This window comes from Helicobacter mehlei, from assembly GCF_007280785.1.
GTDB lineage: Bacteria > Campylobacterota > Campylobacteria > Campylobacterales > Helicobacteraceae > Helicobacter > Helicobacter mehlei.
The window spans coordinates 1-45,172 of the sequence record NZ_VKGC01000011.1 but is presented as its reverse complement, the minus strand read 5'-3'; the positions used below and the strand labels follow the sequence as shown (position 1 = coordinate 45,172).

Sequence of the window (45,172 nt, the reverse complement as noted above, 5' to 3'; positions counted from 1 at the left end):
CTGTTTTTAACCATATCCAAAATTCAAATTACCCCTCTAACCAAGTGCCCACCATAGGGGGCTAGAGGGGGGTAATGCAAAGCTTGTCATCAATCTTACACCACTCTAGGTGGGGGCTTTTGCTCATTAAACGCTACTAAGTGTTTGTGTTTGGAATAGTTTTGCCAGCGGGCGTATTGAGTGCCAACAAGCGCATTTGATGGGTTTTAAGTTCCTTGTTATGTGGGATTTGAAGACTTAGTTATTGGTGTGCGTTGGCACAAGCACCATAGGCTAACGATGTTTTAAATTCCTAATGAGAGTTTTTAACATCCCTTTGAACACCCAGATTAAAGCTACCGCCCACAAATAAATATCCATAAAGCCTATATAAAGCAAAACAAAAGAATCGCCCTTGTTGAGCTGGTTTAAGGCTTCTAAGAGTAGAATGAGCAAAAATAGCACGCCCAAGGGTCTATGCACCAAAAAGGCGAGCACGCTCCACAAACACAAGCTAATGATGACCCATATTGGGCGGGCATGCGTGAGACTAAAGGGCAAGAGTTCCAACATGTCTAAAAACACAAAGGCTCCAAAGAGGCTTAAGAATAAAGCCACCCTAAAAGGAAAGCGTTCTAAGTCCTTGTATTTGGCAATTAAAGCCCACAAGCACAATACAAGACTTAAGGGGCTAGGCGCGCCCAAAAACCCCACGAGCAACGCTGATGGACTCATGGCATGCCACACGGGAATATGGCAAATCCCAAAAACCAACAAGGCTTTTAACCAAGCGTGTTTGTGGGCAAACACAGCCACACACAGACTAAGTGCCACGCTCAAAAGCAAAGCGGGCAAAACGGAAGGGGCAATCATGGCAAACTTTTTAAATAAGCCAGATTAAAGACTAGGTGTTGGATTTGCTGGCGATCCTTGGTGTAGAGTACATGCACCTTATCTTTAAAAATTAAAGTGGCCGGATAGCTCACTTCGCCCCCCTTTTGTGTAGAATCCAAGATGCCCAAAGGCTTAAAATTGCCAGGTTGGGTTGGTGTGGGGGCAAATTTAGCCAACATTAAAGCACTACGGCTATTATAGCCCTCTTGGAGCGGGGCATTATAGATCAAATAAATCGTGCCATTCACATTTAATAGATTAAGCGAATCGTCATAGTTTTTGAGATTACTCAACTTGGGTTGATCCCACTTTAGGGGGGATTGGCAGGTTTGGGTGTAAAGATCAAAGCGTTTGTAACTTCTAAATGCCATGAAAGCGCAATGTTGGTAGGGCACGAGACTGGGCTGGAGTTGCTGTTTTAAAGAATTGGGTTGGATCACGCTCTCTAAGCGCGCGTGGGTGTCAAATTTTAACAGCAAAGAGGTTTTTCTAGCCAGCTCTTGATAAATGGGCAACACAAACCCGCCATCATCAGTGGGTAGGGGACTGGTACGCACTAGATGGCTGATGTTCAAAAAGGGGCTTAGAGGCAGAGTTTGCATAAAATCTAGTTGCGGACTTTGGTTGTTCTGGAGCTGTTTGAGGGCGCGATTCAAGGGAGCAGAGAGCCCATAAATTTTAGAGGTCGCCCACCCGCCCAAACTCGCCCCCACCACAAATAAATACAGAGTGTTGTGGGTGGCATACAGCACCGGGTTACCTAAGATTTTGACAAACTCATGGGCTTTTTGGCTCAATAGGGGGGCTGAGAGCAAACTTATAGCCGGACTCCACTCTTGGGTTTTCAGATTGTAAAGATGGGCATAGATTTTAACATCCCCCACCCCCTCGGCACTCCCCCCAAAATAAGCCCCCATGAGATAATCTGCATTAAGCGCGCCCAAGGTGGCCGCATGCATGCTTTTAGTTCTAGCGGGGGGGAGGATTTTTTTAACAATTAGGGGCACTGTGCTGGGCTCTAGTATGGGGGCTGGGGCTAGACTAAAGGACCTAGGGGTTAAAAAGAGTAACCACGCGCCTACAAGGCTCAAAGCCAGCAAGAAAGCCAAAAAGTGTTTCAAGGATCGATCACGCTCCAAGCCAAATCAAAGAAAAATGGGATTTGGAGTTGGTCATTATAACAACTCTTGGGAGGGGTGTGGGGTTTTTTGGCGAGGGTGATCCTCTTAGCGGGGAGTTTGTGGGGGTCTAGGTGGTAGATGCGTTGGGCGTTGTGGCTGATGAAGGCGGGGAGTTTATCTAGAGCGTGGTGCCGATCAAAAAGAGTTGTGAGGGCTTCTAGCAAAATGGGCGCGCTAAAAATGCCCGCTGAGCAAGCACAAGTATGCTTATTCCCTATCAAGTGCGGTGCGCTATCCGATCCAAAAGCCACTTTGGGGTGTGCGCTCAGGGCTAGCTCTAGCAAGGCTTGTTGATCTTGGGGGGTTTTTAAAAGAGGTTTGCAAAACAAATGGGGGTTTAGGTGGTTGCCTAGCACATCATCTAGGCTTAGAGCGATGTGGTGCAGGGTGAGCGTGGCGTAGAGATTTTCATATTGTTCCAAGAGGGGAATACTACGCCGATCGCTCAAGTGCTCGATGATGATTGTAAGATAGGGCAAATAGGCAACTAGCGCATTTAAAATGGGGTGGAACTCCACTTCTCTTTGCATCACAAAGCCCAAACTCTCGGCATGCACACACAAAATAAAGCCCAAATCTTGTGCCACGCTTAAAATTCGCAACATTTGGGGGCTTAAGATGTTCTGCACGCCATGGGTTGAATTGGTGGTTGCATTATGGGGGTAGAGTTTGAGCAAAAAAAAGCCCGCTTCTCTAGCTTTTTCTAACTCTCTGCGTGTCAAATCGGGGGTCAAATAAAGCGCGATCAAGGGCGCAAAGTAAAAGCCAGCTTGTTCAATCCGAGCTTTATACTCTAGGGCTAGGGCGGTGTTGGTGATGGGGATGGCTAGATTAGGCATCACCACAGCGGCACTAAAATAGCGTGCACTAAAGGGTAAAATGGCTTGCAACAGATCGCCCTCGCGTAAGTGCAAGTGCATATCTAGGGGGTTATGTAAGGTTAGGGTGTCCATTAGCGGTAGATGAAGTAGCGCACGCGGATACGAATCAGCGTGGTGGTGGTGGGGCGGGGATAGTCTTTGTAGGCAATGGTGATGGTCTTTAGTGTGTTGTCATCTAGGAGTTTGTAGCCAGAGGGCAAGATGATCTTTAATCCCGTGATGTCCCCATTGGGGTGGAGATAAAACTCCACCGCATCCACGCCATCTTGCCCCAAATACCCAGCCGCACTAGGGTATTCCAAATATTTTTGCGTGATTCGCCCAATCTCGCTCAAATTGCTTCTAATGAAGTCTTTTTCAGCTGTGCCCAAATCCCCAAATTCTTCGCCATAGAGTTCGTCAATATCCTTGCGGGTTTGGCTGTCCATGCCCTTGTCTTCTTCATAACTTTGGGTTCTAGAGCGATTGGGTTGGGGTTGGGGGGTTTGCTCAGAAGGCAAGAAGGATAAATTATTGGGGTTAAAATCATCAGCGGGGGCTTTTTTGGCCTTGTGTTGGGGGGCGTGTTTGGGTTCTGGGGCTTTTTGGGGAACTTGTTTAGGGGTTTCTAGGGGAGCTTTTTTTACCACCTCTTTTTGTTCTTGTTGCAAAGCCTTGTGGTGGGTCTCATGGCTAGCGATGCGTTCGTGCTTGGGCTCGATCGATCGGGGTTGGACTTTTTGGGGTTCGACTTTGTGTTTGGGTTTATAGGGAGTAGGAGGTGGGGTAGGTCTTGTTTGGGGGTGGGGTAGGGGAACGGCTTTAGGTGCGGCTCTAGAGAGTCTCTTTGCCCCGGGGGTGTTCTTGGTGGGATCCAGGGATCGCCCGCGTTTGAGCACCAATAAATTAGACGGATTGACTTTTACTAGCTTAGGCCTGTGGGCAAAAAATTCGCGCCCATATTGCAAGAGCCACCACAAAAACAAGTGGAGCAAGCATGAGAGGAGCAAGGAAATATAGAAATTGCGATCAGAACGCCTGCTTCTTAAAGCCTCCTCCAAGACTGCAGGTGCCATGCGCCCTCTTCTAGGCATAGGGGTCCCTGAGCTTAGAATGGCGGATATGTTGTTTGGCTTCTTCCATGAGTTCTTCTTTCAATTGAGCAGAATCTTTTTTGAGGGGTAGATCAAGGCTAATTTTATCCAAAATCAAGCTTTGGTTGGAATTGAGCAAGATCAAATAAAGTTGGTTGCGCACCTCAATGGTAACCAGCTTGTGCGTGGCATCTAGAGGCTTGATGAAAGTTACGCTAGGCTCTAAGCCCACCTTGGGGAAGAGGAATTTTTGGGTACCCTTGCGCTTGAGAATCCATAAGAGTAAGAGCAGACCCCCAATGACCGCACAGACCTTCCACGCATAATCTAAAATGAGGGCTGTTTCTTGGTTTAGGGCGGATTCTTTTGGGGGCGTGCTGGGTGTAGGGGGGGTGCTTAGGGTTTGGGTTTTTAGCGTAGGGATGAGAGGGACAAATTCGAGACGCAAATACTTTTTATCGATGGAGAGTTTGGCTTTAACATCAAATAAAATCGCCCCTTTGGGGACAACCAACAAAGTGTTATCTTGGGGATAGACATTGAGGCTTTTGAGCACGCTGGTGCTAAATTGTTCTAATTTGGGAGCAAAGGGGGCGATATTTTGGATCGTGATGGTTTGTAGGGCTGAGATCTGGGGGGTTTGTAGGAGAGGTTTAGCAAAGAGCAAATCTAGGGCTACCCCGGGGGTGCTTAGATCGGGCATGGGGGAGACCTTGATATGTTCGACATGGTTTAGCTCCTGTGCCCAAACAAACACACAGCCCAGCAAATAGATTAAAAACCACCGACCCAATTTCGCCATGCTCTTAAACTTACATGTCCTTAGCAATGTAATAGACAATGGCATTGGAATCTAAAACTTCATTAAGGCGAATCGCCAAGTTTTTTTCATAGACCATGACCTCACCCTTGCCAATCACGCGCCCATTGACGAAGGTATCCACACTCTCCCCAGCGGGTTTTTGCAAGTCAATCACCGACCCGCGCTCAAAGCGTAAGACCTCACCTAGCGGAATTAGGGTCGCGCCCAATTCTGCCATGAAAGTTACTTCCATATCTAACAAGCCCTTATAGTCGTTGATGAGCTCTTCTAGGTAGGTGGTGAGTTCCAATTCTCTAGGATTGAGGGTGGGTTGTTTTTTGATTTTGGGGTTAATGGGTGTTAGGGTGGCTAGAGTAGGGTTAGATTGGATACTCACACCCTGCGTGTCGCGATTATTTTGGTTATCCATGTCCGTTACCTTACTTCTTTAGGGTCTTTAAGTGCAAAAAAGCCCGGTGGCCGTCATTATACTCAATTTTGGTTGATTTCTTGTTTAGCGGGGTTTAAAATTGGAGGGGCTCAAGCAAAAGCTACGCAAAAAACATGCACCGCATTGGGGCTTGATCGCCTTGCAAGTATAACGCCCAAATAGGATCAAGGCATGGTGTAATGCACCTAAGTCTTGCTTAAAAAGCGCGCTCAAATCTTTTTCAGTTTGGGTGGCACTTTTAGCGTGGCTTAAGCCTAAGCGGTGGGCTACTCTAAAAACATGAGTATCTACAGCTAGGTAATTTTGCCCAAATGCCACCGATAAAACCACATTAGCACTCTTTTGACCCACACCCGCCAAGCACATTAATTCTTGCTGGGTACTAGGGATTTGTCCGTTAAAATCTTGCATGACCTGCCCAGCCATTTTGATGAGGTGTTTGGCTTTGTTATTGGGGTAGGAGATACTTTTAATGAGGGCTAAAACTTCTGTAAAATTGGCTAGTGCTAAAGTCTGAATGGTGGGGTAAGCCTTAAAGAGGGCGGGGGTGGTAGCATTCACGCGCGCATCGGTGCATTGGGCGGATAAAATCACGGCGACCAAGAGCTCATAGGGGTTGGTGTAGTGCAACTCGGTCTTAGGTTCTGGGAAGTGCGCCAGCAAGAGTTCTTTGATAATTTGGGCTTTCATAGCGGTTTGACCAAAATGCATTTAGCCTCGTGGGCTCTTAGGGCGATTTGGGCACGCCCCAGAGCGATACTCAAGGTGGCTTTTTGCAAGGAGTGGTGCAACAACACAAATTGTGCCCCAGCTACAATCCCAAAGGATAGAAAGCGGTTTTTCAGCGCATCATCACACCCTTCAATCTTAAGGATTGTGTAGCTCTGATTCTTCTGACAGTCTAGGATAGTCATGACTTTTAAGTCCTTTCTTAATTTCTTCAACGATGATGTCTATAGGTGTAAAAATACGGCGCAAAATCCTAAAGGGAGCTTGGGCGATGTCTTTGGCTAGGGTGATCTTAGCAGTGGGGTTGTCTAGACTCCCCCTTAAATGCACATGGGTGGAGATTTTGCCATCCCCACCCAAGATCAAGTAATTGACAATGGGGATTTTGTTGATGATATTAGAAATAGCTTTGATGGTTGAGACGTTGAGCACAGCATCGATTTTACGGGATTTGAGATTGATGATTCCGCTCCCATCGACATCTAAAGTGGCACCGGTGAGCTGGACTTTTTCGATCCCAATAAAATCATCATTGCCCCCAAAGATCACTCTTCCCTTTAAAATTTCATAGCCATTCACGCCTAAACGCGGGTTTCTGAAGGCGATTAAGGAGGGGATGGTGTTGATCACATTGATCACATTTTGCAAGACTTTAAAGTTTTTGACAACCGTATTTTGGAATGTTAATTGCCCATTAAATGCGTTGTCTTGGTAAGTTCCTGCTAGCGTATAAAGCCCGCCTTCAATCAGATTCTTACTGGTGATGCCTTGCAAAGCCATATTGATATAATCCCCGCTAAAATTGCTAGCTTTCAGGTGCAAATTCGCATGCACAATGTCCAAATTAACCATGGCGCGATCATACATGGCATCGGCTTTCACGCGCCCATCTCTAGCCACTAAACGCACGCTATCAAAGATCAGAGGGAGGGTTTTAAAGGTGAGCACGGAGTTGGTGGCATTGATAATGGTGGCATCTGGGGTGATTTGGTGGCGTTTTTCATAGCGTTGTTTGGCGCGGATAAAGATTTCTTCGTTTCTGGCTTGTTCTAGGGTGGGCTGGGTGTGTTGTTTGAAGGTGAGGAGTTCTTTAATGGCGGGCATTTTAGAGTTTAAAAACTCATCTAAATTAAAATCAATATTCTTTAGAAAAATCATGCGCTCTCCCCCTTGAATCTTAGCCATAACAGAGCCATCCAAACTAAAGATTTCTGCCATGTCCCCTTGTATTGTACCTAAAAACGCAAAGGAGGAGAGCCGACCGCCATCGTGGCGGTAAAGGGGGAGATCAATACCTAAATTGCTGGAGACAAAATTAAAGCGTTTAAAGTCTTGGGTGCTGATCTGCACCGCCCCTTGATAGACAGCAAAATAGCGTAATAAGGGCGAGATAGGAGCGATCTTGGATAAGTCTCTAATTTGCAAGACATAGGTTTTTTGCGCCATTTGCGCTTCTAGCTGGAGTTGCTGGCTTTTGATTTTCAAGATGTTGGGCTTGGAAAAGTCCAAGCTAAAGCTTAGGGTGGGGAGGTTTTTGGGCGTGGCATAGATCACATCTTGGCTAAAGGTTTCTTGGTTTTGGCTTTGGATTTGTTCCAAAATCTTTTTCTCAAAAGCCTTAGAGCGCGTACCTTTGGCAATCAATGCGCCAAGGCTATCTAAGTCTAGGGGGTGTTGTGGGACTTGTGCGGGCATAGAGCGGTTAGGATCAAAGGGACTTGTGTTGATGGTGTTATTGGTGTTGAATTGGAGTTTGTGGATTTTGGCTTGGCTACTTAGGCGTTTGTGTGTGAAATCAAGCGTGATGTTGGCATCGACATCGGCAATATTGAGGTAACGGGTGTGTTGGGTTTGGATATACAGGCGGTGCAAATCAGGTTGGATGTCTAAGGTAATTTGGGTATTTTGGCTAAAAAGTGGGGTATTGTAGAGCAGAAAAGAGCCTTGTTGCACTTGGATAGTCCCTTGCATGGACAAGAGCGCATGGGCTTGGTGTCTAAATTGCACATTTAAGAGCAAATCCGCACTGATCTTGGATTGGAGGTCTTGAATGGGTAAGGGGATGTCATAGCCTTTGAGCAGGTTTTTAACGCGTTTATAGGCGGTATTGGGGGCGATTTTAATCTGTGCCTTGAGTTTTTGGTTTTTCTCTAAGTGATCGATTTGCACCCGTGAGCCCTCCAGAGCCATCCCATCATAAAAGATGTTCTTGGGTTCCATGTAGAGGTTTTTATTCTTCAGTTCTAGCCAAACCTCTTTAGAGAGAATGGGGGGTAAGAGAGGGTTAAAATGCACACGCGCCTCTTTAACCAATGCCCTAACGCGTAGGCGTTCCAAAATAGAGGGCAAGGCGTGCTTGGTCTTTAGACTAAAACCAATGTGTGCCTCTTTGATCTGCAGGCTGGAGAATTGGACACGATCAAATATCCAAGTGCGCGTGGCTTTGAATTTGTGGGGGATATAGGGCTTTAAAAAATCCAAGTGGTGGAATTCATTGGTGCTAAGAGAGAGGCTTAAGTTTTTAAAATCTGTCTGCCCTTTAATGGAGGCGATGAGATTAGAGGCGCGCAAGTTCATCCGTGAGATGTCCAGCATGGGCAAGGCACGCAAGTAGAAATCTAATTTGTTGGATTTGACATGGTAGAACACATCCCCACTGGCATGGATACGATAGGGAATCACATGCAATTTGAGGATTTTTAAATGCAGATCGCCTTGATCTTGTAAGAGCATGCGACTCTCCACCCAGCCGGGCAAAGAAATCGCAAAATTTGCCCCATCAAAACGCACACGGGCTTTAATTTTGGGGGTAAAGACAATCTCTTTGAGATCGATCCTTTTAAAATACCCTAGTCCGATAATGGCGGATCGAATCCCTTGCACAATTTGGTTAATGGGCGGGGGTTTTTTATGCGGGTGGGGTTTGAGTAGAGCGGATATATCCAAGCTACCCAATTCTAACAAGAATTTATTATCCAGTTTTAGGTAGAATTGTTCCAGTTTGACTTTACCAAACTGAATAGAAGGAACATGGATTCCATTCCTAAGCACGATGTATAAGATCAATGCGAGCACCATCACTAGACCCAAAAAAATAACAAGACTGGACATTCTCTTGACGGTTGCTTTGAGCATGGTGCTTTCGTTGGTCTTTTATCTTAGTATACCGATAAAATCTTACCAAGCTATTTATGTTCCAAGTGGTCCTATCCAAAGACTCACTCACGAAGGGCTGGGCTTGAACCACCTTGATGTGTTTATTTTACGCATGATGAGTGCTTTGGGTGTGTGGAAAAAGCCAAAAAGCGGTTATATCTTTATCCCCACCAACCATCAGGACCACATCAGCAAGGGCAATTTCTTGTATGCCCTAAGCCTCTCTAAAGCCTTTTATCAAAACGCCACCCTCATTCCGGGCGAGACTCTCTATTTTTTCTTGCAAAAACTAGCCCAAACCTTCCATCTAAAAGTCCTAGATTTGCAAAAAGCCTATGATGCCCACGCGCCCTATAAAGAAGCGGGCATTGTGCCAGATACCTACCGCTTTGCTGTGGGTGTGAGCGCGGATAAACTCATAGAGCACCTCATCAAACATGCCTCTAACTATTACCAAAACCTGAGTCACAAACTTTTAGGGCACTACGATCCCAAACAATGGGAAAAAACGCTGATCATCGCTTCGATTATCCAAAAAGAGGCGGCTAATACCCAAGAAATGCCCTTGATTGCAAGTGTGATCTTTAATCGTTTGCACAAAAATATGCCCTTGCAGATGGATGGGAGTTTGAATTATGGCAAGTATTCCCACACCAAAGTTACCCGTGAGCGCATTTTAGAGGATACCAGCACCTATAACACCTACAAACACAAGGGACTGCCCAAAGACCCGGTGGGGAGTGTGAGCGAGCCAGCCATCAGAGCCACCCTCTTTCCAGCTAAAACCAAATACCTCTATTTTGTCAAAAATAAAGCCGGCGTGCATGTCTTTAGCCAGCACTACAAAGATCATGTTAAAAATATCCACTTGAGCAATCCATAACACAAAAGAAGTGTGCCAAACCCCTTGCAATTTAAACGATCCTAACTCTTGTAAATATATTCGTGCGTGAGGGGGATGGTATTATCCACGCTGTGGGTGAGCAATAGCTGGTAGAGATCCACGCTCCCCACACGGAAGGCTGAGGCACAACTATTCAAATAGAGCGACCACATGCGGATAAAGCGTTGATCATACATTTGGGCGATTTTGTCTTGGTTGTCTAAAAAGTTTTGATGCCAAATGTCTAGGGTTTTGGCATAGTGCAAACGCAAGCTTTCAGCTAGCACCAAGTGGAAATCACTTTCGCTCATAATGGAGATCACCTCACGCAAAGAGGGCAAATAACCGCCTGGGAAGATATATTTATCAATCCAAGCGTTGGTTGTACCCTCAAAACAGCACAAAATCGAGTGCAGTAAGAACATCCCGCCCACTTTTAACACTTCCTTGACTTTTTTGAAGTAAAAGGGGAGGTTGGCTTTACCCACATGTTCAAACATCCCCACACTCACCACTTTATCAAAGCGGTAATGCATGCCATCCAAATCTTGGTAGTTTAATAGCTTGATGGTAACCCGATCCTCTAGCCCCATATCCTTAACCCGCTTGCTAGCGGCTTTAAACTGCTCTTGGGAAATGGTGATGCCCAGCACATCCACATGGTACTCTTGAGCGGCTCTGATGGAGAGATAACCCCAACCACAGCCAATATCTAAGAGTTTTTCGCCCTGCTTGAGGTCTAATTTTTTGAGTGTATGATCGAGCTTTTGGAGCTGGGCTTGGTGCAAAGTATCCTCTTCTGTTTTGAAATAGGCACAAGAGTAGCTCAAGGTTTCATCCAGCCAAATGGAATAAAAATCATTGCCCAAATCGTAATGGCTTTCGATGTTGGCACTCTCTTTGGTGCTTTGCTGGATGGGCATGGCATTGTCATGTTTGTGTAGGTGTTCGTAGTTGGTTTGCAAGTAAAGCACACGCGCGACCTCATCCATCGAACCCTCAATGTCAATAATCTTATCCATATACGCCTCAGCGATGGTCAAAGACATGTCTTTTTTAATGTCGCTGAGTTTGAGGGGACGGTTGATCTTGATGGTGAATTTGGGGGTCTTAGTCCCGTTTTGATACACCTCTTTGTCCCAAAAAATCACCCGATAATCCCCATTTTTCCACTTTTTAAACATGGACTTTAAAAATATCTTAGATAACATAGCCATCCTATCGCTTTTATGTTATTATATCAATTTAGGCTTTAAAGGCAGTGCGATGAACAACCCAAAAAAAATGTTAGTCTCTACACCTATTTATTATGTCAATGATGTCCCCCATTTAGGGCATGCTTACACCACTTTTATAGCAGATATGCTCAAAAAATACCACGCCTTGCGGGGCAAAGATGTTTTTTTACTCACAGGCACCGATGAGCATGGGCAAAAGATCGCTTTAAGTGCGGCTAAACACCACCAAAGCCCCCTAGAATATGCCTCTCAAATCAGCCAAGCCTTTAAGGATCAGTGGGACTATTTTAACATTGATTATAACCATTTTATCCGCACTACCGATCAAGCCCACCAACAAGCCGTGCAAAAAGCCTTTGAGATCATGCACGCTCAAGGAGATATTTACAAGGACAAGTATCAGGGTTCTTATTGCGTGAGTTGTGAGAGTTTTGTAGCCAGCCACGCGCTCTGCCCGGATTGTGGCAAAGAAACGATCATCCTGGAAGAAGAGAGTTATTTTTTTAGACTGAGTCATTACCAAGAACGCTTATTGGATTTTTACAAGCAACACCCCAAGGCGATTTTACCCCTCTTTAGGCGCAATGAGGTGGTGCGTTTCATTGAACAAGGCTTGCACGATCTCTCCATCACACGCACCAGCTTTGAGTGGGGGATCAAATTACCCGCCAGCTTGCATGACCCTAAACATGTCGTGTATGTGTGGCTAGATGCCCTGCTTAACTATGTGAGTGCACTAGGGTATGCAAGTCTAGATACGAACAAAATGGCGTATTTTGATCACGCCATCCATGTCGTGGGTAAGGATATTTTGCGCTTCCATGCGATCTATTGGCCTGCCTTTTTGATGAGCTTAGAACTCCCCTTATTTGAACATTTATGCGTGCATGGGTGGTGGACCATTGAGGGAGTCAAGATGAGCAAGAGTATTGGCAATGTGCTGTGCGCCAAACAAGAGGCACAAAAATACGGGGAGGAGAATCTACGCTACTTTTTGTTACGCGAAGTCCCCTTGGGTCAGGATGGGGATTTTTCTAGCCTAGCTCTCATCAGACGTTCTAACGCCGATCTGAGTAACACTTTGGGTAATCTCATCCAACGTCTAAGTGGCATGGCAATCCAATATTTTCAAGGGCAACTCAAAAGCACGCAAGTCTTAGAGCATTATGGCACATCTTATGCGCACATGCAAGCCCTTTTAGAGTCCTTAGATGCCAGCATGCTAGAGATGCAACCCCACAAATATCTAGAGGACTTGTGGAAGGTCTTTGAGGGTGCCAATGTTTTGATCGCTAAGGAGGAGCCATGGAATCTCATTAAAACAGACAAAGAAAAAACCATGTCCCTCCTGGTCTTGATCGCCACCCTCTTAGCTAAGAGTGCCTTTTATCTCTATCCTATCATGCCTACCAGTGCCCAAAAGCTAGCCACCCTCCTAGGGCTTAGTCTAGATTCGCCAAATTTCAAAGCGTGCATGCAAAAAGATTATGTCCTCTCCCCGCTAACACTTGTTAAAAACCCCCCACTTTTCCCCAAATTAGAACTCTCCAAAGAGCCCCCAACCACCCCGGCGGTGGCTACACAGCCAACCCCACCCAAACTCTTAAAAATTGGGGATTTTTCTAAACTTGAAATCAAGGTCGGCACAATTATCCAAGCTAAGAGCGTGCCCAAGAGTGATAAGCTGTTGCAATTAGAAGTGGATTTTGGGGATCGTGTGCGCGTGATTTTATCAGGCATTGCCCAGCATTACCAACCTCATGATCTAATTGGCAAGCAAGTTTGCGCTTTGCTGAACTTAGAACCCAGAAAAATGATGGGTATGCTCAGTGAGGGGATGATTTTAAGTGCTAGTGATGCTGGCATGCTCAAACTCATCGCCCCCCTAGAGCCCATGCCTAATGGGAGCACCATTAGTTAGTGGATGTCCATGAAGTGGTGGCGATCACACGTGGAGTCTTGAAAAGCCGTCCCTATGTCCATAAATTCACACACACCACGCATAAGGCTAGCCAAGTTAGGCAGGGGAGTTTGTTTGTCGCCCTAGATATTGGCGGGATTGATCTAGCCTTAAGTCTAGGGGCTTATGGAATCCTATACGATCAAGAAGTGCCCATCAGCGATACTGAGGTGGCGTGGATTTATGTCCCTAATTTAGACATGGCAGTTGAGAAATTGCTGTATTACAAGCTTTTAGAAGCCCCAGCAATCTTTGGGGTTTGTGCGGTGGAGTTCGCTATTTTGCAGAAAATCGCCCCCGAGGAGCTGTTATTCTTTGAGGGCTCAAAGCTGGATTTACTGGACTTTAATCTATCTGCCCCCTGTGTGATCTTGCAAGACACCCTGCAATCTCATTTATTCAAGCCTAAAGACATCCCCCTAGAACCCATGCCCTTTGAAGTCTTGCTTCCTGAGCTCTTTTCTATGTCCATTTGCTACCAACGCCAACGCTACGATCTCAAACTCTCTAGCTTTTATGTGCCCCAGCTGGCTAAAGCCCTACACATTTGCACGCTTGCAAGTATTCAAGTCCATTTGGATCGCCTAGGGGTTTTAAATTTTATGCAACCCCATTACACAAATCCCCAATTAGAGCCCTGCGCTTTTGGGCAAAGCCTACAAATTTTAATCCTAGAAAAACAAAGCGAGCAAATTGTTAAAATGGCGCGCTATGCCCACAAAATCACCCCATGGCAACAAATCCAAATTTTCACCCCCAAGCCCCTGTCAGCCCCCCATGTGCTTTATGGCGATCTCGCCCATTTACGCCAAATTTTGCAAATAACCCCCTACACACTGGGTTTTATTGGAGGAGATTTTGCCATCCAGCAGATTTTAAAGCCCAAAAAATCACCAAAAGGCTTGTTTGATGGGCTGTGAATACAAAATTTTAGAGGGGTTGTACATCCAAGCGGATCGCTCCCTAAGTTTGGATCGCCTGCACGCCCAAGCGTGGGCGTTACGTCCATGGCGCAAGGGTCCCTTTTATGTGCAACAAGGCACGCAAGGTTTTTGTATTGAGAGTGAATGGCAAAGTTTTATGAAGTGGGATTTGATCAAAGATAGCGTGTCTTTAAGTGGTTTAGATGTCGCTGATGTGGGGTGCAATAATGGCTATTATCTCTTTTGCATGGACAAACAAAAACCCAAAAGCCTAGTAGGCTTTGATCCTAGTACGCTTTATAGGGCACAATTTGATTATATCAATGCCCTACTGCAACGCCCGATTGTCTATGAAAATTTAGGCATTGAGGATTTGCGCACCTATACCATGCGTTTTGATGTGATCTTTTGTTTGGGCGTGCTTTATCACCGCAAAGACCCCCTAAGCGCGCTCAAAGCCTTGCACATGGGCTTAAAAAAAGGGGGGGTGTTGATCTTAGATACCCTGCTTTATGACAGCCCCCTAGAGGTCGCGCTCTGTCCCAAGAGTTATGCTAAGATGACCAATGTTTATTTTATCCCCAGCATGAGAGCCTTGCAAAATTGGGTAGAGCGAGCCGGATTTGCTGATCTGCAATTATTAGCCACCAAAACCACCACCACCCAAGAGCAACGCCAAACGCCTTGGATTACGGGTTTGAGTTTGGGGGATTTTTTAGACCCTAGCGATCCTAGTCGGAGCATTGAGGGCTATGTTGCGCCTTGTCGGGGGTATTTTATCTTGCATAAGTAAAGGAGTTTTATGGCCGATTCACAAATGATTGAGGAGGGTTTGTTGGTTTGTACTAGGCTCGATCAAAGCTTGTGTGCGGAATTGGTGTCTTTTAGTGCCAATAAAGCCACCGTGTGTTTTACCCCCAAAGAGTTCATGCTCTGTGAAGAAGATGTGGTGCATGCTGGTTTTGTGGTGAGTGCGGCTAGTTTTGCCGCCCTATGTGCTTTGAATAAAAAAAATAGCCTGATTTCTTCCATGAAAATCAGTCTGTTAGCCCCCATTGAAGTCAATCAAGAGGTTTATTTTAACGCCACCACAACCCATGTTAGCACCAAAAAATCATCGGTCAAGGTGGAGGGCGAATTTATGGAGATTAAAGTTTTTGAGGGGGACTTTGAGATTTTGATCTTTGAAAAACGCCCGTTTAAATTCAACTTCAAGGATGAACAATGAAGATCGCATTAGTGGTGGATAGTTTTGAGGACAAGAGCAATGGGACTTCCATGACCGCCTACCGCTTTTACAAGGCTCTTAAGGCGCGCGGACACCATGTCCATGTGGTGGCTCCCTTTGTGAGCGGGGAGGGTTTTTACGCTGTCCCTGAGAGACATATCCCGCTAGTAACCTCTATTGCGCACAAACAACACATGATCTTTGGTAAGCCCGATCGCCAAATCTTAAAGGCAGCTTTTGAGGGTATGGACATTGTGCATGTCTTTTTGCCCTTCAAGCTGGAACGCGTGGCAATTCAGGTCGCCCAAGAGATGCAAATCCCCTATGTGGGGGCGTTCCACCTCCAACCCGAGCACATCACTTACAACATTGGTTTAGAAAAACTCAAATGGTTAAACCGCGCAATCTTTTGGTATTTCAAGGCGCGCTATTACAAACACATCCAGCATATCCATTGCCCTTCACCCTTGATCAAGGCTGAGTTGGAGAGGCATGGCTATGGTGGTAAAAAATATGTGATCTCCAATGGATTTGATCCCCTCTTTAGCCCCAGAGCAAACCCCATTAAATGCGATGATCTCTATCACATTATCATGGTGGGGCGTTATTCCCCCGAGAAAAACCAAAGTGTGTTGATCGATGCGGTGCGCCTAAGCCGCCATGCTAACCAAATCAAGTTGCATTTAAAGGGCATTGGACCTAATTTAGCCAAGTTGCAAAAACATGCACAGGGTCTAGCCCACCCCGTTGATTTTGGCTTTATTGAGCCTGCGGGCTTAAAAGATTTGCTGTATGGTTGTGATTTGTATGTCCATGCAGCCGATGTGGAGGGCGAGGCGATTGCGTGTTTAGAGGCGATGAGCTGTGGGATCGTACCCATTATTTCAGATAGCAAGATCAGCGCAACCAACCAGTTTGCCCTAGATGATCGCTCGTTGTTTAAATCCAATAACGCCCAAGACTTGGCAACTAAAATTGATTATTGGATCGAGAACCCAGCAGAGCGCATGGAAGCTGAAAAACGCTATGCGCTAAGTGCCCAAAACTACACTTTGGATCAATCCATCCAAAAAGCCCTAGGTATGTATCAAGAAGTGATTGAGGATTTTAAATACCTCTACTCATTGCCGAATAATATCAATGCCCTTAGGGGGGATGAACTCAAACAACGTGCTGTTTAAGGGGATATTGGCGCGCACCTGAGTAAAGTTAATGCGCACTTGGTGATTAAGATTGTCTTTAAAGTCAATTTGGACGGGCAAACCATCTTTGAGGGTGAGATAATAGGTGGTTCCCTCCACTTTGGCTTTGTAACGCCCGTCTTTTTGTAGTTTGGCTTTTTTGAGAATCGCAAAGAAGTCTAGGGCTTTGCTTAACTTGGTGATGGTGGCTTGCAAGAGTCTAGGCTCATAGATCACCACCTGCTTGCCCTGCATATACACCTCTTTAGGACTGGGCTTGTCATAGACCCACTTGGCAAAATAGGGAGTTTTGGCAAAAATCTGCCCCTCATAGCTAGGATTGAGCGGGGCGGGCACTTGGCTATCTAGCACCACCTGTTTAAAATGCGCGCTGAAACTCTCAAATTGCAAGGCTTGTGCCCCCATAAGAGCGACCCCAAAACACCACACCAACAACCAACGCATACTTGCCCTTTTATTTAGAATTTTACAAAATTTTGTTAGAATCCGCACTTATGCAATACAAAAGACTTCGCTTCCTTTTGCTCTTAGGGGATGAACATGATTAAGGCCGTGATAGGTAAGATTATTGGCACCAGAAACCAACGCGAGATCAAACGCTACCAAAAACGCGTGGGGATTATCAATGCGTTAGAAAAGGAATATAAGGGGTTAGATGATGCGCAACTTAGGGCGCGTTTTGAGGAATTACGCACACAGGTGCAAAATGGTGAAAAAAACCTAGATGAGGTGTTAGCCCCTAGTTTTGCCATCACTAGGGAGGCTTCTAAGCGTATTTTGGGCATGCGCCATTTTGATGTGCAACTCATTGGGGGCATGGTCTTGCATGAGGGCAAGATTGCCGAGATGAAAACGGGGGAGGGTAAAACTTTGGTGGCGACTTTGGCGGTGGCTTTGAATGCATTGGGCGGGCGGAGCGTGCATGTGGTAACCGTGAATGATTACTTAGCCCAAAGGGACGCGGATCAAATGCAGCCCTTGTATAACTTCTTGGGTTATAGCGTGGGGGTAGTAACCGCTGGGCTGTATGACACCGATCGCTTAGAAGTTTATGCTAATAATGTTGTTTATGGCACAAATAATGAATTTGGGTTTGATTATTTGCGCGATAACATGAAATATTCCCTAGAACAGAAGGCGCAAAAAGAACATGCCTTTGCGATTATCGATGAGGTGGATTCGATTTTAATTGATGAGGCCCGCACGCCCTTAATCATTTCTGGTCCTGTTAATAAACGCATGGAGAATTACGAGCGCGCGGACATGGTGGCCAAAAACTTGGAGGTGCAGAACGATTTTACCATTGATGAAAAGAACCGCGTGATTCTCATCACCGAAGAAGGTATTAAAAAGGCTGAAAAACTCTTTGGGGTGGATAATCTTTATAGCTTAGAGAACGCCATTCTCTCCCACCACTTGGATCAAGCTCTCAAAGCGCATTATTTATTTGCTAAAGATAAAGATTATGTGGTCGCCAATGGGGAGGTGGTGATTGTGGATGAATTTACGGGGCGTTTGAGCGAAGGACGGCGTTTTAGCGAAGGGTTACACCAAGCCCTAGAGGCTAAGGAAAAAGTGGGGATCAAAGAGGAGAGCCAGACTCTAGCGGACATCACTTTTCAAAATTACTTCAGACTTTATGATAAATTGGCGGGGATGACGGGCACTGCCCAAACGGAGGCGACCGAGTTTTTAGAGATTTATAACCTAGAAGTGATCTCCATCCCCACTAATATCCCCATCCAGCGCAAAGACCTAAACGATCTCATCTACAAGAGCGAGAAGGAAAAATTTGATGCGGTTTTAGAGAAAATCAAAGAGCTTTATGCTAAGGGGCAACCCGTGTTGGTGGGCACAGCTAGTATCCAAAAGAGTGAGTTGTTGCATGCCTTGTTGCAAAAAGAGCGCATCCCCCATACGGTCTTAAATGCCAAACAGCACACTAAAGAGGCTGAGATCATTAAAGATGCGGGGTTGAAGGGGGCGGTTACGATTGCGACCAACATGGCAGGTAGGGGCGTGGATATTAAACTCAGCCAAGAGATTAAAGATTTAGGCGGTTTGTATATCATCGGCACAGAACGCCATGAGAGTCGGCGTATTGATAATCAGCTTAGGGGGCGTAGCGGACGGCAGGGGGATCCGGGGGTGAGCCAATTTTATTTGAGTCTTGAAGATGGTTTGTTGCGTATTTTTGGGAGTGATCGTATTAAGGGGGTGATGGAGAAATTGGGCTTAAAGGATGGGGAGTACATCGAATCCAAGCTAGTTACCCGTTCAGTGGAGAATGCCCAAAAGAAAGTGGAAGCCCTGCATTTTGAGAGTCGCAAACACTTGTTAGAATATGACGATGTGGCAAATGAGCAACGTAAGAGCGTTTATAAGTTCCGCAACGAGCTTTTAGATGAGAGCTATGACATCAGTGCACGCATTGAGGAGAATCGCCAATATGCCGTGATGAAAATTTTAGAGGCGCACCAAAGTTTTAAAGACCAAGACTTCCAAAAGGAAGACTTGGAAAACATCACCCACGCGCTCAAAGAGGAGTTCAACGCACAGGTGAGTTTTGAGGGCTTGGAGGATTATAGCCTTAGTGGGGTGGAAGCCTTTGTTTTGGAGACACTGATCGCACAATACCAACAAAAAATGCAGGGCATTGTAGATCGCGACAAGATTGAGCGCGTGGTGTATTTGCAAATCTTGGATAACGCATGGCGTGAGCACCTTTATACAATGGATAATCTCAAAACCGGTATCGGGCTTAGGGGGTATAACCAAAAAGACCCCTTGGTGGAGTATAAAAAAGAGAGTTATAACCTCTTCTTAGAACTCATTGATTCGATCAAACTGGAGGCGATCAAGACTTTCCACAAACTAGAATTGAGTCCCAATACGGAGGAAACCCAGCGGTTTTTAGACGACCTAGAGGGGAGTCAAGAGGAGATGAATTTTAACGACCAAGATATCGAGTTGGGTTTGAGCAACTGGGAGTTTGAACAAGAAAAGCCTAGGAGTGTGCCAAGAAATGCCCCTTGTTATTGCGGGAGTGGGAAAAAATACAAGCACTGCCATGCCAAAAGCGGGCCTAAAAAAGGAATCTTTGCTAAAAGCAACAAGCCTGACTAATGCCCTCTGTGTCTTTAGTGGTGTTTTTGGTGCGCCGTTATCTGCGTTTTGATAAAAACCAGCCCTTTATCAGCATCACAGCCATTTTGGCCTTTTTGGGTGTGGGGGTGGGCGTGATGGTGTTGATTGTGGCGATGGCAATCATGAATGGCATGAATGCCGAGTTTGAAAAAAAGCTCTTTGTGATGAATTACCCCCTCACCCTCTATTCTACGAGCTACTATGGTATTGAAAAACACACAATCCAGACCCTAGAGCAAAAATTCCCCCATTTGCGTTTTAGCCCCTATCTGCAAGCCCAAGTGGTGGCGCGCTACAATGGCATGGTGAGCGGGGGGATGCTCTTTGGGGTAGAGTTGGATAAGGAAGTCCCTATTAATAGCATTCTAAAAGAAGGTTTGGGGGATGTGGATTTAAAGGAGTTGGAACAAAATCCCTTTTATGTGGTCGTGGGAAAGGGCTTGGTGGATAATTTGTTGCTAGGGCATGCCAAAAAATTAGAATTGTTTTTCACCAAACTAGAACCCACCGGCTTTGTACTCTCACCAACCATGAAGCGTTTTGATGTGGTGGGGTTGTTTTCTTCGGGTTTGAGAGCCTATGATAGTAGCTATCTTTACACCAGTATTGGGGCTTTGCGCGCGATTAGAGGACTGCCACCGGGTATTTATGATGGCGTACATATCTATTCCAAAGATGCCATGCAGGATATGCCACGCATCAAGGAAGCTTTGAGGTCTATCCCCAATCATGGGGTCGATATTGAAGGCTGGTGGCAACAAAATGGCAACTTTTTTTCAGCCATGGCGTTAGAAAAGCGCGCTCTGTTCATCGTGCTGATGTTGATTATCTTAATGGCCTCTTTAAATATTGTCAGTTCATCGCTTATGGTGGTGATGCACCGCCGCAAAGAGATCGCGCTGTTGCTCTCATTGGGGACCACTACAACAGAAATTAAAAAAACTTTCTTTTATTTGGGGAGTGTAATTGGAGGCGGGGGGATTATCTTAGGCGTTTTGCTCGCCTTTTTGCTCATGGGCATCCTCTCTAGTTTCCCCATTATTTCCCTGCCTGCTGATGTCTATGGCATGGATAAATTGCCCTTAGATTTGTCCATGGGCGATTTTTTGGGCACGTTGATCGGGGCGGTGGTTATCGTAGCCCTCTCCTCTTATTATCCAGCACACAAGGCGGCTAGTGTCCATGCGTTGGGCGTTTTGCGTAATGAATGAGCTTTTTAGACAATTTTAAGTTACTTTTAGGTAAAGTCGGGGGTCTTTTAGTGTAAGCTAGAGACTAATATTGGCGTGGAGAGAGATTTGAAAAATATTTATGTGGGTAATTTGGTTTATAGCGCAACCAACAAAGAGGTTGAGGATTTGTTTAGCCAATTTGGAGCCGTAAGCTCTGTTAAACTCATCCAAGATCGCGAAACCAAAAGACCTAAAGGGTTTGGGTTTGTGGAAATGGAAGATGAAGGGGCACTGAAAGCCATTAGTAGCCTTGATAATACCGATTTTATGGGAAGGACCATTCGGGTAACTGAAGCCAACCCTAGGAAGTAGGTTTGAAAGCTACCTTAAGTTGTTTTTGGTGGTGATAGAATAGGGCGTGGCGGTGTGCTTCGTCCCTGAGTCTTTGTAAAAATTGCAGATTCGCATCTTTAGAATCTAAATGCAAAGTTTTTTGATAAGTATAGAGGGTGTCGGGCACATCGCCTTGAGAGCGTTGGGTCTTGCCCTTGATCTTTGCTTTAGCGATTCCCACAGCCACAACCTCCCAGCCTGCTTGGCTCAAAACCCGTTTAGCTAATTGCACTTGTGCTTTTCCCCCATCTATTAGCCATAAATCTGGCATTTTTGGCTTGTTGTTTTTAACACGCCGTTCTAACATCTCTTGCATTTGGGTATATTCCTCTTGGGCCTTGAGCGTATAACGCCGATAAGCACTCTTGATCCACTCTCCCCGATCAAAAACCACCATGCCCCCCACACAATGGCTTTTGGCATGGTGACTAACATCAAAAATTTCAATGCGATAAGGCACTTTAGCCAAACCTAAAAGACTTTGCAAGGCTAGCGCATTCTGCTCGGCGGGCATTTGGCTACGCTCCAAAAGGGCTTGGATTTTTTGGTAACGTTCTCGGTAGAGAATGGCTTGCTCAAATCTTTCTTGCAGAGCCAGTGTTTGCATGCGTTGCTGGATGAGGCGCAAGAGTTGGGATTTATCTTCTAAGAGTTTGAGTGCTTGTTTGACCAATCCTCCGTATTCTTGTGGGCTAATCTTCCCCTCGCAGGGCGCACAACACCGCTTCATCTCATAAAACATGCACGCCCGCTTGCCCCTCAAACAAACTGGGCTTTGCACTAGGGGCAAAAACTCCAACACGCTTTCTAAAAGCTCCTTAGCTCCACTGCTAAAAGGACCAAAACAAAGCATTTCAGGCGGGATCTTGCGTTTGAGTACTAGAGTAGGATAGGGGGCGTGCAAATTAATGCAGACATAGGGATACGTTTTGTCATCTTTGAGCAAGATATTATATTTAGGCTGGTATTTTTTGATCGAGGCATTTTCTAATAAAAGGGCTTCTTCTTCACTGATCGTGATGTGGTATTGGATTGTGTGGATTTGGCCGATCATTTGGGCAATGCGTGCCCCCATTTTGGGGTTGGGCAAAACCTGATCGCCCACAATCTTAAAATAACTCAAAATGCGCTTTTTAAGATTTTTAGCTTTGCCCACATATAAAACCTGTGCTTGGGAATCCAAATACAAATAGACCCCACTCTGTGTCGGGAGTTGTTTGAGTTCAAGAGCGTCCATGTTCTTTTTGGACGTAGGTACGGATGTTTTCAAAAATCTCCCTTAATTTAGGGTCTTTAGCGTGGTTGATAAAAACCCCTTTAGCTTGTTCGTTGTAGTAGAATTTGGTTTTTTTAGGCTCAAAGGAGCGTGCAATCACAGCGGGCATGTAGTCTTGCACCTCCAAATGCAGGGGCAGAATAATATCTAGTTTTTTCACCTCTCTCAAGAGGGTTGGACTAAACTCTTGGTGGTGTTTTTTAAAATAGGTTCTGGCACTGGGGTGGTTAAAAACAAGCAAAAGTTTAGAATTTTTGATTAGAATGCAACGCAACCCTGTGCGCACTTCTAAGGGCAAAAACAAGCGGAGTTTATCCAGTTCAAGGCGTGTTTTGAGTTCTTGGAGATAGGGAATTTGCAAGATAGAAGTGAGGATCTCTTGAGAGCTTTTCATGGCTTGATTTTAGCATGTTTATTGGTCGGTTGTGGCTACAAAGCCCCCCCTTTTTATAAGAGCGCAAAACCCCAACCCCCCAGCCACCACACCCCCGCCCCCACCACCAACCACTCCATCCAAGAGGAGGGGGATTAGTTTTTGGGTATAATAGGGTATTTGAAGTGGAGAATGTGATGTTTGTGCCCTATCCCTTTGAACGCCTGCGCGCTTTGCTGAAAGATTTAACTCCCCCGCATTGTTTAGACCTTTCCATTGGAGAGCCCCAACTACCCACCCCGCCCAGTATCCAAGAGAGTTTGAAAGCCCATACGGAGGAGTTGCGTTTTTACCCCAAGAATGCGGGCGAGTCTTTTTTAAAACAAGCCCAAATAGATTTTGTGCAAAGGCGTTTTGGTGTGCGCTTGCAAGCCAATCAACTAATCCCTACCTTTGGTTCTAAAGAGGTTTTGTTTAGCTTGCCTGTTTTTTATCTCCATGACAAAGAACACCCCAAGATTGCTTTTTGCAACCCATTTTACCAAGTCTATTTAGCCAGCGCGCAAGTGGCTAAGGCACAGGTGATTGAGATGGAACTTAGCAAAGATAACCACTTTACCCCCACTTTGGACCCCAAGCACAAGCCCCACATGGTGATCTTAAATTCCCCTAACAACCCCACGGGGCGCACACTTAGTCTAGGGGAATTAAAAGAATGGGTGCAAAAGGCCTTGGATCAAAATTTCTTACTGGTCAATGATGAATGCTATAGCAATATCTATAGCGCATCGCCCCCACCCTCGATCTTGCAAGCCTGCTTAGAGGTGGGCAATACAGAATTTAAAAATATCTTGGCGATCAACTCCATTTCTAAGGCTCTAAGTGCTCCCGGACTTAGAAGTGGCTATGTTGCTGGAGATGCACAAATCCTACAGGCTTACCAAGTCTTTAGAAGTTACACGGGTTGTGCCATCCCCCTACCCCTCCAGCATGCCAGTGCGGTCGGCTGGAGCGACACACACGCCCAAGAGCAAATCCGCCAAATTTATGCCCACAACCTCAACCTAGCCCAAGAAATTCTGCAAGTACCCATCTTCCCGTCTAGTTTTTATGTATGGCTAGAAGTGCCAGAGGGGCAACATTTTACGCGTTATCTTTATAGCAAAGGAGTCAAGGTCTTGCCCGGGGATTTCTTGGGGACTCAAGAGAGTGCGCAAACCAAAAACTTTGTGCGAGTCGCCCTAGTTTATCCGCCTGAAGTGCTCCAAGAGGCGTTGCACACGCTTAAAAATGCTCTTAGAAGCTACCAGAGTTGCGCATGCTAGATCGCCCCATCCACACTTATAAAATCCATTTAATCGGCATTGGGGGGATTGGCATCTCAGGGCTGGCTAAATATCTCAAGGCTCAAGGGGCTATTGTGAGTGGTTCAGACATCGTGGAAAGCTCCATCACACGCTATTTAAGAGAGTTGGGTATTCCTATCACCATCCCCCATGACCCCAGTGCCCTTAGCGATCAAGAAGTGGTGATTCACTCAGCTATTATCAAGGTGGATAATGTCGAGATCGTGGCGGCGATGGAGAAAAATTGCATCATTTTGTCGCGTAAAAAAGCCCTAGAATACATCTTGGGCGATAAACGGGTGTTTAGCGTGTGTGGGGCGCATGGCAAGAGTAGCACAAGTGCGATGCTCAGTGCCCTATTACCCCATTTTGGGGCAATCATCGGGGCGACTTCTAAGGCCTTTGGCTCCAATGTCAAAGAGAGCAGTAGTCATAGCTTGGTCTTTGAAGCCGATGAATCCGATCAGAGTTTTTTACATTCCAACCCCTATTGTTCTCTTGTTACCAATGCAGAGGTGGAGCATTTAGAGGGCTACAACTATGATTTGGAAGCCTTTTACAACGCCTATACCCAGTTTTTAAGCTTAGGACAAAAGCGCGTGATCAATGCCGCCGATCCCTTTTTAAAGGGTTTGGACTTGGAGGCTACCCACCTTGATCCCACCAAAGACATCAGCGACATCTCCTATTTTCTCAAAGACGATGAGCCCTATACCCGTTTTAAGTTTAAAGATTACGGCTTTTTTGAAGTTTGGGGCTTAGGGGAGCACACCGCTAGCAACGCCGCGCTGGCGATCTTGGCTGCTTTGGGTGAATTGCCCTTAGAAACCTTGCGGGCTAATTTGCTGGATTACAAGGGCATTAAAAAGCGTTTTGATATTTTGCAAAAAGACGCGCTTATTCTTATTGACGACTACGCCCACCACCCCACCGAAATTCGTGCCACCCTGCAAGCCCTGCAAACCTATGCTAACTTGACCCAGCAAGATAGAGCCATCGTGATTTGGCAACCCCATAAATTCTCGCGTTTATTAGACAATTTAACGGCCTTTCAGAGCTGTTTTACAAGCCCGTTAGTCAGCCAGCTTTATATTTTGCCTGTCTATCGTGCCGGTGAGCCCCCCCAAGAGGTCAATATGCCCCATCTTTTCAAGCACCTCCAGCCCACCTTTATTGATCGCATGTGGCGCACCCAAGAGGGCTTGGGGCTATATGTGGGCGATCGCCTCATTTGCACCCTCAATCAAGGGCTTGTCATTGGTTTTGGAGCAGGGGATATTACTTCTCAGCTAAGAGGAGAATTATAGTGGGTGCTTGGGCTGTCTTACTTTTGGTTTTAGTCCTGCTTTGGCTTTTATTAAGGGATTTTGGCTTGATTGGTTTGAAGCAAAAGATCAGTGCTATTATCCTCTTGGGGGCTTTGGGAGCTTTTTTGATGTTTTATACCTACAAGCAAGATCAGGAGAATCAAAACCAAATGGCTCTGCAACGCGCCTTTTTGCGTGGCGAGACTCTCATTTGTCGCCATGTCCATGTCAATAACAAAGAATTTAATTTTGTGGCGGGTACGCTGAGCTTTTTGGGCAAAAAAAACACCCCCAAGCAGGGCATGCTCTTGGATTTACAAACCTGCATGCTGGCTAAACCCTAATGTCTTTGATTGCCCAATTAGATTTAACACGCTTTATAGAACACTTTAGCACCTTTCTGGCCCGACCTAAAGATTTTGCCTTAAATCCGCTACCCCCTAACATTTGGGAACATTTGCAAGAATTGGAACACTTAGATTGCACACCTCCCCCTACGCTCATCTGTCTTAAAGACGCGCTCAAAGCTTTCAAAAAAGGGGGGTTGTGGCGTTTAGATACACTGTTTGCTTTCGTGCAAATCGCGCGCTATTTTGCCTACCTCAAAGCCCTAGCCAACCCTAAACAACACCCGCATTTATATGCCTATTTAGATAATATCCACTTCCCCCCAGCCCTGCTAGAACTTGGCACGCACATGCAAGACACCCCCGCGCTTAAAAGCGGATTTTACCCCGATTTAGACGCATTGTCAGAGAGTCTAGCGCGCTTGCAAGCCCAGCAAAAAAAACTCTTGAATCAAATTTTAAGTAAGTCGGGCTTACAGCCCTATCTTGTGGATCGCCAAGTGCATTTTGTCAATGGCGCAGAAAGCTTATTGGTCAAGCCCGGTTTTAGTGTGGCGATCAAAGGGCAGGTGATTTTGCGATCCCACATGGGGTATTTTTACATTGAGCCCTTAGAAGCGCGCGATTTGAGCCGTAAAATCCAAGAGGTGCAGAATAAGATTGAGGAAAACCTAGCGCGCATTTGCGCACATTGGAGCGGACTTTTACGCCCCCATTTTTTATTTTTGCGCTTTATCAACCACGAGTTTGACTATGTTGATCACATCATCGCGCGGGTGCAATTTGCCAAAAGCGCAAATTTGAGTTTTATCAAGCCTAATGACCGCGGGGATTTTGCCTTAAGCCACTTTGCCCACCCTAACCTCAACAATCCTAAACCCATTTCTTTGCGCTTTGATCGATCTCTTCTGCTCATCACGGGAGTCAATACGGGGGGTAAAACGATGTTGCTCAAATCCATTTTAAGCGCGGTGTTTCTAGCGAAACATTTTTTGCCCTTTAAAATCCACGCCCCCACTTCTAGCATTCCCCACATTGAAAATATCCAAGCTATTATCAACGACCCCCAAAATAGCCAAAATGACATTTCTACCTTCGCCGGGCGCATGCTAGACTTCCAACGTGCCCTAAACACGCCCCAACTCCTGCTAGGAGTCGATGAAATCGAGCTAGGCACAGATGCCTCAGAAGCTAGCTGTCTTTACAAGGTGTTATTAGAAAAATTAATGGCACAGGGGGCCAAGATTGTGGTAACCACCCACCATAAGCACTTAGCCTTACTCTTAGCCAAAAACCACGCCGTCCAGCTCCTAGCCGCCCACTTTGACCCCCAAGCCCAGCTCCCCACCTACACCTTTAGCCCCGGGCTCATTGGTAAGAGTTACGCCTTTGAAAGTGCCTTGCGTTATGGCTTATCCCCAGAACTTATTGAGCAAGCCCGTGGGTTGTATGGAGCAGAACAAGAGAATTTAAACGCCTTGATTGAGCGCACCAGCGCGCTAGAACAAGAGCTAAGAGTCCAATACGCCCAGCTTGAAGAGGCTAAAAAGATCCATAGCCAACAAATCCAAGAGGAGCTAGAACAACTCCAAGCTAAGGCCCAAGCCCAGCAAGCCAAACAAAGCGCGCTGGAAAAGAGCTACCAGCAAGCCTTAAGAGCCTTGCAAGACACGCTTAAGGAATTTGAACGCACCCAAAATAAAAGCCACGCCCACCAGCAAATCCAAGTCATCAAGGCAAGCCTGACACAATCCAAGCCCACCCAAACCCTTAAGCCCCCTAAACCTCCAGCCCTCACGCAAGGCGCGTATGTACGCTACAAAAACCAGTTAGGCACAATTATGGGCCTTAATAAAGAGAGCTGTCTAGTGGCTTTAGACAATGGCTTGAAAATCAAGATCAACGCCCAAGAACTCACCTTAGCCACTCCCCCCAAGATTCCCACCCAAGTCAAGCTAGAGCGTAAGCCCACAGCGACAGCCTCCATGCGCTTAGATGTGCGCGCCCTAGAGGTGCTAGAAGCCTTGCAAGAAGCCCAAGACTTCTTAGCCAATGCGCTTTTGGCAGGCTTTGAAGAGGTCTTAATTGTGCATGGCAAGGGCAAGGGGATTTTACGCCAAGCCTTAAGAGAGTGGCTCAAAAAACACCCCAAAGTGATTGCCTTTGAGGACGCACCCTACAACTTGGGTGGCTCAGGCGCACAGGTGGTGAAAATTTAAGGGGGAGTTTATAAAAAAGCCACCTCCTTTCCTAACACTTTGGATACCCCCTCAAACAAACCTAAGGCTTCCTATGCTAGAATGCGCAACCAAGTAAAGCACAAGGGATAATTGATGGGGTATTGCGGGCATTAGTTTTACTGACCCTTCTGGTAGGCTATTCTAGGGCCTATGTTGAATTAGACGATGAAGGCAGAGGGTTGGAGTTAAGTTTTTCTAATTTATCAGTTTTGAGTATCGAGTCGATGATTGCCAGCAAAAAAGAAAGGCGTCTGTTCAATGCCATGGTCGATGCCTTGATTTTGGGAGACATGAATACTGCCATTCAAAGATTGACGGCTTATAAGGGGTTGGGCTTGCGATCGGGTGCGTACGATCGCTTTGTGAGCAAGTGCCAAAAGCATGTCAAAATCCACCTACCCGTTCTCACCAACGCCTCAAGCGTGTTGAGCGGTGCTTACCATGTCAGCTTCCATTGGCGTTTTTGAACTCTTGGTGATCACCCCCCCACCCAACACACAATCTCTTTGATAAACCACTAGGGCTTGTCCTAGTGCCACACCATAAACGGGCTCTTCAAAGTGTGCATAGATGATTCCATCTTTTAGGCTGATGTGTGCTTTTGTGGGCGTGCTCCTATAGCGCACCTTAACAAGATATGTGCCCTCTTGGAAGTCAATGGGTAGGGATTTATTTTGCGCTTCGATATAGCTAATGGCTAAGTCCTCTTTCTTGCCCACAATGATTTCATTTTGCGCCGGCGCAATGCCCATAACAAAATGTGGTTCATGCGCACCCTTGATGGTGAAACCCTTACGCTTACCAATGGTGTAATGCATGTAGCCCTTGTGCGTACCAATAACCTCCCCGCTGGCATTACGCACAAGCCCTGCGGTATCAACCTGCAGATGTTTTTTAAGCGTGTCAATGTAGGAAGTCTCCACAAAACAAATCTCTTGGGATTCTTTGTAAGTTTGCAAAGTCCCTAAAAAGGGCATGGCTTCTAGGGCTTTGGGCTTGATCTCCTCTTTGAGCAAATCGCCCAAGGGGAAGATAAGCGCATTAATCGCTCTTTGGGGCAGGGCATAGAGAAAATAACTCTGATCCTTGCTTAAATCGCGCGCCTCTTGAATGCGTAACACCCCCCGTACTTCTTGCAAGCGTGCATAATGCCCGGTGGCCATTTTTTCATAACCCCGATTGAGGGCAAATTCTAGACCCAGCCCAAACTTCATCAGGGGGTTACACAACGCACAAGGGTTAGGCGTTTGCCCCTGTTGGTAAGAATCGATAAAGACTTGATAGACTTGTTGCTTGAAGGCTTCTTGCAAATCCAGCACTTCAAAGGGGATTTTTAAAAACTGTGCTACTTCTTGGCAGTTTTTAATATAAATGGCGTGCTTTTCCTCTTTGTCATGCAATTTCAAATATAAACCCAAGAGATCATGCCCGGCTTGTTGTAACAAATACGCACTATAGGAGCTATCCACCCCCCCACTCATCAAAACAGCGATTTTCATTTAGGTTCTTTTAAGTTTGATGGGCAAGACTATATTTTTTTAGCTAAAAAAAGGCTTAACACCCAAAGACTCGCGTAAAAATCTTAGCGGTATTGGCTAAATAGTAGGGCAGATCAAAACACGCCTTGATGGCGTCCGGATCGACATGCTTTAAGCGCGTATCAGCTAAAAGATAGGTCAAAAATAAATCGGGCTCTCTACTCTGCCCTTGTTGCAAATGCGCCCAAACCTTTTGGGCACTCTCTTGCACAATGGCATAACTCTCCTGTTTGCTAAAGCCCAGTTTAGGCAATTCTAGCGACACCCGTTGGGAAAAGACCAACCCACCGGTTAAATGCAAGTTTTTCAGCATGTTCTCCGGATAGACCACCAAACTTTTTAATAGCGTGGTCAATCTATCCAACATAAAGTCAGTGGTGGTGAAAATATCGGGAAAAATAAAGCGTTCTACCGAGCTATGGCTAATATCGCGTTCATGCCAAAGGGCGACATTCTCCATCATCGGCACGGCATACCCCCTAATCATACGGCAAAGTCCGGTAATGTTTTCGCTCAAAACGGGGTTGCGTTTATGGGGCATGGCTGAGCTTCCCTTTTGACCCTTGCTAAAATATTCCTCCGCCTCATAAACTTCCGTGCGTTGGTAGTGGCGGATATTCACCGCAATTTTTTCACAACTGCTAGCCATTAGAGCCAAGGTATTGATCATACGAGCATGGCGATCGCGACCGATCACCTGATTGGTGATCTTGGCTACTTTAAGCCCCAAAATTTGGCAAGTGATTTCCTCTAGCTCCATAGGGACATGGGCTAAGTTTCCCATCGCCCCGCTCACCATACCAACGCCGATCTCTTCTAGGGCAATACGCAGGGCATCTAAATGGCGCTGCATCTCCTCATACCACAACGCCCACACCAGTCCAAAGCTCATTGGCTCACCATGGATGCCATGACTTCTGCCGACCATCAAGGTTTCTTGAAACTCATAAGCCCGGGTTTTGAGCACGGCTAGAAGTTCTTGTGTATCTGTAATAATGATCTGCAAACTCTCTTGGAGTAAGAGAGCTAGAGCGGTGTCAATGCAATCGCTAGAGGTGATCCCATAGTGGAAAAAGCGTCCCTCGGGTCCCAAATTCTCACACACTGCATTGACAAAGGCAATCACATCATGTTTGGTGGTCTGCTCGATAGCATCAATACGCTCTAGGCTAAAATGGGCTTTTTGAATCTTGGCACAATCCTCTTCGCTAACAAACCCCAAGGCATGCCAAGCTTGCACAACCGCCTTTTCCACACGCAAATACGCCTCGAATTTATTTTGCACGCTCCAAAGTTGCGCCATCGGCGCACGCGCATAACGATCGAGCATTAAACTTTAGCTTCTTCGCGACGTTGCAGGTATTCCCAACGCGCATCCACATCTTTTTGCAGAGCTTCAATGATATGTTCGTTTTCTTTCTTAAACAAGTGGGCAAAGCGTTTTTGCACACCCAAATAATCGCGCACGGGCAGGACATTGCGTGGGCGGTAGGTGATCTTGAGCTCCTTGCCATCAAAAATCTCAAAGAGGGGGAAGATCAGGCAATCTACCGCCAAGTCGGTCATTTCAATCGCCAAACTAGAATGGTATTTCCACTCAGTTGGGCATGGGCTAAGTGCGTTGATAAAACAAGGTCCCTCTGTGTCTAGGGCTGTTTTGATTTTTTTGTGCATATCCTTCCATTTGTTGGGGGCAAGCTGGGCGGTGTAGGGGATGCCATGGGCTGCCATGATGAGGGGCAAGTCTTTTTTGCGCTCTTTTTTGCCAAAGCTAACCTTGCCTGCTGGCGTGGTGCTGGTGCTCGCCCCCATAGGCGTGCTCCCACTGCGTTGCCCGCCAGTGTTGGCGTAGTTTTCATTGTCCAAGCAAATATAGGTCATGTCATGTCCGCGCTCCAAGCACCCGCTAATGAATTGGAATCCAATATCATAGCTTGCACCATCGCCCCCAAAGGCGACAAATTTGGGGCGTTGCCCCTTGTATTTGCCCTTGTTAGCTAGGGCTTTATACATGCTCTCCACCCCACTAATGGCTGTAGAGCCATTCTCAAAGCCCACATGAATCCAAGGCACATCCCAAGAAGTGTGGGGATAGACAGCCGAACACACTTCCAAACAGCCCGTAGAATTGCCTAAAACAATGGGCCCCTCAATGGCGTTTAGCACTTCTCTAACAATGATTCCATGCCCACACCCCGGGCAAAGTAGGTGCGAACCTTCAAATTTCTCAGCCGATTGGCTAAAACTCTTGAGTGTTTTGACTTCTCTAACCATATTTTACTCCTTAAAAAAAAGACAATTTAGGACCATTGAGTCCGATGAATTGTTGGGTGGGGTGGGTCAGCGTGCCTTTTTGTACATCCTGAACCAATTCGTCAAAAATGCCATCTAAATCTGCTTGGGTTAAGTCGCGTCCACCTAGCCCATAGATGTAATTACTCAGCACCGGATGCTTACACCCTTTTGCCTGATACAGACTGGCGGCCAACTCGTTAAACATCGCGCCCATCGCACCTGAAGGCGAACTTTTATCCATAATGGCTAAGGCTTTGGCGTTTTTGAGCACCTCGCCGACTTGCTCAAAGGGGAAAGGTCTGAGTAAATGCGTGGTGACCACGCCCGCTTTAATGCCCTTTTGTCTGGCTTTCTTGGCAGCCACAATAGCAGATTCGTAGGTCGTACCCAACGCAAAGATCAACACCTCTGCATCCTCTGCCATGAAAGATTCCACAATGTGGTAACGCCGGCCTGTGATCTTGGCAAAATCGCTAAATACGCTCTCTAAAACGGCTTTAGAGTGCATGATGGCATGGTGGAGTTTGGCTTTATGCTCAAAATGCCATTCTTCCTCAGCCTGTGCACCATAGCTTACTGGACGATCAAAATCGAGCATGGGATGCACGCCCACATAATCTCCTACAAATTCATAAGCCACCTCATCGCTTAAGGGGCGGACATTTTGTACGGTGTGGGAGGATAAAAACCCATCTTGATGCACCATGACCGGCACGCGCACTTCCGTGTGCTCAGCCAGCTTAAAAGCCATCAAGGTAAAGTCATAGACCTCTTGGGGATTGCAAGTGCATAGATGGATCCACCCACTATCGCGCCCCAAATACATATCTGAGTGATCGCAATGGATGTTCAAAGGTGAAGCCAGCGCACGGTTAGCCACATTTAAAACGATAGGCAAGCGCATCCCAGAAGCTTGGTAGAGCACTTCAATCATCAGGGCAAAACCTTGCGAGCTAGTGGCGGTGCTCACCCGCCCCCCAGCAGCAGCGGCACCCACACACGCACTCATGGCGGCATGTTCGGACTCCACGAGCACAAACTCACCATCAATGTAGCCATTATCCTTAAAAGAGCCGTAATTTTGGATAATGGGCGTGGAGGGAGTGATAGGGTAGGCAGCCACAACATCTACTTGGGCTTGCCTGAGCGCATGCGCACTAGCGGTACAACCATCCCATGCTTCCACTTCATTCATCGTGTAATTAGAAGCCATTGTAACCCCCCTCAGTGCGGTAGCTTTTCTTTTTAATCCCCTCAGCTTTGCTGGGCCACTTGGTCAGTGCTTCCTCTACGGGTTCTAAATTGTCAAACATCAACAAAGATTTGGGGTTAGTGGGGCAGACATCCACGCACACCCCGCAACCTTTGCAATGCTCATAGTCAATCCCACTCATCTTGCCCTCACGGGACAAAATAGAGGCATCGGGGCAATAGACCCAACAATTGAAACAGTTGATACAAACTTGTTCATTATGCACGGGTTTTTCCACACGCCAATGCGAAACACTCGCTTTAAAAGAACTCTCTTGAGTATAACTACGCTCGTTGTTGTGCTTGCTCAGCTCTTCTTGCCCTTGCTTTTCAAAGGGGAAGAGAACCGCTCCAATCTCAAAATCTTGCCAATTTTTCATGTGAATCCTTTATTTGACTTGTTCGTAAGCTTGATCGATGGCTAGCATGTTGGCATCAATCAAAGCTTGGGGCATTTTCTTACCCAACACTTCTTTAAAAGTGCTTTTAAAAAACTCCAACTCCAACATGCCAGAGACTTTCATCAAAGCCCCTAACATTGGTGTGTTGGGGATGGGGCGTTTGATGGTATCCATCGCGATTTTAATGCAATTTAGCGTGTAGAGTTTTTTATCTGCCAAATTGGGCTTTTTCTCCAGCAACTCCTCACGGCTCAGATGGGTGGTGATGATATAGGTGGTGTCCTCTTTTTCATTTTCGGTGATGTCGGTGATAAAAGTCAAACCCGGGTCGATCACCAACACATAATCTGGCTCCATGAATTTTTCATGGTTTAAAATGGGCTCGGAGTCGATGCGGTTATAAGCCGTCATGGCTGCTCCCCTTTTAGCCGAACCATAGACTGCAAAGCCCTGCACCTCTTTACCTGTCGTGGCCACCACATCGGCTAAACCCTTAGCACCTGTAACAGCACCCTGCCCAGCTCTAGCATGCCATCTAATTTGCAACATCGCTTCTCCTTTGATTAATCATTTTAGTTGTGTTTTGGGATTATACAAGATTCTAGGTAAAATATAGCGATCTTATTGCGGACTAAAGTTTGGTCGTTTCAAAAAAGCGCACTTTTTAAAGAACTCAGAAGAATTTTTAGGGGAGTGGGAAGAACTTAAAACCCACTTGGGGAGCATAATTTTCGGGTCTCAAAAGATCATAAGCGAACAGCTTTGCCACCCCCTGATCAACCTCCCTTGATAGAGGGTTACTTTTTACCAGCTGTGCTAGACCCTTCGTATTCATAAATAAAGGGCACGCCTTTAACCAGCTTGGTATCCAAAACTTGTTTGGTTACCTTTTCGACTTCTTGGAGTTTATCATCGAGTACATCAGAGGGCGAAACTTTATAAGCAGTGGCATAGACCTTGTTGAGCAAATCAATTTTAGCCTCTGTGCTGTGTTTATTTTTGATTTGGCTCAAAATATGAGCTGCTTTGAAATTAGATTCCTTGCCCAAGAATCCAACAAGCACCATATGCACGTTAGCATTTTTAAGCCTCTCATGGACATTGCCCAACTCATTACGGCAATGCGGGCAAGAGGGGTCAGAAATGATGTAAAGGTCTTTTTTGACACCCTTAGTGCTGGATTTGAGCGTGATCACATAATCTTTGGGGATTGCTTGGAATAATTTATTGAGGGCCACACTATGTTGTTGCCTAAAATTATGGACTTGAGAGTCATGGAAAATGCCATCCACCAAGTCCAAATCATCCTTATTCCCACTAAAAAACATACCGGTCAAGCCGACTGCCAAAGAACCACTCCGATTCACCAAAAAAGGGATGTGGTATTTGGTGTCTGGATCTTGGACCACCACTACTTGGAACTCTTTATTGGATTTTAAGGGGAAGGTTTCTAGCACCTCCACTTTCTTATTGATCTGCTTGTTGATGAGTTGCACCACACTTGTAGCCAACTTGCTATCCACACTTGCTTTTGCCCCCATTAAGCTGGCACACACCGCTAACACATACAAGACCTTTTGCATATATCCTCTTTTCAAAAATTTCCGCGCATTCTAACACCAAAAGGCTAACACGCATATTAAAATCTCTACGCTATAATGCAGGTATGTTAGATTGGTTGGCTTATTTAAGCGATCAGAGGGTAGAGGCGTTTTTATTGCTATTTTTACGCCTAAGTAGCGTGGTAGCCCTCTTTCCCTTTTTTGATAACAATTTGATCCCGCTCTCCATTAGGGGGGCTTTGGGTTTCTTTTTGACGTTGGTTTTTTACCCCAATTTGCCCCATACAGCCCTCAATTTGAGTCCGGAAATCTTTTTGATCGCCTGCATCTCTGAAGTGTTGCTAGGCTTATGTGCCTCTTTTTTCTTGCATGTGGTCTTCAATGCGATCGCCTTTGCGACCGATACCATTAGCTTTTCAATGGGCTTGACCATGGCCAGTGCTTACGATCCGCTCTCAGGAGCGCAAAAGGCGGTTGTAGGGCAGGTGGTCTTGCTCTTGGCCATTTTGATCATGCTCCAAACCTCCATGCATCATTACATTATTCTATGGGTGCAACACAGCCTAGAGCAGGTGCCCTTGGGAGGATTTGTGTTGAGCAACCACATGGTGCAAGCTAGTGTAAAAGCCTTAGCCCACCTCTTTATCGTGGGCTTTAGCATGGCCTTTCCAATCTTGGCGATGGTGATGTTAAGCGATGTGATCTTTGGGATGATCATGAAAACCCACCCCCAATTTAACCTTTTGGCTGTAGGCTTCCCCCTTAAAATCGCCATCGCCTTTATTGGACTAATCTTGATTTTGGTCTCCATCATCGATCGCTTCAAAAGCGAGATGTTACACGCCTTCCAAGCGATCAAGAGTCTTTTTTAGACATATAAATTTTGGATATTGTAGAGTCCGGGTTGTTGGGATACTAGCCACTTGGCTGCTTGCAGAGCACCCTTGGCAAAGATGTTGCGATCGGTGGCAATGTGGGTGAGTTCCAAATACTCCCCATCTAAGTAAAAACCCACAGTGTGTTTCCCCACCACATCGCCTCCACGCAGACTCACAAACCCGATCTCGTCTGTTTGGCGTTGATTTTCCCGTTTGGTTTGGGAGACTTGATCAAAAACCAAATCCCGAGCTTGCGCGCAGGTTTGTCCTAAAATCAAGGCACTCCCACTAGGGGCATCTTTTTTGTAGCGGTGGTGCATCTCGGTAATTTCAATATCAGCTTCTTGTAAGTCCTTAGCCACCGATCCCACAATCTTATTTAAAACTGCCATGCCAATGGACATATTAGGCGTGTGCAAGACAGGAACCACTTGACTTAATTTTCTAATAGCCTGCCAAGTTTGCTCCTCAAGCCCTGTTGTCCCCGAAACTAAGGGTTTGGGTGTTTGGAGCAAAAACTCAATGAGTTTAGAAGAAGCCTTGGGTAAGGAAAAGTCAATCACCAAATCGCAATGGGCTAAAAACTGCTCCAGGTCATTGGTAACAAAAGCATCTTCGGGGAGCACTTGGGCTAAATGCATGCTCAGGTTTTGGCGCACAAATACACTTGTTAAACAAAGGTCGCTGTGTTTTTGGATTTCGCGCACCAGCAAGCCCCCCACCTTGCCACTCGCCCCAAATACGCCGATGTTGAGCATCAGTGGTGTGAATCCAAATAGGCAATACAAGAAAGTGCTGCAGTGGCACCATCTCCAGCTGCACACACCACTTGTTTAGGTGCGTTCGTGCGGATATCCCCGGCAGCAAAAAAGCCCGGCAAATTGGTTTTCATGTTCAAATCCACCAATACAGAGCCATAAGAATCACACGCACACAACATGCTCCCGTCCTCTTGCTTTAAAACCTCGTTATTGACATCATAGCCCACAAAGACAAAGATAACGGGCACGACTAATTCTTGGATTGTCCCGGTTTGGGTGTTTTTCAACACCACCGCATTCACCCCGTTACCATCACCCTTAATTTCCTCCACCACGGCAGGTGTGATGAACTCGATTTTGGGGTTGTTTCTAGCGTGTTCTATGGTAACAGGGGCTGCCCTAAAACCATCGCGCCGGTGGATGAGGTAAACCTTGCTACACATTTTGGTTAAAAAAAGTGCCTCTTCTAGGGCTGTATCCCCGCCACCCAAAACCGCCACTTCTTTATTTTTGTAAAAAAACCCATCACAGGTTGCACAGGTGCTAACACCCTTGCCAAAGAACTCATTTTCCCCCTTGATACCTGCCCTCTTGGGCCGCCCACCGGTGGCCAAGATCACGCTTCTAGCCGGCGTAACCTTGCCATCATCAGTGTGAATCAAGTAATGTTTATCTTGGGTGCTGATCTTGCTCACCGCGACCATTTCTTGCTTGAGACCAAAGCGGAAACATTGTTCTTGCCAGGGTTGCATAAAATCAATACCACTGAGCACCTCTTTAATGCCCGGATAATTTTCAATCTCGCTACTAGTGGTGATTTGGCCTCCGGGCATACCCTTTTCAAACAAGATCACATCTTTAACACCGCCCCTAGTGGCGTACAAACCCGCACTCAGACCAGCTGGACCTCCGCCCACAATCGCTAAATCAATCATGAGAGACTAGAGCAACTTATCAATGTTGTCTTTGAGGGCCTGTTTGGAGAGCGCGCCCACGGTTTGATTCATCACCTGACCATCCTTCATGTAAAGCACGGTGGGGATGCTTCTAATACCATATTTAGCAGACAATTCATCTTGCTCGTCTGTATTGACTTTGCAAATCTTGGCTTTACCTTCGTATTCGCTGGCTAGCTCATCAATGATGGGAGAGAGCATTTTGCAAGGACCACACCAAGGTGCCCAAAAATCTACAACAACCGCCCCACTATTGGTAACACTTTCAAAATTCTCATGCGTCAATTCAATATAATGTGCCATTTTTAACTCCTAATTTTTTGTTTGGATTTGAATTTTATTCAAGCTTCCCTTTATATCCGCTAAAACCCGATGTTTTCTAGCCACTCTAGGGTATGTCTGCCTAAAGCCCCCCTGATGACAAGTGCATCGATACAAAAATCATAAGGCATGGGATTTTCTTGCAAAAACACCTGGATACTTTGGTGGATTTTGCCCAGTTTAACGGGCGTGATCGCATAGAGTGGCTCGGCGTGCGTGTGGCTCTTGACCTCCACAAAATGCAACACCTCCTCTTTAAGCGCGATGATGTCAATTTCGCCATAACGGCAATAAAAATTACGCTTGAGGATGGCACACCCATGCGCGCTCAAAAAAGCACAAGCAATCTCTTCGGCTAAGAGCCCCTTGGCATAGCTCATGGATACAAACGCATGGCATAAATGCCTTGCAACTCCGGGATTTGTCGGCATAGCAAAAGAGCTTGCTGGATATGGGCTTGAGTGGCAATCTCTGTGATCACAATGCAGGTTTTATCCTCTTGGAAGTAGGCACAAATTTTAATGTGGCATTCTTCTAGCACAGGGGAGATTAAGGAGAGTGGATTGTTATACTGGCTTAAATCCACGCGCAAATAATAAGCACTTTGGATTTCTTGAGGAGTTTTTAGGGTGTGTGGGGTTGGGCTAGTGGGATAAAATTTTTTATTCAAAACACCCATTAAATCGCCTACCACCGCGCTAGCTGTCGCTAATCCACCCGCTCCTGCTCCATAATAAAAGCTCTCACCCAAACAATCCCCTAGCACACAAACACCATTCATCACCCCCTCCACACGGGCTAAAACGTGGTTTTGATCCAGCAAGACTGGGCACACACTCAAAGCAATTTTATCCCCTTGCTTGTGGGCTAAGGCTAGGTGCTTGATGGTGCGTTCCAATCTCTTAGCGTAGTGCATGTCTATGAGTTTAATCCGCTCAATGCCCTCTATGAACATTTCATCCAAGCTAGGTTGGATATGAAAAGCCAAAAAGGTTAAAATCAACAGCTTGTGTGCGCTGTCCAGCCCGCTAATATCTAGATGGGCGTTGGCCTCTGCATACCCCAAAGCTTGGGCTTGTTGCAAGGCACTTGCAAAATCCTGTCCTTGCTCCATTTGGCTTAGAATAAAATTAGTCGTGCCATTTAAAATCCCTTGAATACCCAACACTTCATTAGCCCCCAACCCCTCTTGAAGTGCGTTGAGAATGGGAAGCCCCCCACACACACTGGCTTCAAAGCCCATCGCCCCTAAATTCTGCAAGCTGTAGTAATGTTGGGCGAGCATGGCTTTATTAGCCGTTACAAACCCCTTCTTTTGCTTTAAAGCCCTTTGCGCCACTTGGAAGGCTTGTTCCACCCCCCCCATTAACTCCACCACCACATCAATACTAGGATCCTCTAAAATATCCTCAAGACGATCACTCAAGGGGAAATCCACCGCCCTTTTTTTGCTTAAATCCTGCACCACGCCCCTTGTGATGACCAATTCATGCCCGCATCTCTTGGCAATGAGCGCGCGGTTTTTCTTTAAAATCTCTACCACACCCATGCCCACACAGCCCAGCCCGATAATGCCGATATTCAAAATTCCCATTGACCTACCACCACTTTATACTACCGATTATTCTAACACAATTAACTCTTGACTTCCTCTTTGCTAGCCGTTTGGGATGGACGTTTATGGGTGAGAAAATCTGCTAAAGCATCTAAGTACTTCAGCATAAAGGGCGTAACCAACATGGAAAACACGATCATCAAAACCAAGAATTGCTGGATGTCTGTAGAAACCACTTGAATAATGCCTTTTTCGCGTAAAAAAACCAATAATCCTTCGTGCTTTTGCAAGGTCAAGAGGTGGTGCTTGCTGGCACTCAAAAACACCACCAGTGCAAACTCGCCAATCTGGGCGAGTGAGAGAGCGGCTCTAATGGCACTTTTGGCATCTCTAAAGATACGCAAAATCCCATAGAGCAACCCCACTTTTAAAGACATGGTCAAGCCCAGCAACAGCACCACCGCAAAGAAGTTGGCGATCAAAAAATTTAGGCGGATTTGCATCCCCACGGTAACAAAAAAAAGCCCCAAGAAAATATTTTTCAAAGGCGCAAAATCCTCTTGAACGCGGATTCGGTAACGCGATTTAGAAATGGCCATGCCCGCCACAAAAGCCCCTAACGACATGGAAAAGCCAAAAAAATGGCTCAGACTTGCTGCTCCAAAGACGATTAGCAAGATTGTCCCCATAAAGAGCTCGGGCAAACGGCTTTCAGCTGCCAAGTTTAAAATCTTGGTGGCGACCTGTCTGCCGGGCAATAATAAGAGCAATAAAATAATGGTGGCTGATATGGCGGTTTTGATCAAGAGATTAGCAAAATTCGCATTCTCATCGCCCATGAGCATTAAAATCAGCAACATGGGGATGGCTGCGATGTCTTGGAAGATCAAAATCCCCACGACAATTTTACCAGTGGTAGTATTAAGCTGTTTACTCTCCTCGAAGAATTTTAACACAATGGCAGTTGAAGAGAGAGAAAAACCCATGCCCACCACCAAAGAAAAACCCCAAGAAGACCCCATCACAAAGTAGCCAAAGAACAGCAAAAGCAAGGAAGTCGCAATCACTTGTAGTCCGCCAAATAATAGGACCTCTTGTTTCATGCTCTTGAGCTTGTCAAAGTTAAATTCAATGCCAATCATGAACATCAAAAATACAATGCCAAAGTCAGCGATCTCAGAGAGAGATTCAAAATCCTCAATATGGAATAAAAGGGCGATCACCAATCCGGTTAGAATATAGCCAATAATAACGGGCATCTCGATTTTTTTGAGGAGCAAGCCACTCACTACACTCAAACCCAACCCCACCACGACCACATACAAAGCATGTGTTTCCATGAAAAGCCCTTAATTTTATTCGATCCCTTGATGGCACTTTAAAAAAATACCGATCTTGCAAAGCAATTATTAAAAGTGCCTATTATATAATAAGTTGAATAAACAATAAGGGGTCTAGTGGCGTGGAAAAGACGATTGCGCTGGCAAGTATTTACGAATTGCAGGGGCTTAAAGAGCAGGCACTAGAGATTTACAAGAGCGTTTTAACCCACAACCCCCAGCATAAAGAAGCCTTGCAAGGGGCTAGACGCCTCGAGTCTCTTGTGCCTCATAAAAGACCCAGCACACCACAAACACAGACCCTCACTTTAGAAAAAAAGGCCACGCTGACCCAATACGCTCCCTTGCAACATTTTCAGGTACAAAACATGCGGACTTTCTTTATCCAAGCGACCAGCCAGGCCGAGTTACAAGCCATTGAGGAGTGGCTAGAACGATGGAATTAAAAAATATTATCTCCCAAACTCTCAACGAAATTGATCGGGTGCAAAAAGTCCCTAAGCCTAGCAGTCCCACCCCGCCCAAAGCCCCCAAAGAAGCCAGCTCTAAACAGACCATCTCGCCCATTTCTCAAGAGGAGAGAGAGTTTTTAAAGGACTTGGAGCAAAAAACCCTCGTTTTGTTTGAAGGACTCAAATCCCCCCAAACTAAGAATTTACCCGCTAAATTGGATTTGGTGGTTAATTACTTGCAATACCAGCTTTACATGGTGCAAGAGAGACTGAAAAACTACCAAGAGTGAATTTATCAGATTTGTGTTAAGATTAATGGCAAGTTAATAAAGAGGTGTTGATGGTTAAAGTGTTGATGATTGAAGATGATGTGGAGTTGGCGGAAATTTTAAGCGAGTTTTTAAACCAACATGGTATTGAGGTGATGAATTACGATGAACCCTACACGGGGATCAGCGCAGCCACCACGCAACATTACGATTTATTGTTGTTAGATTTGACCTTGCCCAACTTAGATGGGTTGGAGGTTTGCAAGAAAATTTCCAAGCAAAAGGACATCCCCATCATCATCTCTTCAGCTAGAAATGATATTAACGACAAGGTCGAAGCCCTAGAGTGTGGTGCTGATGATTATATCCCCAAACCCTATGACCCCAAAGAGCTTTTGGCGCGGATTCAATCCCTCCTCAGACGTTATAACAAAAAACCCCTGGTAGAGGGGGTCGCCCAGCCTAAAAACAACCTTTTTAGAATTGACAAGGATTCGCGTGAGGTCTATATGAAAAATAAAAAGTTGGAGCTCACACGCGCAGAATATGAGATCTTAACCTTGTTGATTAGCAAAAAGGGGTATGTGTTTTCTAGGGAGTCGATTGCCATTGAATCGGAGTCGATTAACCCCGAGAGTTCCAATAAAAGCATTGATGTGATCATTGGGCGTTTGCGCTCCAAGATTGAAAAAGACCCCAAAAAACCCAAACATATCATTTCTGTGCGAGGAGTGGGCTATAAGCTAGAGTTTTAGGTTAAGATGTCCTTTTCTATCTTTAGCAAGATTGTTTTTTTGTTTGTGATCTCTTTGGTGAGCTTTGCCGCCTTTTCTTACTACTTCATCCGCTCCCAAATTGATCATGAAAATTTCCAAACCCAAATCCGCCACCAGCAATTCATCACCACCATTAACCAAGTTTTAGCCGATCGCAGTAACCGCTACTCTGCTGAGGTGTATTTGCATGAATTGGGTTTTCAAGAGGTCAATCAAAACGAATTAAACGAGGTTCTAGCCCAGCACAAAGACATGGTGGAACATAGCGAAAACCCTCTAGCCAAAATCATCAAGGTGGGTAATAAAATTTTTATCTCGCTCAAAAATCAGGGCGATACGGTGCTTTACAAAGAGATTCACAAAACTTCTTACCGCAACTACTACTTTGCCATCTCAGTAGGGGCTTTTTTGATTATTGTCATTTTCATGTTCATGTTGCAGGGCTTTATCCCCATCAATGAGTTACGCAAAAAGGTGCATCTATTTTCCAATGGAGAGATGGATATTGAATGTAAGATCGATCAAAAAGATGAGATTGGCGATCTGGCTCTAGCCTTTGATAATGCCATTAAAAAGATCAAGGGCATGAACGAATCACGTATTTTATTCTTGCGCGCCATCATGCACGAGCTTAGAACCCCCATCGCTAAGGGCATGATTGTTGCCGAAATGGTGGATAATGCTTTGCAAAAAGAGAGACTCCTAGCCACCTTTAAACGACTCAACTCCTTAATCGAGCAATTTGCCCGCATCGAACAACTCTCCTCTAAGAACTACAAAGTAACCAAAGAGATTTTTTACATGGACAAGCTCTTAGAACATGTCAAAAGCATGCTCTTATTGGAGCGGGGCAATACTTGTATCCGCTTTGAGGGTCCCAATGGGGCTTTTGAAACGGACTTCCAGCTATTTGCTTTGGCGGTTAAAAATCTCTTGGATAATGCGCTCAAATACAGCGTTGATAAACGGGCACATATTGAGGTCGCCGGCGCAGATGTGATCATCTCCAACCGCGCTCCAGCCCTCAAAGAAGACCTTATGCATTACTTCAAGCCCTATTTCCACCATGAAAATCCCAACGATGGGCATGGCTTTGGGCTGGGCATGTATATCATTAAAAGTGCCCTAGATACTTTGGAGCTACGCTTGAGCTACACCCATCAAGATGGGATCAACTTCTTTATGATCCATGGCTGTATCTTGCAAAAATTCACCCCGCTTTTTTCTAAGCATGGCTAGTTGGCATTAAAAATTAGCGTAAATAATACCGATGTAGGAATTTACCCCGCCATGATTTGTCTAGGACATGGTGTTAGTGAAAATTAAATATAAAAAGGATTTACAATGGGTTATTGGAAGCATTCTTAATTATCGAGGGATTAAATTGAGCCGATCGGAGGCACGAATTGGCGTGAAGTTGTTTGAGCATGGTCTTAATTATCTCAGTGCCAAGCAAGAGGAAGAGCAAAGAAGGGTTCAGCTGGAAAGGGAATATGAGCATGAGGTGAATTTGCAACACCACTATGATGAGTTGGGGACTATGATTAAGGATATAAAAAACACGCTTGTTAGCCAAAATACCAAAAATAGTCAAGTCGTCCAGCCTACAGAAGTGGTTACTTTTGATACCATAATCGAGAATATTATGAGCAACCCAACGGTTATCAGTCTTGCTAATGAGTTTCTCTTTAGTTTGCAATCTTTGACCACTTCTATCAATAACTCCATCGAGCAATCTCGCCAAGAGACTAGCGAAGGGGTCAAAGCTCTTAGTAATGTCCTTGACAAGATGCAAGAAAACCAAGCCAAATCTGACGAAAAGTTTAACCAACTGCTCAACGAGATGAGGGAGGACAGAAAACAGTTCCAACAAACACTCGTTGCCAATGCTAATCCAAATGCAGTTAGTGGGGATGATCTATACGAAGTGAAGGAAATCCAAAAAGTAATTATAACGACTTGCAGGATATAAAAGCAACGGTTCTTGCTATGCTTGATAGAAAAACTAGAGATAAAGACGAAAAAGCCAAGTTGTTACCGACCTTAGGGCCAGTCCTAAAACTTTAAGAGTTTTTTAGCTTGGAGGGGGACTCAAAACCCTCATAAAATCTGCTTTTTGATGCAAAAATCAGTCTTCCATGCGGATCGCTTGGAAAACCAATAGCGGGGCAGGGCTCACCTCTGTAGGTGGCTTGACTAAAAATTGTGTGCTTGCTTTAGGCTAGTAGTTAATGAACAAACGCACATATAGAACTCTCTGTCTTATTGGCCTTTTGGGCGGGCATTAGGCTTTAATTGCCCTATTTGCCCTCCATGAATCAAGCCATGTTAGAATGAAGACCTACATTTTGATCGGAGGTTTCATGGCAAGTAAGTTAGAAATGAGCACTTTACAAATGGATATTTTAGACTATCTGTCTAAAAATAAATTTGTGGTGCCAGAGTATCAAAGGGATTATGCGTGGGAGTTAAAGGAGTGTTCGCAGTTGTGGGAGGACATCACGGCGTTTTTTGAGGGGGGGGGGGGGGGGGGGGGTGGAAAACACCCCAGACTGATGGGGTGGGGTTGCATTTACACCATTAAGGGGACAACCGAAATTGGTTGCGGGGCCCACCCGCCCCCGCCGTTTTTGGGG

Annotated in this window: 47 protein-coding genes; 21 read left to right on the top strand and 26 right to left on the bottom strand. The window is 45.7% G+C overall.

Going from position 1 to position 45,172, the window contains the following annotated elements; all coding sequences use genetic code 11:
* Positions 1-273: 273 nt before the first annotated feature.
* The 9 genes from FNE76_RS05280 to FNE76_RS05240 form a co-directional block, all read right to left on the bottom strand.
* Complete coding sequence (locus tag FNE76_RS05280) at positions 274-852, bottom strand: hypothetical protein (protein ID WP_120948623.1); 579 nt, start codon at positions 850-852, stop codon at positions 274-276.
* Positions 849-1,994 (bottom strand): sialidase family protein, encoded by a 1,146-nt coding sequence (locus tag FNE76_RS05275; protein ID WP_185963003.1) that lies wholly within the window; start codon positions 1,992-1,994, stop codon positions 849-851. The genes FNE76_RS05280 and FNE76_RS05275 overlap by 4 nt, the downstream gene beginning before the upstream one ends.
* Entirely contained in the window at positions 1,991-3,007 is a 1,017-nt protein-coding gene (gene pyrC / locus FNE76_RS05270) for a dihydroorotase (RefSeq protein WP_120948622.1), read from the bottom strand. Before pyrC ends, FNE76_RS05275 begins: the two co-directional genes overlap by 4 nt.
* On the bottom strand, positions 3,007-4,008 hold the full coding sequence (locus FNE76_RS05265) for an energy transducer TonB (RefSeq protein ID WP_162983101.1): 1,002 nt from the start codon (positions 4,006-4,008) through the stop codon (positions 3,007-3,009). Before FNE76_RS05265 ends, pyrC begins: the two co-directional genes overlap by 1 nt.
* A complete protein-coding gene (locus FNE76_RS05260) occupies positions 4,001-4,810 on the bottom strand; it encodes a hypothetical protein (protein WP_235852289.1) in 810 nt (269 codons plus the stop codon). Before FNE76_RS05260 ends, FNE76_RS05265 begins: the two co-directional genes overlap by 8 nt.
* Before the next feature lie 10 nt (positions 4,811-4,820).
* Positions 4,821-5,240, bottom strand: a complete 420-nt coding sequence (fliN, locus tag FNE76_RS05255; protein WP_006017947.1) for a flagellar motor switch protein FliN — start codon at positions 5,238-5,240, stop codon at positions 4,821-4,823.
* 84 nt (positions 5,241-5,324) lie between these two features.
* Entirely contained in the window at positions 5,325-5,972 is a 648-nt protein-coding gene (gene nth / locus FNE76_RS05250; protein ID WP_185963002.1) for an endonuclease III, read from the bottom strand.
* Positions 5,948-6,175 carry a FeoA family protein gene (locus tag FNE76_RS05245; RefSeq protein WP_120948620.1) on the bottom strand — a complete coding sequence of 76 codons (228 nt, stop codon included), beginning with the start codon at positions 6,173-6,175 and terminating at the stop codon, positions 5,948-5,950. The genes nth and FNE76_RS05245 overlap by 25 nt, the downstream gene beginning before the upstream one ends.
* The gene (locus FNE76_RS05240) at positions 6,129-9,125 is read right to left on the bottom strand and encodes a YhdP family protein (protein ID WP_235852400.1); all 2,997 of its coding nucleotides are present in this window, start codon (positions 9,123-9,125) and stop codon (positions 6,129-6,131) included. The genes FNE76_RS05245 and FNE76_RS05240 overlap by 47 nt, the downstream gene beginning before the upstream one ends.
* On the opposite strand from FNE76_RS05240, the gene mltG reads away from it, so the two are divergent.
* A complete protein-coding gene (gene mltG, locus FNE76_RS05235) occupies positions 9,124-10,029 on the top strand; it encodes an endolytic transglycosylase MltG (RefSeq protein WP_120948625.1) in 906 nt (301 codons plus the stop codon). The two genes, FNE76_RS05240 and mltG, sit on opposite strands and share 2 nt — an antisense overlap.
* Positions 10,030-10,070: 41 nt before the next feature.
* Here the strand turns inward: mltG and FNE76_RS05230 are convergent, their stop codons facing one another.
* Positions 10,071-11,240, bottom strand: coding sequence for a class I SAM-dependent methyltransferase (locus tag FNE76_RS05230; RefSeq protein WP_104639880.1), 1,170 nt, complete (start codon positions 11,238-11,240; stop codon positions 10,071-10,073).
* Positions 11,241-11,295: 55 nt separating this feature from the next.
* Between FNE76_RS05230 and metG the strand changes: the two genes are divergently transcribed.
* Genes metG through FNE76_RS05205 form a run of 5 tightly spaced genes read left to right on the top strand, consistent with a single transcriptional unit; the run spans position 11,296 to position 16,559 of the window.
* Positions 11,296-13,188, top strand: a complete 1,893-nt coding sequence (metG, locus tag FNE76_RS05225) for a methionine--tRNA ligase (RefSeq protein ID WP_143928411.1) — start codon at positions 11,296-11,298, stop codon at positions 13,186-13,188.
* Entirely contained in the window at positions 13,188-14,147 is a 960-nt protein-coding gene (locus tag FNE76_RS05220) for a hypothetical protein (RefSeq protein WP_120948618.1), read from the top strand. Before metG ends, FNE76_RS05220 begins: the two co-directional genes overlap by 1 nt.
* Positions 14,137-14,943, top strand: a complete 807-nt coding sequence (gene cmoB / locus FNE76_RS05215; protein ID WP_120948617.1) for a tRNA 5-methoxyuridine(34)/uridine 5-oxyacetic acid(34) synthase CmoB — start codon at positions 14,137-14,139, stop codon at positions 14,941-14,943. The genes FNE76_RS05220 and cmoB overlap by 11 nt, the downstream gene beginning before the upstream one ends.
* Before the next feature lie 9 nt (positions 14,944-14,952).
* Entirely contained in the window at positions 14,953-15,378 is a 426-nt protein-coding gene (locus tag FNE76_RS05210) for a PaaI family thioesterase (protein WP_120948616.1), read from the top strand.
* Positions 15,375-16,559 carry a glycosyltransferase gene (locus FNE76_RS05205; RefSeq protein ID WP_120948615.1) on the top strand — a complete coding sequence of 395 codons (1,185 nt, stop codon included), beginning with the start codon at positions 15,375-15,377 and terminating at the stop codon, positions 16,557-16,559. The genes FNE76_RS05210 and FNE76_RS05205 overlap by 4 nt, the downstream gene beginning before the upstream one ends.
* Here the strand turns inward: FNE76_RS05205 and lolA are convergent.
* Complete coding sequence (lolA, locus tag FNE76_RS05200) at positions 16,500-17,024, bottom strand: LolA-like outer membrane lipoprotein chaperone (protein WP_120948614.1); 525 nt, start codon at positions 17,022-17,024, stop codon at positions 16,500-16,502. The two genes, FNE76_RS05205 and lolA, sit on opposite strands and share 60 nt — an antisense overlap.
* Before the next feature lie 96 nt (positions 17,025-17,120).
* Between lolA and secA the strand changes: the two genes are divergently transcribed.
* The 3 genes from secA (at position 17,121) to FNE76_RS05185 (ending at position 21,271) form a co-directional block, all read left to right on the top strand.
* The gene (gene secA, locus FNE76_RS05195; RefSeq protein ID WP_143928410.1) at positions 17,121-19,706 is read left to right on the top strand and encodes a preprotein translocase subunit SecA; all 2,586 of its coding nucleotides are present in this window, start codon (positions 17,121-17,123) and stop codon (positions 19,704-19,706) included.
* The gene (locus FNE76_RS05190; RefSeq protein WP_120948612.1) at positions 19,706-20,938 is read left to right on the top strand and encodes an ABC transporter permease; all 1,233 of its coding nucleotides are present in this window, start codon (positions 19,706-19,708) and stop codon (positions 20,936-20,938) included. The genes secA and FNE76_RS05190 overlap by 1 nt, the downstream gene beginning before the upstream one ends.
* An 87-nt stretch (positions 20,939-21,025) precedes the next feature.
* Positions 21,026-21,271: an RNA recognition motif domain-containing protein gene (locus FNE76_RS05185; protein WP_034582558.1), complete on the top strand. Its 246-nt coding sequence runs from the start codon at positions 21,026-21,028 to the stop codon at positions 21,269-21,271.
* Here the strand turns inward: FNE76_RS05185 and FNE76_RS05180 are convergent.
* Together FNE76_RS05180 and FNE76_RS05175 are read right to left on the bottom strand one after the other, a co-directional pair.
* Positions 21,261-22,529 (bottom strand): GIY-YIG nuclease family protein, encoded by a 1,269-nt coding sequence (locus FNE76_RS05180; RefSeq protein ID WP_120948611.1) that lies wholly within the window; start codon positions 22,527-22,529, stop codon positions 21,261-21,263. The two genes, FNE76_RS05185 and FNE76_RS05180, sit on opposite strands and share 11 nt — an antisense overlap.
* Positions 22,516-22,962, bottom strand: coding sequence for a hypothetical protein (locus FNE76_RS05175; RefSeq protein ID WP_120948610.1), 447 nt, complete (start codon positions 22,960-22,962; stop codon positions 22,516-22,518). The genes FNE76_RS05180 and FNE76_RS05175 overlap by 14 nt, the downstream gene beginning before the upstream one ends.
* 176 nt (positions 22,963-23,138) lie before the next feature.
* Here FNE76_RS05175 and FNE76_RS05170 point away from each other — a divergent pair, with 176 nt between their 5' ends.
* The 5 genes from FNE76_RS05170 to FNE76_RS05150 all read left to right on the top strand — a co-directional run bounded on the left by FNE76_RS05170 (position 23,139) and on the right by FNE76_RS05150 (position 28,648).
* Positions 23,139-24,266: a succinyldiaminopimelate transaminase gene (locus FNE76_RS05170; RefSeq protein WP_120948485.1), complete on the top strand. Its 1,128-nt coding sequence runs from the start codon at positions 23,139-23,141 to the stop codon at positions 24,264-24,266.
* On the top strand, positions 24,260-25,594 hold the full coding sequence (murC, locus tag FNE76_RS05165) for a UDP-N-acetylmuramate--L-alanine ligase (protein WP_120948484.1): 1,335 nt from the start codon (positions 24,260-24,262) through the stop codon (positions 25,592-25,594). Before FNE76_RS05170 ends, murC begins: the two co-directional genes overlap by 7 nt.
* Entirely contained in the window at positions 25,594-25,938 is a 345-nt protein-coding gene (locus FNE76_RS05160) for a hypothetical protein (RefSeq protein WP_120948483.1), read from the top strand. The genes murC and FNE76_RS05160 overlap by 1 nt, the downstream gene beginning before the upstream one ends.
* Positions 25,938-28,160, top strand: a complete 2,223-nt coding sequence (locus FNE76_RS05155; protein WP_120948482.1) for an endonuclease MutS2 — start codon at positions 25,938-25,940, stop codon at positions 28,158-28,160. Before FNE76_RS05160 ends, FNE76_RS05155 begins: the two co-directional genes overlap by 1 nt.
* A gap of 122 nt (positions 28,161-28,282) precedes the next feature.
* Complete coding sequence (locus FNE76_RS05150) at positions 28,283-28,648, top strand: hypothetical protein (RefSeq protein WP_143928409.1); 366 nt, start codon at positions 28,283-28,285, stop codon at positions 28,646-28,648.
* Here the strand turns inward: FNE76_RS05150 and mnmA are convergent.
* From mnmA to FNE76_RS05115, 7 genes are all read right to left on the bottom strand, one after another.
* Positions 28,598-29,680, bottom strand: a complete 1,083-nt coding sequence (mnmA, locus tag FNE76_RS05145; protein ID WP_120948481.1) for a tRNA 2-thiouridine(34) synthase MnmA — start codon at positions 29,678-29,680, stop codon at positions 28,598-28,600. The genes FNE76_RS05150 and mnmA overlap by 51 nt on opposite strands.
* Before the next feature lie 55 nt (positions 29,681-29,735).
* Positions 29,736-31,049 (bottom strand): adenylosuccinate lyase, encoded by a 1,314-nt coding sequence (gene purB, locus FNE76_RS05140; protein ID WP_143928408.1) that lies wholly within the window; start codon positions 31,047-31,049, stop codon positions 29,736-29,738.
* The gene (locus FNE76_RS05135) at positions 31,049-31,993 is read right to left on the bottom strand and encodes a thiamine pyrophosphate-dependent enzyme (RefSeq protein WP_104640808.1); all 945 of its coding nucleotides are present in this window, start codon (positions 31,991-31,993) and stop codon (positions 31,049-31,051) included. The genes purB and FNE76_RS05135 overlap by 1 nt, the downstream gene beginning before the upstream one ends.
* A gap of 10 nt (positions 31,994-32,003) precedes the next feature.
* Positions 32,004-33,227 (bottom strand): 2-oxoacid:ferredoxin oxidoreductase subunit alpha, encoded by a 1,224-nt coding sequence (locus FNE76_RS05130; RefSeq protein ID WP_120948479.1) that lies wholly within the window; start codon positions 33,225-33,227, stop codon positions 32,004-32,006.
* Positions 33,217-33,645, bottom strand: coding sequence for a 4Fe-4S dicluster domain-containing protein (locus FNE76_RS05125; protein WP_120948478.1), 429 nt, complete (start codon positions 33,643-33,645; stop codon positions 33,217-33,219). Before FNE76_RS05125 ends, FNE76_RS05130 begins: the two co-directional genes overlap by 11 nt.
* Before the next feature lie 9 nt (positions 33,646-33,654).
* A complete protein-coding gene (locus FNE76_RS05120) occupies positions 33,655-34,215 on the bottom strand; it encodes a pyruvate flavodoxin oxidoreductase subunit gamma (protein ID WP_104759839.1) in 561 nt (186 codons plus the stop codon).
* A gap of 248 nt (positions 34,216-34,463) precedes the next feature.
* Entirely contained in the window at positions 34,464-35,249 is a 786-nt protein-coding gene (locus FNE76_RS05115; protein ID WP_120948477.1) for a DsbA family protein, read from the bottom strand.
* An 83-nt stretch (positions 35,250-35,332) separates the two neighbouring features.
* Here FNE76_RS05115 and fliR point away from each other — a divergent pair, with 83 nt between their 5' ends.
* Positions 35,333-36,100, top strand: a complete 768-nt coding sequence (fliR, locus tag FNE76_RS05110) for a flagellar biosynthetic protein FliR (RefSeq protein ID WP_120948476.1) — start codon at positions 35,333-35,335, stop codon at positions 36,098-36,100.
* On the opposite strand, the gene dapB is transcribed toward fliR, so the two are convergent.
* The 6 genes from dapB to FNE76_RS05080 are packed head-to-tail and all read right to left on the bottom strand — an operon-like array spanning position 36,097 to position 41,039.
* The gene (dapB, locus tag FNE76_RS05105; protein WP_120948475.1) at positions 36,097-36,864 is read right to left on the bottom strand and encodes a 4-hydroxy-tetrahydrodipicolinate reductase; all 768 of its coding nucleotides are present in this window, start codon (positions 36,862-36,864) and stop codon (positions 36,097-36,099) included. The genes fliR and dapB overlap by 4 nt on opposite strands.
* Positions 36,864-37,802, bottom strand: a complete 939-nt coding sequence (gene trxB / locus FNE76_RS05100; RefSeq protein WP_120948474.1) for a thioredoxin-disulfide reductase — start codon at positions 37,800-37,802, stop codon at positions 36,864-36,866. The genes dapB and trxB overlap by 1 nt, the downstream gene beginning before the upstream one ends.
* Before the next feature lie 6 nt (positions 37,803-37,808).
* Positions 37,809-38,126, bottom strand: coding sequence for a thioredoxin (gene trxA / locus FNE76_RS05095; RefSeq protein ID WP_120948473.1), 318 nt, complete (start codon positions 38,124-38,126; stop codon positions 37,809-37,811).
* Between the two features lie 59 nt (positions 38,127-38,185).
* The gene (locus FNE76_RS05090; RefSeq protein ID WP_120948472.1) at positions 38,186-38,524 is read right to left on the bottom strand and encodes a YraN family protein; all 339 of its coding nucleotides are present in this window, start codon (positions 38,522-38,524) and stop codon (positions 38,186-38,188) included.
* Complete coding sequence (locus tag FNE76_RS05085; RefSeq protein WP_120948471.1) at positions 38,521-39,738, bottom strand: homoserine dehydrogenase; 1,218 nt, start codon at positions 39,736-39,738, stop codon at positions 38,521-38,523. The genes FNE76_RS05090 and FNE76_RS05085 overlap by 4 nt, the downstream gene beginning before the upstream one ends.
* A 41-nt stretch (positions 39,739-39,779) precedes the next feature.
* The gene (locus FNE76_RS05080) at positions 39,780-41,039 is read right to left on the bottom strand and encodes a cation:proton antiporter domain-containing protein (RefSeq protein WP_120948470.1); all 1,260 of its coding nucleotides are present in this window, start codon (positions 41,037-41,039) and stop codon (positions 39,780-39,782) included.
* Positions 41,040-41,161: 122 nt separating this feature from the next.
* Between FNE76_RS05080 and FNE76_RS05075 the strand changes: the two genes are divergently transcribed.
* The 6 genes from FNE76_RS05075 to FNE76_RS05050 form a co-directional block, all read left to right on the top strand.
* Entirely contained in the window at positions 41,162-41,485 is a 324-nt protein-coding gene (locus FNE76_RS05075; protein ID WP_120948469.1) for a hypothetical protein, read from the top strand.
* Positions 41,476-41,781 carry a CiaD-like domain-containing protein gene (locus FNE76_RS05070; protein WP_120948468.1) on the top strand — a complete coding sequence of 102 codons (306 nt, stop codon included), beginning with the start codon at positions 41,476-41,478 and terminating at the stop codon, positions 41,779-41,781. The genes FNE76_RS05075 and FNE76_RS05070 overlap by 10 nt, the downstream gene beginning before the upstream one ends.
* Before the next feature lie 50 nt (positions 41,782-41,831).
* Positions 41,832-42,515, top strand: a complete 684-nt coding sequence (gene arsR, locus FNE76_RS05065; RefSeq protein ID WP_120948467.1) for an acid response regulator transcription factor ArsR — start codon at positions 41,832-41,834, stop codon at positions 42,513-42,515.
* 6 nt (positions 42,516-42,521) lie between these two features.
* Positions 42,522-43,775: an ArsS family sensor histidine kinase gene (locus FNE76_RS05060; RefSeq protein WP_120955803.1), complete on the top strand. Its 1,254-nt coding sequence runs from the start codon at positions 42,522-42,524 to the stop codon at positions 43,773-43,775.
* Positions 43,776-43,842: 67 nt separating this feature from the next.
* A complete protein-coding gene (locus tag FNE76_RS05055) occupies positions 43,843-44,508 on the top strand; it encodes a hypothetical protein (RefSeq protein ID WP_120948465.1) in 666 nt (221 codons plus the stop codon).
* 361 nt (positions 44,509-44,869) lie between these two features.
* The coding region (locus tag FNE76_RS05050) for a GmrSD restriction endonuclease domain-containing protein (protein ID WP_143928407.1) at positions 44,870-45,172 on the top strand (303 nt) is incomplete at its 3' end.

Bases quoted from the DNA above. Each gene is read 5' to 3' on its own strand.
- FNE76_RS05280 (WP_120948623.1), bottom strand. From the start codon at position 852: ATGATTGCCCCTTCCGTTTTGCCCGCTTTGCTTTTGAGCGTGGCACTT.
- pyrC (WP_120948622.1), bottom strand. From the start codon at position 3,007: ATGGACACCCTAACCTTACATAACCCCCTAGATATGCACTTGCACTTA.
- FNE76_RS05265 (WP_162983101.1), bottom strand. From the start codon at position 4,008: ATGCCTAGAAGAGGGCGCATGGCACCTGCAGTCTTGGAGGAGGCTTTA.
- FNE76_RS05260 (WP_235852289.1), bottom strand. From the start codon at position 4,810: ATGGCGAAATTGGGTCGGTGGTTTTTAATCTATTTGCTGGGCTGTGTG.
- fliN (WP_006017947.1), bottom strand. From the start codon at position 5,240: ATGGATAACCAAAATAATCGCGACACGCAGGGTGTGAGTATCCAATCT.
- nth (WP_185963002.1), bottom strand. From the start codon at position 5,972: ATGCATTTTGGTCAAACCGCTATGAAAGCCCAAATTATCAAAGAACTC.
- FNE76_RS05245 (WP_120948620.1), bottom strand. From the start codon at position 6,175: ATGACTATCCTAGACTGTCAGAAGAATCAGAGCTACACAATCCTTAAG.
- mltG (WP_120948625.1), top strand. From the start codon at position 9,124: ATGGTGCTTTCGTTGGTCTTTTATCTTAGTATACCGATAAAATCTTAC.
- FNE76_RS05240 (WP_235852400.1), bottom strand. From the start codon at position 9,125: ATGCTCAAAGCAACCGTCAAGAGAATGTCCAGTCTTGTTATTTTTTTG.
- FNE76_RS05230 (WP_104639880.1), bottom strand. From the start codon at position 11,240: ATGTTATCTAAGATATTTTTAAAGTCCATGTTTAAAAAGTGGAAAAAT.
- metG (WP_143928411.1), top strand. From the start codon at position 11,296: ATGAACAACCCAAAAAAAATGTTAGTCTCTACACCTATTTATTATGTC.
- cmoB (WP_120948617.1), top strand. From the start codon at position 14,137: ATGGGCTGTGAATACAAAATTTTAGAGGGGTTGTACATCCAAGCGGAT.
- FNE76_RS05210 (WP_120948616.1), top strand. From the start codon at position 14,953: ATGGCCGATTCACAAATGATTGAGGAGGGTTTGTTGGTTTGTACTAGG.
- FNE76_RS05205 (WP_120948615.1), top strand. From the start codon at position 15,375: ATGAAGATCGCATTAGTGGTGGATAGTTTTGAGGACAAGAGCAATGGG.
- lolA (WP_120948614.1), bottom strand. From the start codon at position 17,024: ATGCGTTGGTTGTTGGTGTGGTGTTTTGGGGTCGCTCTTATGGGGGCA.
- secA (WP_143928410.1), top strand. From the start codon at position 17,121: ATGATTAAGGCCGTGATAGGTAAGATTATTGGCACCAGAAACCAACGC.
- FNE76_RS05190 (WP_120948612.1), top strand. From the start codon at position 19,706: ATGCCCTCTGTGTCTTTAGTGGTGTTTTTGGTGCGCCGTTATCTGCGT.
- FNE76_RS05180 (WP_120948611.1), bottom strand. From the start codon at position 22,529: ATGGACGCTCTTGAACTCAAACAACTCCCGACACAGAGTGGGGTCTAT.
- FNE76_RS05175 (WP_120948610.1), bottom strand. From the start codon at position 22,962: ATGAAAAGCTCTCAAGAGATCCTCACTTCTATCTTGCAAATTCCCTAT.
- FNE76_RS05170 (WP_120948485.1), top strand. From the start codon at position 23,139: ATGTTTGTGCCCTATCCCTTTGAACGCCTGCGCGCTTTGCTGAAAGAT.
- murC (WP_120948484.1), top strand. From the start codon at position 24,260: ATGCTAGATCGCCCCATCCACACTTATAAAATCCATTTAATCGGCATT.
- FNE76_RS05155 (WP_120948482.1), top strand. From the start codon at position 25,938: ATGTCTTTGATTGCCCAATTAGATTTAACACGCTTTATAGAACACTTT.
- mnmA (WP_120948481.1), bottom strand. From the start codon at position 29,680: ATGAAAATCGCTGTTTTGATGAGTGGGGGGGTGGATAGCTCCTATAGT.
- purB (WP_143928408.1), bottom strand. From the start codon at position 31,049: ATGCTCGATCGTTATGCGCGTGCGCCGATGGCGCAACTTTGGAGCGTG.
- FNE76_RS05135 (WP_104640808.1), bottom strand. From the start codon at position 31,993: ATGGTTAGAGAAGTCAAAACACTCAAGAGTTTTAGCCAATCGGCTGAG.
- FNE76_RS05130 (WP_120948479.1), bottom strand. From the start codon at position 33,227: ATGGCTTCTAATTACACGATGAATGAAGTGGAAGCATGGGATGGTTGT.
- FNE76_RS05125 (WP_120948478.1), bottom strand. From the start codon at position 33,645: ATGAAAAATTGGCAAGATTTTGAGATTGGAGCGGTTCTCTTCCCCTTT.
- FNE76_RS05120 (WP_104759839.1), bottom strand. From the start codon at position 34,215: ATGTTGCAAATTAGATGGCATGCTAGAGCTGGGCAGGGTGCTGTTACA.
- FNE76_RS05115 (WP_120948477.1), bottom strand. From the start codon at position 35,249: ATGCAAAAGGTCTTGTATGTGTTAGCGGTGTGTGCCAGCTTAATGGGG.
- fliR (WP_120948476.1), top strand. From the start codon at position 35,333: ATGTTAGATTGGTTGGCTTATTTAAGCGATCAGAGGGTAGAGGCGTTT.
- dapB (WP_120948475.1), bottom strand. From the start codon at position 36,864: ATGCTCAACATCGGCGTATTTGGGGCGAGTGGCAAGGTGGGGGGCTTG.
- trxB (WP_120948474.1), bottom strand. From the start codon at position 37,802: ATGATTGATTTAGCGATTGTGGGCGGAGGTCCAGCTGGTCTGAGTGCG.
- trxA (WP_120948473.1), bottom strand. From the start codon at position 38,126: ATGGCACATTATATTGAATTGACGCATGAGAATTTTGAAAGTGTTACC.
- FNE76_RS05090 (WP_120948472.1), bottom strand. From the start codon at position 38,524: ATGAGCTATGCCAAGGGGCTCTTAGCCGAAGAGATTGCTTGTGCTTTT.
- FNE76_RS05085 (WP_120948471.1), bottom strand. From the start codon at position 39,738: ATGGGAATTTTGAATATCGGCATTATCGGGCTGGGCTGTGTGGGCATG.
- FNE76_RS05080 (WP_120948470.1), bottom strand. From the start codon at position 41,039: ATGGAAACACATGCTTTGTATGTGGTCGTGGTGGGGTTGGGTTTGAGT.
- FNE76_RS05070 (WP_120948468.1), top strand. From the start codon at position 41,476: ATGGAATTAAAAAATATTATCTCCCAAACTCTCAACGAAATTGATCGG.
- arsR (WP_120948467.1), top strand. From the start codon at position 41,832: ATGGTTAAAGTGTTGATGATTGAAGATGATGTGGAGTTGGCGGAAATT.
- FNE76_RS05060 (WP_120955803.1), top strand. From the start codon at position 42,522: ATGTCCTTTTCTATCTTTAGCAAGATTGTTTTTTTGTTTGTGATCTCT.
- FNE76_RS05055 (WP_120948465.1), top strand. From the start codon at position 43,843: ATGGTGTTAGTGAAAATTAAATATAAAAAGGATTTACAATGGGTTATT.